Annotated in this window: 50 protein-coding genes (2 of these 50 only partly in view); 11 read left to right on the top strand and 39 right to left on the bottom strand. The window is 53.5% G+C overall.

Going from position 1 to position 57,671, the window contains the following annotated elements; translation table 11 throughout:
• The 6 genes from M3A44_08310 to M3A44_08285 form a co-directional block, all read right to left on the bottom strand.
• A protein-coding gene (locus M3A44_08310; protein ID MEQ6341646.1) for an FAD-dependent oxidoreductase crosses the window boundary here: on the bottom strand, nt 1-594 show its start. Its footprint begins 1,092 nt before the window's first position; only the first 594 of its 1,686 coding nucleotides appear in the window; the start codon lies at nt 592-594; its stop codon lies off the left edge, out of view.
• Between the two features lie 18 nt (nt 595-612).
• Nucleotides 613-1,611 carry a thiamine pyrophosphate-dependent enzyme gene (locus M3A44_08305; GenBank protein ID MEQ6341645.1) on the bottom strand — a complete coding sequence of 333 codons (999 nt, stop codon included), beginning with the start codon at nt 1,609-1,611 and terminating at the stop codon, nt 613-615.
• Nucleotides 1,612-1,700: 89 nt separating this feature from the next.
• Entirely contained in the window at nt 1,701-2,873 is a 1,173-nt protein-coding gene (gene porA, locus M3A44_08300) for a pyruvate ferredoxin oxidoreductase (GenBank protein ID MEQ6341644.1), read from the bottom strand.
• A 266-nt stretch (nt 2,874-3,139) separates the two neighbouring features.
• Nucleotides 3,140-3,706 (bottom strand): 2-oxoacid:acceptor oxidoreductase family protein, encoded by a 567-nt coding sequence (locus M3A44_08295; GenBank protein ID MEQ6341643.1) that lies wholly within the window; start codon nt 3,704-3,706, stop codon nt 3,140-3,142.
• A 15-nt stretch (nt 3,707-3,721) separates the two neighbouring features.
• Entirely contained in the window at nt 3,722-4,165 is a 444-nt protein-coding gene (locus M3A44_08290; GenBank protein MEQ6341642.1) for a hypothetical protein, read from the bottom strand.
• Between the two features lie 83 nt (nt 4,166-4,248).
• Nucleotides 4,249-4,545 carry a PilZ domain-containing protein gene (locus M3A44_08285; GenBank protein MEQ6341641.1) on the bottom strand — a complete coding sequence of 99 codons (297 nt, stop codon included), beginning with the start codon at nt 4,543-4,545 and terminating at the stop codon, nt 4,249-4,251.
• Nucleotides 4,546-5,080: 535 nt separating this feature from the next.
• On the opposite strand from M3A44_08285, the gene hslO reads away from it, so the two are divergent.
• The 3 genes from hslO to M3A44_08270 are packed head-to-tail and all read left to right on the top strand — an operon-like array spanning nt 5,081 to nt 7,705.
• A complete protein-coding gene (gene hslO / locus M3A44_08280) occupies nt 5,081-5,953 on the top strand; it encodes an Hsp33 family molecular chaperone HslO (GenBank protein ID MEQ6341640.1) in 873 nt (290 codons plus the stop codon).
• Nucleotides 5,954-6,004: 51 nt separating this feature from the next.
• Complete coding sequence (gene queF / locus M3A44_08275) at nt 6,005-6,394, top strand: preQ(1) synthase (protein MEQ6341639.1); 390 nt, start codon at nt 6,005-6,007, stop codon at nt 6,392-6,394.
• 33 nt (nt 6,395-6,427) lie between these two features.
• Entirely contained in the window at nt 6,428-7,705 is a 1,278-nt protein-coding gene (locus M3A44_08270) for an FGGY-family carbohydrate kinase (protein MEQ6341638.1), read from the top strand.
• A 3-nt stretch (nt 7,706-7,708) separates the two neighbouring features.
• Here the strand turns inward: M3A44_08270 and M3A44_08265 are convergent, their stop codons facing one another.
• The gene (locus M3A44_08265; protein MEQ6341637.1) at nt 7,709-8,467 is read right to left on the bottom strand and encodes an HAD family hydrolase; all 759 of its coding nucleotides are present in this window, start codon (nt 8,465-8,467) and stop codon (nt 7,709-7,711) included.
• 184 nt (nt 8,468-8,651) lie between these two features.
• Between M3A44_08265 and dksA the strand changes: the two genes are divergently transcribed.
• Nucleotides 8,652-9,104, top strand: coding sequence for an RNA polymerase-binding protein DksA (dksA, locus tag M3A44_08260; protein MEQ6341636.1), 453 nt, complete (start codon nt 8,652-8,654; stop codon nt 9,102-9,104).
• An 88-nt stretch (nt 9,105-9,192) separates the two neighbouring features.
• Here dksA and M3A44_08255 read toward each other — a convergent pair whose 3' ends face one another.
• Nucleotides 9,193-9,471, bottom strand: a complete 279-nt coding sequence (locus M3A44_08255) for a DUF3579 domain-containing protein (GenBank protein MEQ6341635.1) — start codon at nt 9,469-9,471, stop codon at nt 9,193-9,195.
• A 338-nt stretch (nt 9,472-9,809) separates the two neighbouring features.
• Between M3A44_08255 and acs the strand changes: the two genes are divergently transcribed.
• Nucleotides 9,810-11,777 (top strand): acetate--CoA ligase, encoded by a 1,968-nt coding sequence (gene acs, locus M3A44_08250; GenBank protein ID MEQ6341634.1) that lies wholly within the window; start codon nt 9,810-9,812, stop codon nt 11,775-11,777.
• A gap of 43 nt (nt 11,778-11,820) precedes the next feature.
• Here acs and M3A44_08245 read toward each other — a convergent pair whose 3' ends face one another.
• The 3 genes from M3A44_08245 to M3A44_08235 all read right to left on the bottom strand — a co-directional run bounded on the left by M3A44_08245 (nt 11,821) and on the right by M3A44_08235 (nt 13,791).
• A complete protein-coding gene (locus M3A44_08245; GenBank protein MEQ6341633.1) occupies nt 11,821-12,594 on the bottom strand; it encodes a 1-acyl-sn-glycerol-3-phosphate acyltransferase in 774 nt (257 codons plus the stop codon).
• A gap of 39 nt (nt 12,595-12,633) precedes the next feature.
• The gene (locus tag M3A44_08240; protein ID MEQ6341632.1) at nt 12,634-13,107 is read right to left on the bottom strand and encodes a sigma D regulator; all 474 of its coding nucleotides are present in this window, start codon (nt 13,105-13,107) and stop codon (nt 12,634-12,636) included.
• Nucleotides 13,108-13,332: 225 nt separating this feature from the next.
• On the bottom strand, nt 13,333-13,791 hold the full coding sequence (locus M3A44_08235; protein ID MEQ6341631.1) for an SET domain-containing protein-lysine N-methyltransferase: 459 nt from the start codon (nt 13,789-13,791) through the stop codon (nt 13,333-13,335).
• A 566-nt stretch (nt 13,792-14,357) separates the two neighbouring features.
• Here M3A44_08235 and M3A44_08230 point away from each other — a divergent pair.
• On the top strand, nt 14,358-15,488 hold the full coding sequence (locus M3A44_08230; protein ID MEQ6341630.1) for an HD domain-containing protein: 1,131 nt from the start codon (nt 14,358-14,360) through the stop codon (nt 15,486-15,488).
• 157 nt (nt 15,489-15,645) lie between these two features.
• Here the strand turns inward: M3A44_08230 and M3A44_08225 are convergent, their stop codons facing one another.
• On the bottom strand, nt 15,646-18,246 hold the full coding sequence (locus tag M3A44_08225; GenBank protein MEQ6341629.1) for an EAL domain-containing protein: 2,601 nt from the start codon (nt 18,244-18,246) through the stop codon (nt 15,646-15,648).
• 9 nt (nt 18,247-18,255) lie between these two features.
• Nucleotides 18,256-19,440: a DUF917 domain-containing protein gene (locus M3A44_08220; GenBank protein ID MEQ6341628.1), complete on the bottom strand. Its 1,185-nt coding sequence runs from the start codon at nt 19,438-19,440 to the stop codon at nt 18,256-18,258.
• Nucleotides 19,441-20,100: 660 nt separating this feature from the next.
• On the opposite strand from M3A44_08220, the gene M3A44_08215 reads away from it, so the two are divergent.
• The 3 genes from M3A44_08215 (at nt 20,101) to M3A44_08205 (ending at nt 23,783) form a co-directional block, all read left to right on the top strand.
• Nucleotides 20,101-21,435 carry a DEAD/DEAH box helicase gene (locus M3A44_08215; GenBank protein MEQ6341627.1) on the top strand — a complete coding sequence of 445 codons (1,335 nt, stop codon included), beginning with the start codon at nt 20,101-20,103 and terminating at the stop codon, nt 21,433-21,435.
• A gap of 95 nt (nt 21,436-21,530) precedes the next feature.
• On the top strand, nt 21,531-23,123 hold the full coding sequence (locus M3A44_08210) for an ABC-F family ATPase (protein ID MEQ6341626.1): 1,593 nt from the start codon (nt 21,531-21,533) through the stop codon (nt 23,121-23,123).
• Between the two features lie 111 nt (nt 23,124-23,234).
• Entirely contained in the window at nt 23,235-23,783 is a 549-nt protein-coding gene (locus M3A44_08205) for a DUF2058 domain-containing protein (GenBank protein MEQ6341625.1), read from the top strand.
• Nucleotides 23,784-23,793: 10 nt separating this feature from the next.
• Here M3A44_08205 and M3A44_08200 read toward each other — a convergent pair whose 3' ends face one another.
• From M3A44_08200 to M3A44_08185, 4 genes are all read right to left on the bottom strand, one after another.
• Entirely contained in the window at nt 23,794-24,282 is a 489-nt protein-coding gene (locus M3A44_08200) for an LEA type 2 family protein (GenBank protein MEQ6341624.1), read from the bottom strand.
• A gap of 456 nt (nt 24,283-24,738) precedes the next feature.
• The gene (locus M3A44_08195) at nt 24,739-26,553 is read right to left on the bottom strand and encodes an Ig-like domain-containing protein (protein ID MEQ6341623.1); all 1,815 of its coding nucleotides are present in this window, start codon (nt 26,551-26,553) and stop codon (nt 24,739-24,741) included.
• Between the two features lie 182 nt (nt 26,554-26,735).
• Nucleotides 26,736-27,215: an NUDIX domain-containing protein gene (locus M3A44_08190; GenBank protein MEQ6341622.1), complete on the bottom strand. Its 480-nt coding sequence runs from the start codon at nt 27,213-27,215 to the stop codon at nt 26,736-26,738.
• Nucleotides 27,202-27,963 (bottom strand): WecB/TagA/CpsF family glycosyltransferase, encoded by a 762-nt coding sequence (locus tag M3A44_08185; protein MEQ6341621.1) that lies wholly within the window; start codon nt 27,961-27,963, stop codon nt 27,202-27,204. Before M3A44_08185 ends, M3A44_08190 begins: the two co-directional genes overlap by 14 nt.
• 909 nt (nt 27,964-28,872) lie before the next feature.
• Between M3A44_08185 and M3A44_08180 the strand changes: the two genes are divergently transcribed.
• Complete coding sequence (locus tag M3A44_08180; GenBank protein ID MEQ6341620.1) at nt 28,873-32,016, top strand: right-handed parallel beta-helix repeat-containing protein; 3,144 nt, start codon at nt 28,873-28,875, stop codon at nt 32,014-32,016.
• Between the two features lie 140 nt (nt 32,017-32,156).
• Here M3A44_08180 and M3A44_08175 read toward each other — a convergent pair whose 3' ends face one another.
• The 20 genes from M3A44_08175 to M3A44_08080 all read right to left on the bottom strand — a co-directional run bounded on the left by M3A44_08175 (nt 32,157) and on the right by M3A44_08080 (nt 54,877).
• A complete protein-coding gene (locus tag M3A44_08175) occupies nt 32,157-33,329 on the bottom strand; it encodes a glycosyltransferase family 4 protein (GenBank protein ID MEQ6341619.1) in 1,173 nt (390 codons plus the stop codon).
• Nucleotides 33,326-34,267, bottom strand: a complete 942-nt coding sequence (locus M3A44_08170) for an NAD(P)-dependent oxidoreductase (GenBank protein MEQ6341618.1) — start codon at nt 34,265-34,267, stop codon at nt 33,326-33,328. The genes M3A44_08175 and M3A44_08170 overlap by 4 nt, the downstream gene beginning before the upstream one ends.
• A gap of 456 nt (nt 34,268-34,723) precedes the next feature.
• Nucleotides 34,724-37,003 carry a glycosyltransferase family 4 protein gene (locus tag M3A44_08165; protein ID MEQ6341617.1) on the bottom strand — a complete coding sequence of 760 codons (2,280 nt, stop codon included), beginning with the start codon at nt 37,001-37,003 and terminating at the stop codon, nt 34,724-34,726.
• A 375-nt stretch (nt 37,004-37,378) separates the two neighbouring features.
• Entirely contained in the window at nt 37,379-38,416 is a 1,038-nt protein-coding gene (locus M3A44_08160) for an EpsG family protein (protein MEQ6341616.1), read from the bottom strand.
• Between the two features lie 26 nt (nt 38,417-38,442).
• The gene (locus tag M3A44_08155) at nt 38,443-40,422 is read right to left on the bottom strand and encodes a right-handed parallel beta-helix repeat-containing protein (protein MEQ6341615.1); all 1,980 of its coding nucleotides are present in this window, start codon (nt 40,420-40,422) and stop codon (nt 38,443-38,445) included.
• 236 nt (nt 40,423-40,658) lie between these two features.
• Nucleotides 40,659-41,651, bottom strand: coding sequence for a glycosyltransferase family 2 protein (locus tag M3A44_08150; GenBank protein MEQ6341614.1), 993 nt, complete (start codon nt 41,649-41,651; stop codon nt 40,659-40,661).
• 32 nt (nt 41,652-41,683) lie between these two features.
• Nucleotides 41,684-42,055, bottom strand: coding sequence for a hypothetical protein (locus M3A44_08145; protein ID MEQ6341613.1), 372 nt, complete (start codon nt 42,053-42,055; stop codon nt 41,684-41,686).
• Nucleotides 42,052-42,999 (bottom strand): glycosyltransferase family 2 protein, encoded by a 948-nt coding sequence (locus tag M3A44_08140; GenBank protein MEQ6341612.1) that lies wholly within the window; start codon nt 42,997-42,999, stop codon nt 42,052-42,054. The genes M3A44_08145 and M3A44_08140 overlap by 4 nt, the downstream gene beginning before the upstream one ends.
• Nucleotides 42,996-44,546 carry a lipopolysaccharide biosynthesis protein gene (locus tag M3A44_08135; protein MEQ6341611.1) on the bottom strand — a complete coding sequence of 517 codons (1,551 nt, stop codon included), beginning with the start codon at nt 44,544-44,546 and terminating at the stop codon, nt 42,996-42,998. Before M3A44_08135 ends, M3A44_08140 begins: the two co-directional genes overlap by 4 nt.
• Nucleotides 44,547-44,611: 65 nt before the next feature.
• Nucleotides 44,612-45,598 (bottom strand): GDP-L-fucose synthase, encoded by a 987-nt coding sequence (locus M3A44_08130; GenBank protein MEQ6341610.1) that lies wholly within the window; start codon nt 45,596-45,598, stop codon nt 44,612-44,614.
• 6 nt (nt 45,599-45,604) lie between these two features.
• Nucleotides 45,605-46,690 carry a GDP-mannose 4,6-dehydratase gene (gene gmd, locus M3A44_08125; protein MEQ6341609.1) on the bottom strand — a complete coding sequence of 362 codons (1,086 nt, stop codon included), beginning with the start codon at nt 46,688-46,690 and terminating at the stop codon, nt 45,605-45,607.
• Nucleotides 46,691-46,826: 136 nt separating this feature from the next.
• Nucleotides 46,827-47,549: an EpsI family protein gene (locus M3A44_08120; GenBank protein MEQ6341608.1), complete on the bottom strand. Its 723-nt coding sequence runs from the start codon at nt 47,547-47,549 to the stop codon at nt 46,827-46,829.
• Nucleotides 47,546-48,427, bottom strand: a complete 882-nt coding sequence (gene xrtB, locus M3A44_08115; GenBank protein ID MEQ6341607.1) for an exosortase B — start codon at nt 48,425-48,427, stop codon at nt 47,546-47,548. Before xrtB ends, M3A44_08120 begins: the two co-directional genes overlap by 4 nt.
• A gap of 214 nt (nt 48,428-48,641) precedes the next feature.
• Nucleotides 48,642-49,058, bottom strand: coding sequence for a nucleotidyltransferase substrate binding protein (locus tag M3A44_08110; protein MEQ6341606.1), 417 nt, complete (start codon nt 49,056-49,058; stop codon nt 48,642-48,644).
• Nucleotides 49,049-49,345 (bottom strand): nucleotidyltransferase domain-containing protein, encoded by a 297-nt coding sequence (locus M3A44_08105; protein ID MEQ6341605.1) that lies wholly within the window; start codon nt 49,343-49,345, stop codon nt 49,049-49,051. The genes M3A44_08110 and M3A44_08105 overlap by 10 nt, the downstream gene beginning before the upstream one ends.
• A 113-nt stretch (nt 49,346-49,458) precedes the next feature.
• Complete coding sequence (galU, locus tag M3A44_08100) at nt 49,459-50,385, bottom strand: UTP--glucose-1-phosphate uridylyltransferase GalU (protein ID MEQ6341604.1); 927 nt, start codon at nt 50,383-50,385, stop codon at nt 49,459-49,461.
• A gap of 77 nt (nt 50,386-50,462) precedes the next feature.
• Nucleotides 50,463-51,278 (bottom strand): chain length determinant protein tyrosine kinase EpsG, encoded by an 816-nt coding sequence (gene epsG / locus M3A44_08095; GenBank protein MEQ6341603.1) that lies wholly within the window; start codon nt 51,276-51,278, stop codon nt 50,463-50,465.
• A gap of 145 nt (nt 51,279-51,423) precedes the next feature.
• Nucleotides 51,424-52,794: a chain length determinant protein EpsF gene (gene epsF / locus M3A44_08090; GenBank protein ID MEQ6341602.1), complete on the bottom strand. Its 1,371-nt coding sequence runs from the start codon at nt 52,792-52,794 to the stop codon at nt 51,424-51,426.
• A gap of 216 nt (nt 52,795-53,010) precedes the next feature.
• Nucleotides 53,011-53,808 carry a polysaccharide export protein EpsE gene (gene epsE, locus M3A44_08085; GenBank protein MEQ6341601.1) on the bottom strand — a complete coding sequence of 266 codons (798 nt, stop codon included), beginning with the start codon at nt 53,806-53,808 and terminating at the stop codon, nt 53,011-53,013.
• A 109-nt stretch (nt 53,809-53,917) separates the two neighbouring features.
• Nucleotides 53,918-54,877, bottom strand: a complete 960-nt coding sequence (locus M3A44_08080; protein ID MEQ6341600.1) for an EpsD family peptidyl-prolyl cis-trans isomerase — start codon at nt 54,875-54,877, stop codon at nt 53,918-53,920.
• 375 nt (nt 54,878-55,252) lie between these two features.
• Here M3A44_08080 and M3A44_08075 point away from each other — a divergent pair, with 375 nt between their 5' ends.
• Nucleotides 55,253-56,722, top strand: a complete 1,470-nt coding sequence (locus M3A44_08075) for a M48 family metalloprotease (protein MEQ6341599.1) — start codon at nt 55,253-55,255, stop codon at nt 56,720-56,722.
• Nucleotides 56,723-56,870: 148 nt separating this feature from the next.
• Here the strand turns inward: M3A44_08075 and M3A44_08070 are convergent, their stop codons facing one another.
• Together M3A44_08070 and recR are read right to left on the bottom strand one after the other, a co-directional pair.
• On the bottom strand, nt 56,871-57,362 hold the full coding sequence (locus tag M3A44_08070) for a TerB family tellurite resistance protein (GenBank protein MEQ6341598.1): 492 nt from the start codon (nt 57,360-57,362) through the stop codon (nt 56,871-56,873).
• Nucleotides 57,363-57,498: 136 nt separating this feature from the next.
• Nucleotides 57,499-57,671, bottom strand: partial view of a recombination mediator RecR gene (gene recR, locus M3A44_08065; GenBank protein ID MEQ6341597.1) — the end only. Its footprint extends 424 nt past the window's final position; the window shows 173 of its 597 coding nt (coding positions 425-597); the start codon falls outside the window, past its right edge; its stop codon occupies nt 57,499-57,501.

Here is a 57,671-nt window from a genome sequence, read left to right as displayed (position 1 = left end):
CGCATGATGCGCAAGGAACTCGATACCGATGGCCAACAGCCGTTGCGTCTCCTGAGCCAGCACGTCTCGCGGCAGACGGTAAGGCGGCAAAGCCGTGCGCAAGGTGCCTCCGGCCTCGGGTAACGCGTCCAGCAACGTGACTTGATACCCCAGCCGACATAGGTGATAGGCAGCGGACAACCCCGCAGGCCCCGCGCCGACCACCGCTACTCGATGAGCGCTAACAGAAGGAGAGGTAACCGGATACGCCCAGCCTTCTCGGATTGCCTGATCACCGAGGAAGCGCTCTACATTGTGGATGGCGATGGCCTCATCGTATTGGCCGCGGTTGCAACCTGACTCACAGGGGTGATCACACACCCGCCCGGTAATGGCAGGCAGGGGGTTGGCGGCAACCAATGTCTCCCAGGCTTCCCGCCATCGCCCTTCCGCAACCTGCGCGAGATAGGCCTGCGGGTCTTCACCGGCGGGACAGGTAGTGTGGCAGGGCGCGCTGCTGTGCCGGTGTATCGGACGCTGCAACCGCCATGTACCGGTCTTGGACGCCAGCGATGTCTCGGGCAAGGCAAATCCGCCGCGTGTATAGATGGCCATAGTTCTCCCTCATTCAAATCACGCCCACCGCACACCGCCCCGCCGCACTGTATCCGCCCCAGCACTATCCAACGGATCGGGACGTTCGCCGCGCAGACCGTAGGTTTCAATGTTGTGGTCGGCGAGTGCCTGCAGGTGTTCCAGCTCCTCCTTCGCGCGTGGATCATTCTGAAACAGGTGGGCGAAGCGCTGCTGCGGTTTGAGATAATCCGTCACCGGGCGCGGTGCGCGTAGCGGCATTGTTCCCGTGAGCGCCCCGCGCTCCAGCTCGATGATAGGAAACAACCCACACTCCACCGCAAGACGCGCCACCTCGATGCTTAGCGAACCGTCGTGCCCCCACCCCAGCGGACAGGGCGAGTGGATATTGATGAACGCCGGGCCGTCGATTTCCAGGGCGCGCCGCACCTTCTTGCGGATATCCGAAGGATACGCCACAGACGCGGTAGCAGCATAAGGGATGTTGTGCGCGGCGATAATGGAGATGATGTCCTTCTTCAGATGGCGCTTGCCCATGCGCGCCTTGCCGGGTGGCGAGGTCGTAGTCATGGCGGCATGGGGTGTCGAGCTGGAACGCTGCACCCCGGTGTTCATGTATGCCTCGTTATCGAAGCAGACATACAGCACGTTATGGCCACGCTCCAGCATGCCGGACAACGCCTGGAAACCGATATCGAATGTCCCACCGTCGCCACCAAACGCGAAAACCTTGGAGGATTTACCCTGCGCCCTGAGGGCAGCCTCCATGCCGGAGGCGACTGCAGCGGCATTTTCAAACAGGGAATGCAGCCAGGGCACCCGCCAGGCAGACTGCGGCCATGCCGTGGTAAACACCTCCAGACATCCGGTGGCATTGGCAACGACAACATCAGGGCCAGCGGCCTCCGTCACTAGGCGCGCGGCAAGCGCCTGGCCGCACCCCAGGCAAGCCAGATGCCCAGCCTCCAGACCTCGGAATCGCGGCTGATTGCGGCGCAGCTCGGCAATAGGCATCAAGGTTTCGGCAAGATCGCTCATGAAAATACCCTCGCAGCATCAACATGGATCAGACTGCGTAGCGGCGGGATTGAACCACCAGTACACATCCGCTATAACCGATTATTTAACTACCGGTCCTCGACCGTTAATTTATCCAGCTCCACATCCAGGATGGCAAACCGCACCGGGGAGGCAGACCGAATAGCCGCCAGCAAGCGTGGATAAATATCCAGCGGCACATCGCGGCCGCCCAAGCCAACAGCGAAATTATGCACCTGCGGCGCGGCAGACAGCTCCGTCAGGGCAGCGCGCACCTCCGCGCCGACGATTCCCCCACTGCCGGGCGAAAGCGCCCGTTCCAGTACGATCACATCGGACAGGCCCATACAAACCTGCTGCAATGCCTCGATCGGAAACGGGCGGAATGCGCGCAGTTTGATCAATTTCACAGACCCCAGTTGCGGGTATTCCTCGCGCGCATCGAGCAGGGTGCCGAACACGGATCCCAAGGTCAGTATCGCTACTCGGGCATCGTCTGGTCCATCCACCTCCAATAGGCCGCCGCTGACACGTCCGGTCAGCACCGCCCAGTCACTGTCCGCAGCTACAATCTCATCCTTGGCGCGCAGTAACGCCTGATGGTGGGCATGACGCGCCTCGGTGTAATATTCCGGCGAAACCAGTGTGCCGGAGCTGATCGGATGCAATGGATCGAGCGTACGCGCAAAGTGGAACGGTGGCAGGAAGGCATCCACCTGATCCTGGGACGGTATCTCGAGCGGTTCCAGCGTATGGGTAAGCGTGAAACCATCCACGCACACCATCACCGGCAATTCAGTACGTTCAGCAATTCGGTAAGCCTGAACGGTAGTATCCACAGCCTCCTGATTATCAGCGCAATAGAGCTGGATCCACCCGGCGTCGCGCACCGCCATGGAATCCTGCTGATCATTCCAGATCGACAGCGGCGCGGACACCGCACGGTTGGCGCAGGTCATCACCAACGGAACTCGCAACCCGGCGATGTTGTACAACACCTCGCTCATCAGCAAGATTCCCTGCGAGGCGCTCGCGGTATAGGCGCGCGACCCAGCCGCCACAGCACCCAGCGCCACTGAAGCGGCGGAAAACTCACTCTCCACGCTGACCAGTTCACACTGCAACTTCCCGTCCGCGATCAATCTGGCGAGGCCCTCCACAATGTGGGTCTGAGGTGTAATGGGATAGGCGGCAACTACCTGCGGGCGGCACAGCGCCACCGCTTGGGCAATGGCTTGGGAACCTTCAAGCGCTTGCAGCATCTCGCGTCTCCCCTAGGGCCTATCCGTGAATAAATCATCCCTGCGACGGAGGCCGGTTTTGCGCAGGGCAAGGAACGCTGAGTGTAGTGTGCTTGTTGCACATGAGCGAAGCGTGACGCCGCACTGCGCAAAACCGGCCCCGTCCCTTCGGGTTGCGCCCCAAAACACGCCATGCGGCGTTGCTCGCCGCTCATTTGGAATCACCAAACATCGCGTCTCGCGCCTTGCCTGGCGTGTTTTTGGGCAGCAACGCAGGGATGATTTATTCACGGATAGGCCCTTAGCCTCCACAACCCCGGTGTCACCCCACTTGCGGCGGCGTGAATCAGCCGGACATTGTTTTCCAACACCTCGCCTTTGAAGCGCTGACCGAGGGCCTTGACTAGCGCCTCCAGCGGCAGCAACTCCATGAGGGTGAGAAAGGCCGCCAGCAAGGCGGTATTCGGGACAGGCTTACCAAGAAATTGATTTGCCAGAGCAGTGGCGGGCAGGGAAATCACATCCTTCCCTGATACGGCGCTGAGTTCAGCGGAACCCTGTGCGCTATTCACAAGGATACCGCCCCCCGCACGCAAGCCTTCAGTCACACCCGGCACATGGAGCAGCGCCTCATCCTGAATAATGAGAAAGTCAGGTTGGCGCACTTGGCATCGGCGCCGGACGGCCTGTCCGGCGACACGCACAAAGGCTGTCACCGGCGCGCCACGCCGCTCCGCGCCAAAGGCGGGAAACGCCTGCGCGAATAGCCCTTCTATAATAGCGGCGCTGGCCAGAAGATAGGCGGCAACAACGTTACCCTGACCACCACGCCCGTGAATCCGCACCTCGATCATCCGAACTCCCGCGTTTTAGAGCCAATGCCGAAGCGGTGTCACTTCAAGGCTCTCTATCTCCCACTCCTCGCTATCGTGAACAAATACCCGGCGCAGACGATCTCCCCAACCCTCACCCAGACGCACGCCGATCTCGCCCAACAACGCCTCGATCTGTACAGCGGTCACCTGCAGCAAATCATAGCTAATCTCCAGCAGATCACCATCGACCTTGATCTCTCGCACTCCCATTATTGCCCGCAACGCATCGACGAGAATCAACTCACCCTCGGAAGAAAGCCTTGTCCCCAAGCGTATGCGCCGCCTCTTAATAATTTCTTGCCCCTCCTGCATCGGCGCTTTCTGGCCTGGGTAGCCGATGTACAAGCGAGGATGAGCCATGAAACTTTCCTGGCATTGCGGGGAGCAAAAGGCGAAATGCATCTGGAGATATTCAATCTCGTTTTGGTGCCCGTCCACCCATATCCCGCACACAGGATCTTTTACCTGTGTCTCAGCCGCTTTCATGACCCCTCATCCACACCTAGTCAGCCATCACCCTATCAAGCGACCGCCGCCACATTCATAATTGAAGTGCCAGCGTTATCATTCAGGAACATTAACCCCACATGCCGTCCCGTCCTGTGTACCACCTGCGCCCGCAACCGCCGCCGCCCCTCGCCCGGCACATTGTGAATCACATCCACCAGCACACCCTGGGGAAGAATCCCCATCGGCATTTCCAGGAGCATGCCCCCCGAACTGACGTTTCGAACCTTGCACAGGGGAAAAGACTGCTCGCCATGATAAAGCACCACATCACCCGCCAATGGTTGACGCCGATTGCAACGATGTTCCATAGCACTCCCCTTCTTAAATTAACAGATATCTCCTAGGCTCTAGTAAACCAAATCCTGATGAAACATTTCTTGATCTAGATCAAGAAAAAACTAAAAAAGTCACGGCACTTGTGAAACAGTTGGCTGGTAATCCGCCACTTAAAGTCGACCACAACATTAGGGCTGAATACGCGAACATATTCGTATTGCACTTTTAGACTAGAACCAGCTTGTTATGCACAATAAGCGAAGGGCTTTTCTGTAGCACATCAAAAACCGTCACATTCTCATAAAGCATTTTCTAATATTCTTTAACTTCATGATATTAATTGATTTTTATACGAAGTGTGATTTGTCACCATTTTGTCACAAACCTGACAATGGTGCGGTTTTGGCGCAATTACCACTCAATCCTCCACAGAGTTATCCACAGATTTTGTGCATAACCAATAAACCCAAAGAGTAATAAGGAGTTAGTGATGATTTGTCAGAAAAGTCCTCAAACGGGCACCCCAAGTGATATATTGAAGAGCATGTTACCCCGAGAGGAACCACCATGCAGGCCAACGACACTCTGCAACGCTTTATCTTTGAACAGGCGCCGATTCGCGGCGAAATTGTGCGGCTAGACGCCACCTGGCGTGCCGTGCTGGCGCGGCGCGCCTACCCCCCGGCGGTGCGCGACCTGCTCGGCGAAATGGCTGCGGCCGCAATGCTGCTCTCGGCAACCCTGAAATTCACGGGTTCGCTCATCATGCAAATACAGGGTAATGGCACTGTGCCGTTGCTGGTGGTGGAATGCACCAGCAACCGCACCTTGCGCGCCATAGCTCACTGGACTGAAGATGTGCGGGCCGCGCCGCTTGCGGAGATGATGGGCAATGGGCGCCTGTTAATCACCATTAGTCCAGCCGAAGGCACTGAGCGTTATCAGGGTATCGTCGAGCTGGAAGGAAACAGCGTGGCAGAGGTGCTGGAAAATTATCTGACACGCTCTGAACAACTCGATACCCGCCTTTGGCTCGCTTCCGATGCAACCCAAGTAGCCGGAATGCTCCTGCAAAGACTGCCGGGCGAGCAGGACGACGAAGACGCCTGGCCGCGCGCCGTGCATCTCGGCTCGACCATCACGCAAGCAGAGCTGCTGCGACTCCCCGCTCCCGAGATCGTCCACAGGCTGTACCATGAGGAAGACATCCGGATGTTTGATGGCGAACCGGTCAGTTTCCGCTGCTCGTGTTCGCGAGAGCGCGTCACCGACATGTTACGCATGCTCGGCCACGAAGAGGTGCAATCCATTCTTCACGAACAGGGCGCCGTCAAGATGGATTGCGAATTTTGCGGCCAGCATTACGAGCTGGACCTCATAGACGCAGAACTTATCTTCGCCTCAGCAACCGCGCCGGAAGTATCCTCAACCCACCACTGATCAGGCAAGGTATAATATCCGCAATTTTTTGACGCGAGAGCCACACAGCCCATGACCACCCAGCCTACTAAAGAGATCGAGACTTTCGACAACCCCACGCCGGGGCGTGACTATACGATACGCATTCATACACCTGAGTTCACCTGCCTGTGCCCCAAAACCGGCCAACCGGATTTCGCCACGATCAACATCGACTATGTGCCCAATTTACGCTGCGTAGAGCTCAAGTCACTGAAGCTCTACATATGGTCTTACCGTGACGAGGGCGCATTTCACGAGGCAGTGACCAATCGCATCCTCGACGATCTGGTGCGCGCCTGCGAACCTCATTTCATGCGCATCACAGCCGAATTCAACGTGCGTGGCGGGGTTTATACTACCGTGGTGGCCGAACATCGCAGCGACGTGTGGGTTCCGCCTGCCCCGGTCACCCTGCCCTAAACGGCTGGGAATATAGCCACGGCCTCTAAAGGTATGCCGGCACTTTATATCGGCATCGACCTCGGCACCTCCGGCTGCCGCGCCATCGCCATCGACGCTGATGGCAAGGTGCATGGGCACAGCGCCGTCTCATTACCCGCACCGCTACGGCGGGCCGAAGCCGTCGAACAGGAGCCGCAACTTTGGTGGCAGGCGGTGCGGGACGCCCTTCATGATCTGTTGAACACTGTCCCGGCGCAACAGGTACGCGCCATGGCCGTGGATGGCACCTCCGCCACCTTGCTGCTCACCGATGCCGATGGCATACCCCTGGGTCCCGCGCTGATGTATAACGATGCACGCGGCAAGACCGAAGCGGCGCTCATCGCCGCCCTCGCCCCACCCGACAGCGCCGCCCATGGTGCAACCTCGGCGCTGGCCAAGCTACTCTATCTGCAACAACAACCCGGCATGGCACACGCCAGACACGCCCTGCACCAGGCAGACTGGATCGCAGGAAACCTGAGCGGCCACTTCGGCGTAAGCGATGAAAATAATTGCCTGAAACTTGGCTACGATGCCGTGCGGCGGACATGGCCGGAGTGGCTGGATACTCTTGGCGTGCAGCGCGAGTTGCTGCCGGAGGTGGTTCCGCCCGGCACGCTCATCGGCACCGTGACGGCGGATATCGGCCGTGAGTTCGGACTACCGTCCTCCACCCGTGTGGTAGCAGGCACCACCGACAGCATCGCTGCCTTCCTCGCCACTGGCGCTCGTTCGTCGGGGGAGGCCGTCACCTCGCTGGGTTCTACTCTGGTGCTTAAAATCGTCTCCCCGCACCCGGTGTTCGCACCTGCCTATGGTGTATACAGCCACCGGCTGGGCGACCTGTGGCTGGCGGGTGGCGCCTCGAACAGTGGCGGTGCCGTGCTACGGCAGTTTTTCGACCAGCAGCAGATCAACTCAATGACGCACTTATTAGAACCGGATCAGCCCACCGGCCTTGACTACTACCCATTGCCCGCGCCGGGAGAGCGCTTCCCTGAGTGCGATCCTGCACTAGTGCCACGCCTGATACCTCGCCCGTCTGACAATGTGCTGTTTTTCCAGGGCATACTGGAAAGTATCGCACGCATCGAAAGGCAGGGTTACCAACGGCTCGCCGAACTCGGTGCACCCTACCCACCATCGGTACGCACCACTGGCGGCGGTGCGTGCAACACCGCATGGACACGGATGCGCGGACACCTGCTCGGCGTTCCTATGCTTGATGCGACCCAGCAAGACGCCGCCTACGGCGCGGCGCTGCTGGCCTGTCGCGAGTGCCTATAAACCCTAAAGACGACCCAGCAAGTCCATATCCACACACGTCGCACCATGGGCATTGCCTGTCAGCACCCGCATCGGCCGGTCTGGCTCGCCCAGATGATCCACCACCAGCACGGCATCCGGGAAATCACCGCTTTCGGTATACTCATTCACCGTGACAATGGTCCGCAATCCCGCGCCCACCGCAGATTTCAGACCGTTTTCCGAATCTTCGAAGGCGAGGCATTGTTCAGGGGCAAGCCCCATGGCCTGCATAGCATAATGGTAAATATCCGGTGCGGGCTTTTTTGCGGGCACGACATCACCGGCGGCGATCACCTCAAACCAGGAGGCACTGTCGCCACCCAAGGTATGATCAAGCAGCGCAATGACGTTCTCTGGCGAAGTAGTAGTAGATATCGCCAGACGCATCCCCGCCGCGCGCGCAGCGTCCAGCAGGCGTCTCACACCAGGCCGCAATGGAATCTTGCCGCCGCCCAGCAGTTGCGCGTAATGACGGTTTTTAGCCAGATGCAGGCCAGCAATAAATCCATCAAGATCCGCATGGGCGCTCTCCGGCAAGATGGGGGAAAAATTGTCAATATAGTGCCGGATGCGCTCCTTGCCACCTGTAATCGCGAGCAATTCTCCATACAAATCCACCGTCCAGTCCCAATCCAGGCCTGCCTCGGAAAAAGCGGTATTAAAGGCGGGACGATGACCGTCACGCTCGGTATCGGCCAGGGTACCATCCACATCAAAAATCAGCGCAGCAAGTTTCGTCATTGTCAGCATCCTGTCATATGAAAAAGTTAAAGTTGCGAAATAGTATAGGAAAGTAGAATAAATACAATATCATGCGCCCGCCACTTGTTACACTTGAGCGTGCGGCCCAAGCAGCGGCTTGATTATGTGATAATGTTCTGGTATATAACTTTGTTTTAAGTAGTGTTTCGAAGGAAATCAAGACATGCCCGCCACAAAGAACAAAACCGTGAAAAGCTCCGCTGAAGGATTCAAAGGATTCACACCCTATAAGGAAAAAAAGGGTGAGGAATACATGAACGAGGATCAGGTTGCGCACTTTCACGCCATTTTAGAGGCGTGGAAGCAGGAGCTGATGCAAGAAGTAGATCGCACCATGCACTACATGCAGGATGAAGCTGCCAATTTCCCAGACCCCAATGACCGCGCCACACAGGAATCCGACTTCACCATGGAACTGCGTGCACGGGATCGGGAGCGCAGGCTCATCAAGAAGATCGAGGAAGCCTTGCAGAAGCTTGAGGCCAGCGAATACGGCTACTGCGACGCTTGCGGCATTGAGATCGGGATTAAACGCCTGGAAGCGCGTCCCACGGCAACGCTGTGCATTGACTGCAAAACTTTGGATGAAATCCGTGAAAAGCAGATGGCTGGCTAAGAAGTAGCCTGACCGGAGACGGGTTGGGAACGGAGCGTTCCCAACCCGCAGATGTTAGCAACGAATTCAGATTGCCGCTGCCTCGACCCTATCCCAGCACTTCCTCGTGAACCCTCAAGCGGTTGGCATGAACAAAACTCAGGATGTAATCAAACGCCGCCGGGTTGCTTTGCTGCAAGGACTTATCCACTACCAGGCATTTCTCGCCATTGATAACGCGCGGCTGCACGCTCTCATCGTAATGCAAGCGGTGATCGGGGCCAAAATTGGCCAAGGTTGTTGAGATACGCTCAATCCAGTCGCTGGGGCGGAACTTTCGCCCGTCTTCGACCACACTTTCAATAACTAATTTTGCTTGTTTCGACATTTTCGTCCTATACAAAAAACTAGATCACGCAGATTAAAGACATAAACCTTGCCAAAGACAGATCTGCTGAAATAATCTAAAACATTATACAGTGAATGGCGCGTGATAGTCTCAACGCGTGCAATGTTATCGGCCTGTACCAGCGGAGTTTTAGCCGGGCAAATCACCTTGCCACCATATTAGAGTTTTATTTTAAGGTAATGTTCCAGGCAGGCAGATGCAACCAGCTACCTAACCGTCAATCAAGCATCAAAATGGCGCAGCCATTGCCACAACGCAGCGGATTAAGTCATATTTATTAAAGCTATCAAGGGACAACATTCATGACTGAAGAAACAATGACCAGTGAAAACATCGAGTCTACCCTGCATGAAGAGCGTCTCTTTCAGCCACCCGCGACATTTTCCGCCCAAGCCCGCATCAACACCCGCGAGCAACTCCAAGCGCTTCAACATCAGGCTGAGGATGATCACGAAAACTTCTGGGCTGGTTTGGCGCGCCAGGAAATCACCTGGCAACGCCCCTTCCAGAGCGTACTCGACAGCTCACGAGCGCCGCACTTCCGCTGGTTCCATGATGGCCTGCTGAACGTCTCCTATAACTGCCTGGATCGCCATCTGGCGCAGCATGGTCAAAAGACCGCCATCGTTTTTGAGGGTGAGCAGGGTGATACCCGGCGCCTTAGCTACACCGAACTGCACCGCGAGGTATGTCGTTTTTCCAACGCCTTGAAAAACATCGGCATTACTCACGGCGACCGGGTAGTGATCTATATGCCTATGATCCCCGATGCGGTGATTGCCATGCAGGCCTGCGCCCGCATCGGCGCAATCCATTCCGTGGTGTTCGGCGGGTTCTCAGCGGAATCCCTCAAGGATCGCATCGAGGATGCCGGCGCAAGAATGCTGATCACCGCGGACGGTGGCCACCGTGGCGGAAAGATTGTGGAACTCAAGGCCGCCGCCGATAAGGCCTTGAACAAAGGCTGTCCAACCATCGAACACGTGATTGTCTGCCGCCGCACTGGTCATGACATCGACATGCACGCGGGCCGCGACATCTGGTGGACTGACGCCGTCGCCGATGCAGGCGAGCAATGCGAACCCGCCTGGGTGGACAGCGAACATCCCTTATTCCTGCTCTACACCTCCGGCTCCACCGGCAAACCCAAGGGCATCCAGCACTCCAGCGGCGGCTATCTGCTCGGCGCCATCACCACCATGAAATGGGTGTTCGACATCCAGGATAACGATCTTTTCTGGTGTACTGCCGATATTGGCTGGATCACCGGGCACACTTACGTTGCCTACGGGCCTCTTGCGGTCGGCGCGACCATGCTGATGTATGAGGGTGCGCCTACCGTGCCCGATGGCGGGCGTTTCTGGGATATCTGCGAACGTCACAAGGTAACCATCTTCTATACCGCGCCCACGGCAATCCGCGCCCTGATGAAACTGGGAGACGCCCTCCCCGCCCGGCATGACCTCTCCAGCCTGCGCCTGCTAGGTACCGTAGGCGAGCCCATCAATCCCGAGGCCTGGATGTGGTATCACCACATCATCGGCCAAGAGCGCTGCCCCATAGTTGACACTTGGTGGCAAACGGAGACCGGCTGCCACATGATTGCCCCCATCCCCGGAGCCATGCCCACCAAACCCGGCTCCTGCACCCTACCCCTGCCGGGCATCGCCGCAGACGTGGTGGACGAGCAAGGCAACAGCATCACCCAGCCCGACAAGGGCGGCTATCTGGTAATCAAAAAACCCTGGCCCTCCATGCTGCGCACCATTTGGGGTGACGATCCGCGCTATGTCAGCACGTATTGGGGCAAATTCGGCGGCAAATATTATCTCGCCGGTGACAGCGCGCGGCGTGACCAGGATGGCTATTTTTGGATCATGGGCCGTGCCGATGACGTGATCAAGGTCTCCGGCCATCGCTTGGGTACGATGGAAATCGAATCGGCGCTGGTCGCCCACCCGCGCGTCGCCGAAGCGGCAGTAGTAGGACGCCCAGACGAGATCAAGGGCGAGGGCATTTTTGCCTATGTCGTTCTCAGAGGCAAACGGCCCGAAGGCGGAATCGACGCAGCATTAACCGGCGAGCTACGCACCTGGGTGAGCGAGCAGATCGGACCCATCGCAAAACCTGATGACATCCGCTATGCCGACAATCTACCCAAAACCCGTTCCGGCAAGATCATGCGCCGCTTATTGCGCACCATCGCGCGCGGCGAGGAGATCACCCAGGACACGTCGACCCTGGAAAACGAGTCTATTCTGTTGCAGTTACAAGGGAAGGAGTAAGAGCCATTTGTTATGAGGCGCATCAGGCTGTCCGCAGCCTGATTTACTTATTGCCGACATACTCCGGTGGTTTTGTCAGGGCGGACAGGATCTGACTGCGGGTATCCACCGCCAATGCGCGGCGGCCACTCTCAGCGAGGACCGGAGGGCAGAACGTCAAACAGACTTCGACTGACGGCTCTTTCAGCAACACCCAAAGGTGATGCAACAGGTTGTCATCATTGATATAGGGCGCCACTGGATTTACGCCCGCCGGATGAGGGTAGGAAATCGCCACCGCCTGCACCACCGTCTGCGCGTGGATCGCCGCCTGATAAAGACGGGGATGGAAGTTGCGCACCGTTGCACCACTGGTCGATGTCCCTTCAGGGAAGAAGACCACGCTCCTCTTGTCCATCAAATTCCTGGCCATTCGATCCGCCACGCCACTTGCGGCATGCGCTCCGCGCTGGATGAACAGCGTACCCGCCTGCGCCGCCATGCCCCCCACCACGGGCCACCGCCGCACTTCCTGCTTGGAAACACAGACGGCATCAAGCGCCGAGGTGAGGCAGGGAATATCCAGCCACGAAATATGATTGGCCACAAAGAGGGTAGGCGCGGTGTTCATCACGCCTACCTTACGAATACGCAGATTAAGAATGTGGCATGTCTTCGCCATCCACCAACGAACTATCACTCGCTGGCGAGGGCGCTGAGGATCGCGCCCAATAGCGTTAAGCGGGAATAAAACCAGGTAAGAAATGCCCGCCCCCACCATGACATGCCACACCAGGCGAACCAGCCGCTGGGTTCGGCGCACGTGCATTTTCAGCATGGTTCGGCACCATACCGAAAAGGACCCATGGGCAGAACCTTAACGAGGCGCGCGCGCTTCACTCAGCACGTTGATCAAGCGATCTTCCAGATCAATGCGATCCGCGAGGTTCTCACCCAGGCGTGACAAATCAACATCCAGGTGTTCAAGCTGTCCGCTGTGCTCAAGGGAATCATATTTTCCGTTAAACGCAAGGATGGTTTCGGTGGTATTCAGAATGCGCGGATAGATCTGATCTGCAATCTTTACCACACCAGAGCGACGCTCCGTTTTTTCGGCAATGTGCCGATATAATTGAAAATGACCATCCGCCGTGTAATCGATCAGCGACTCACAGAACTTTTGCAGTAATTCTGGAGCACCGGACTCTTTACGAAAAGGCTTCTGACGCGCCAATTCGTTAAAGAGCACCAGGGTTTCGGTGCGCAGGTCCACGAGTTTTTTGATCATCTTGAGTGACCGCGCCCTGCGGTCGTCCTGGACGGCTTCATTCATTTCATTTGCGGACACCATTTTCCCCCTCCAATCAATAACATCAATAAGTTAGTGCATAGACCGTGAAGCTTATGCCATTGCCACACCCGGAATCCCCGTAAAGGTGACAATGCAATGGCCTCATTGCCCCCTTCACGGGGATTCCGGTGGGATGCCGTCAAAAAACAGGCATTTCTAATTTGAAATATGGAGATTGCAAAAATTACGCCATACACTCTACATCTTTCGCGGACAAAAAGGCTGCTAGACTCCAAAATACTTCGCCTTCAGGTAGGGAAGCAGCCAGGGACGCAACTGTTCCTGAACGGTGCGTGGCAGATGACGAAACGAAACTACCTGCCCCCGGCACGACGGCGCCCCACATTGGCAAGAAAAGCCTTCGAAATCGGACTCATCAATCGCCGTGCCGTAATCCCAGGTAATCTCCTCACCCGGCAGGATATCCCGTAACGCCACAAGATCAAGGCCATCGTCAAACCCGCCATTGGGCTGACAGGAATGGTTCACGTAATCGTCCAGATCCTCCGAGGGGCCGAGATATAAATCCTCGCCAATTTGCAAATGATAGGTACTGAAATCGGCTTGTGCAGCGTTCCACACAGGGCCAGTAAATGTCACTATCCGCTCCCCTTTCGCTATCGGTCCACAGGCAAACACCCCTTTGCCGTGCGAAGCGCTGGTTTTAAGGACAACCTTTGTCATGCGAAACTCCTTTGAACAATGCTCCACAAGACCAGAAACCTTGCGCCCTCCCCAACTTCCGTCCTTATATTACCATCAAGCAATATCAAACCGACTGAAGTTTAGACGCCCACATCTCCTGGTGGATGTTTAGATTACCGGGTCAAACCTAATACCGATTAGGATATCCCACATCCACCCTCGACCGACACAAATCAAGCGGTATTGTGCATGAATGATTTTCCACTGGCGATGCCCCGCCTTCCCATACATGTCGGAATAGCGTCACCCCTGACGTGACGAAAAAAATAAATAAACCTAAAAAACTCAGTTATCCACGAAATTCACGAAAAAACACGAAAATATTCAAGTGCATATCGCGTGTTACTTGCCACCCATCCGGTGAATTGCTGAAGCAATCCATGTTTTTGTTTTATTTCGTGAATTTCGTGTTTTTCGTGGACAAAAAGAGGTTTTAAGGATAAACCATTGCTTATCAATCGATTGATCTCATAACACGCACTGGATAGAATGGCCCGGATTGTGCGTATTAAACACGCACAAGCGATACTGCGAAGGGGAAACGGATGTTATTCGAACATGAGGACAGGCTTACTCCAATTGATCAGAGCATCGGCCTGGCGGAGAAACTGGAGTTTATCCATGCTGCATTGAAGGAGCGGTTTCCCTTTATCGCCCGCATCGCCGCGGCCCTCTATGATCCCAAAACCGACCTACTGAAGACCTTCATCCACAGCAGCAGCGGCGACCAGCCGCTGGCTCACTATCAGACCAGGCTTACAGAATCCAAATCGTTGCAGGAGATTCTGGCAAAGGGCCGACCGCGAGTGGTGAACGATCTCACGATATTCAACGACGGCGAGCACGAGCACACCCAGCGCATTGCCCGTCAGGGTTATCACGCCAGCTATACCATGCCAATGTACAGCCATGGCAGCTTCTTCGGGTTTCTGTTTTTCAACTCCTATGAAAGCGCACCCTATACCGAGGAGGTACTGCGCCAACTCGACCCTTTCGGACATTTGATCTCGCTCGCCATCATCCACGAGCTCTCCTCCATCCAGACTCTCCTGGCGACTGTGAAAACGGCCCGAGACATGGCCCATGTGCGAGACAGTGAGACGGGCTCACATTTGGACCGCATGTCGCGCTATGCCCGGCTCATCGCCTCAAAACTGGCGGAAAAAGAAAATCTGTCCGATGAATTTGTGGAGAAGATTTTCGTCTTTTCTCCACTACATGACATAGGCAAGATCGGCATTCCGGACGATGTGTTGCTCAAGCCCGGAGATCTGACCACGGACGAACGCAAGCTCATGCAGACCCATACCTTGCGCGGACGGGAGCTGATTGATCGCATGCTGGGCAACTTCAAGCTGAGCGGGATGCCACACATCGACATGCTGCGCAACATCGCCGAATTTCATCACGAGACGCTGGATGGCTCGGGCTACCCCAACGGACGCAGTGGCGAGGAGATACCCTTGGAAGCGCGCATCGTTGCGGTAGCGGATATTTTCGACGCCCTCACCAGTCGCCGCCCTTACAAGCAGGCATGGAGCAACCAGGAGGCGTACACCATGCTGCAAAGCTTGAGCGGCCTCAAGCTAGACAGGAACTGTGTGGATGCCTTGATACAAAGTCGCGCTGAGGTGGAAGACATCCAGCAAGCGTTCAGTGAAGACTCTCTTGGATAAGATGTAGTAGTCAGCACTTGATCTGACAGGCTGTATCAGATGTGCTTTAGCCCCGAATGCCGCCATTCGTGCTTCCTGACAGCGGACGATCAACATTTTCTAACAGAGGAACACAAGCAAGTGAAGCGCGGCGTGCAAGCCACATTATCAGCAGCGGTCAACCTTGCGTTAGTAACGCCTCCGACTGTTTAATCGGCACCAGCTTGCCAGACAGATATTGCTGCTTCAGTAATACTTCGAATTGCTCAATTGGAACTGGCTTGCTAAACAGAAACCCCTGGAAGTGAGTGCAGCCACTGTTCAGGAGGAATTGTCGTTGCTCTTCAATCTCCACCCCTTCAGCGATGACCTCCAGATTCAAGCTTTGTGCCATCGCAATAATGGTGCTCACAATAGCCTTATCGCTGCTGTCGACAGCGAGGTCGCGCACGAATGACCGATCAATTTTGATCTGATCAAGCGGCAAACGCTTTAGGTATTGTATGGATGAATAGCCGGTACCGAAGTCATCCAATGAAAACTGGACACCGATTGCTTTCAATGCGTTCATTGTTGCAATAGTCTCCTCGATGTTTTCCAGCAACATGCTTTCAGTGAGCTCCAGCTTAAGCAGTTTCGGATTGATGGCATAGTCCTGCACGAGAGATTCTACCTGCGCAACGAAATCAATCTGGTGGAATTGCTTGGCACTGACGTTCACAGACAGAACGAGGTCGCTGGTTAACCGGTCCTGCTGCCACGCTTTGAGCCGGGCGCAGGCCATCTCCATAACCCATCGCCCAATAGGCAGTATCAAGCCAGTTTCTTCCGCCAGATGAATGAATTCTTCGGGAGACACGACACCACGTTGAGGGTGCAGCCAGCGGATCAAGACCTCTGCGCCCAATGGACGCGATGCACTATCCACCTGGATTTGGTAGTACACCTGGAATTGCTGGCTCTCATGTGCTGAGCGTAATTTTCCTTCCAATTCAACACGAGTGTTAATGGTTTCCTGCATCTGCGGGTCGAAGAATTGCAGGGCATTGCGTCCTGCTTTCTTCGCCTGGTACATGGCAATATCGGCTTGTTTTATCAGCTCATCTACCGACTTCTGATGCCCTTTGAACGTAGTGATACCGATACTGGGGGTGTTGTGATATTCGTGCGTAGCAAGTTGGTATGATCGATTGAGAGCGGCCAGAATTTTCTGGCCAACCTCTTCTGTTTGTTCTGCCGCTTCAAGGGTATGCTCGCTCAGATCTTCCAACATTACCACAAACTCGTCACCGCCCAGACGAGCGACAGTGTCGCCTTCGCGCACACAGGACACCAGGCGTTGCGCAACCTGTTGCAGCAACAAGTCTCCCTTGTCATGCCCAAGGGTGTCATTGAGTGACTTGAAATTATCCAAGTCAATGAACAGCAGCGCACCTTCCTTACCGCTACGACCACTGGAAGCTATCGCTTGCTGAAGTCGGTCTAATAACAAACGACGATTTGGCAGGTTCGTAAGGTGATCGTAGAACGCCAGATGCTGGATCTCTTCTGCAGCCAGCTTGCTCGCGGTAATGTCAGCGAGTGTGGCAACATAACTGGAGACAATGCCGTCCGTGTTTTTAACTGCGGTGATTGTAAGATACCCGGGATAGATTTCGCCGTTCTTGCGCCGCCCCCATATTTCGCCCCCCCATGCGCCAGTAGTATTGAGAGTCTTCCCCAGTGCAGCATAGAAATTTTCATCATGACGGTCAGACTTGAATATGCGCGTATTCTTGCCGATTACGTCTTCTGCGTTGTAGCCAGTAATGGTAGAAAATGCTTGGTTAATTCGCCGGATAACGTTATTTTCATCGGTGATTATCATGCCCTCCTGAGATTCAAAGGCAGTCGCGGCAATGCGCAGGTCGGCCTCATATTGCTTGCGTTTGGTAATGTCTTGAATCGTACCGAGCATTTTCAGGGGGCGCCCTTGAGCATCGAAATCCAGCTTGCCTAATCCATGCAACCAGCGTTCGGTCTGATCATCGTGACGGATGATACGGTATTCCTTATCGAAGGCCTTGCCCTGGCCAATAACCTCGTTTCTAAAGTAGTCGACCATCATCGCGCAGTCATCGGGATGCACTAGAGCGATCCAACTCTCTATAGAGCGTTCGTATGCTTCGCTTATCCCAAGCAACTTATCAAGTACGTCCGAACTTTTCCAGCGCCCGCTGGGGATATCCAGAACATAAGTGCCCAAGCCCGCAATGGTCTGCGTTTCCCTGAGTAATTCTTCGTTTTCGCGCAACACCTCCTCGTTGTGTCGCAGCAGGGCATTCATATTTTCGAGCAGTGCATTTTGCTCGGCAAGTTTGCGGTTGATGGATTCAAGCTCATCTTCTTTGCGTTTTCTGTCATCTATATTGAACGTCACACCGATAAACCGCTGGCCCTGGTTGTCGCCATCGAGGTCCATGATTTTGCCGTAGTTGGCGTACCAGACCCATGCGCCGCGCTTGGCGCGTATCCTGAACTCGCAACGGTATTGCGGTGTAACGCCTGCCAAATGGCCGTCGACGGCAGCCTTGACTACCGGAATATCGTCCGGATGGATGATTGTGAAAAGGTCGTCAATGTAGGAGAGGGCTTCCTCTTCGCTATAACCAAGTTCCGCAAAGGTTTTGATCGCCTTGCGGGTGACATCGCCGGTAACCAGATCATTTTCCCAAAGGTCGAGACCGGCCGCTTCCAGGGCGAGCTCCAGGCGTTCCTTATTGATGTCATGTACGCTCATGTTTGCATCTCAACCAGAATAAGGAAGCGCACCGGCATAGCCGATGTTGCGCAGCAGGCCGGCGAACGACGCTACAACACCTGAAGACATGTAGAATTCCTCTGCGGCCTCGACTTTGATCACGCTGACAGTTTTGCCTGTGCTCTTGCCAGTGCTCGAATCGAAATACACCGCCAGATCATCGGTGGCATTGGAGAAACCAAAGCCCGTGCTTTCGGAGTAGTAGCAGATTGAATCCGGTGCAATAATGTCGGGCACATTGCTCAGGCTCGAATACATGATCAGGTTTTCGTTCAGATTGTAGATGTAGTGCGTTTCGGTACTGCTGTCCTGATCAGGCGTGTTGTCCAGACGGATGATGCCCGTATCGAGTGACGCATTGGTAGTCGACTGCGTAACGGCGGTGATGTAAAAATTGGTGAGTGTGGGCGTTGCCGTGCGTCCGGTGATGCCGGTGATCTGTGCCGTGACCTCAGCGGTCGAGTACGGGCTTGGGGCGGTTAACAAGAATTGCCCGAGAGTCCATGCCTGCGCCAGCGTTCCAGCAATGTAGTTGCCTGTCAAAGCGTAGCCATTGCTCGCGTTGGAAGGCCAGAGCGCAATCCCCGAGACGCTGCCGAAGGCGGAAACGATGCCGCCAGCCAGCGTTTCAATTTGGGCAGCAGTCGCGGCATTCAGCGTAGCGGACTGTGAAGCTGTCGTCGTCTCGGCATCGTTAGCCAGTGCGCACGGACTCGCAGCGAGCAGCGCACTGCCGCTATACGTGGTCTGCGGCAACTCCGGCACAGCCCGCCCGGCGCCGTCGCCATCGACGACCCATTGAATAGTATTGTTGGACATGGACGCTGCGATGAGCGGCACAATCGAGTTGATCGGCCCGATTTCGACCGGAATGACGCACCCAAGTGTGGCGCCGGTCGCGCGCTCGAAGAGGTTGATTGTGTTGGTGATGGAATATTCGATATCTGCCAGTGTCAGGCTGTCGGCAGCATCGGGCGAACCCATCATGGCCATCACGCAGCAGTTTGTCGCGCCGTCGTATTCCTGCACCTGCACAGTGCCGTTCCAACTATTAGCCAGTTCTTCTATCACGTTGACGGCATCGCGATAGCTGCCGCCCCCACCACTGGCAAGAATCGCGGCACCCGCAGAAATGTATTGAAAATCGGTGATCCCATACTCATGCACAGCCATAGTTTTTTCCTTTCTTATGCACAGGATTGTTCAGCCACGAACCCACTTCAGGGCGCTGCTGCCGGACAACAAGGCGCCATATCGGTGCGAAAAAAGGCAGCAGACTGGAGGGCGAACGTGCCTCGGTGGAAACAAAATTAATATTATCATCATTGTTAGTTATGAGGAGCGTTGGCCGGCGATAGTCTCAGGCTAGCCCCAGTTGTCCACTAACGTGACCGAGGGACTATGCTCGACCGCCCCTTTCTGGCCGAACACGCTCCTTGGAAACTGCATAAATTCAGCATAGATCATGGGTGGCGTTTTGCAAACGACATTTCGAGCTCACACGCAGCTTCTGACACCAACCCCGCCATTTCGAGATACAACACAGCCTGACAGGTTACGTGCCTATCAGTGAATAAGTCATCACTGCAACGGCACAATGACAATGTGGAAACATGCACCCTCCAGTTATGGTATAATCCCACCAAGTTTTTATCTCGACGCTGTACGGTCCGCGCCAGCCGCACCCGAAAAGGATCTCCTTGCCGGGCGCACTGATAAGAACTGCCGCGGTATATCCCTCCCAGGTTATCCCCGCCAAATCAACAGATTAACCCGCCTAGACCGAACCAGGGAGCACGCTCTTTGGGAGGCCACTTCAGGAACACTATCACTATGTCATTTTCAACGCTCGGCCTGTCGGCCGAATTACTCCGTGCCATTGCCGATCAAGGCTACACTGAACCCACCCCGGTGCAGACCCAGGCGATTCCCGTCATCCTTGAGGGGCGCGACATCATGGCCGGCGCCCAGACCGGTACCGGCAAGACCGCAGCATTTACCTTGCCGATGTTGCAACGGCTCACCATCAACACCGCCGCTGCCAAGCGAGGCGCCGTGCGCGCGCTGGTATTGGTGCCCACCCGCGAGCTGGCGGCCCAGGTCGGCGAGAGCGTAAGTACTTACGGCAAACATCTGCCCCTGAAATCCGCCATCGTGTTTGGTGGGGTCAAGGTCAACCCGCAGATCACCCAGCTGCGTGCGGGTGTTGATATCCTGATAGCAACACCAGGACGGTTGCTGGATCACGTCACCCAGAAAACTGTCGACCTGAGCCGGGTTGAGATTCTGGTGATGGACGAGGCCGACCGTATGCTCGACATGGGCTTTATCCACGATATCAAAAAGGTCCTGGCGCTGCTGCCTAAAGGCCGCCAGAATCTGCTGTTTTCGGCAACCTATTCCGACGACATCAAGAAGCTGGCCGACCAGTTATTGAACTCACCGGTACTGGTCGAAGTGGCGCGCCGTAACATCGCTTCGGAAACGGTCGCACAGGTGGTGCATCCAGTGGACCGCATACGCAAGCGTGAGCTGCTCGCCCAACTGATCAAGTCTGGCGACTGGCAGCAGGTGCTGGTGTTCGGCCGCACCAAGCACGGTGCCAGCCGGCTCGCCGAGCAATTGGAAAAAGACGGCATCACCGCCGCCGCCATCCACGGCAATAAGAGCCAGCCCCAGCGTACCAAAGCATTGGCCGACTTCAAACAAGGGAAGGTACGGGTACTGGTAGCCACGGACATCGCGGCGCGCGGCCTGGATATCGATCAACTACCTCATGTGGTCAACTTCGAATTGCCCAACGTTGCCGAGGATTACGTCCACCGCATCGGCAGAACAGGTCGCGCAGGGTGCAGTGGCGAAGCCGTATCGCTGGTGTGCATCGACGAAAGCAAGCTATTGGTTGGCATCGAGCGCCTGATTAATCGTGACATCCCCAAGGTAATGATCCCCGGCTTCGAGCCAGACCCATCGATCCAGGCCGTGCCTCTCACCAATGGCCGTGATGGTGGCAACCGTCGTGGCGGTGGCCAACAAGCCCGCCCGCCCGGCCAAGGCAGGGACAAACGCGCCGGAGGGGCGCATTCGGCTCCGAAAACCGGCGGTAACCGGCCACCGCGCCGCCCTGCCACAGGCGGTGGTTTTGCCAAGGGCCGTAGCGGCGCCTAGGCGCCAACACCCACAGAGCGCGCTTTATCCCTTGCGTACTCTGTGGCCAATCACAAAAACAGAACCATCCTTAACAATTTATCTGGAACAGTATCGTGCTTTCTACAGCAAACATTACCATGCAGTTCGGGGCCAAGCCCCTGTTCGAAAACATCTCGGTCAAATTCGGCGATGGCAACCGCTACGGCCTGATCGGCGCCAACGGTTGCGGCAAATCGACATTAATGAAGATTCTCGGTGGTGACCTGGTGCCAACGTCGGGGACGGTCAGCATCGAGCCCCACAAGCGCCTCGGCAAGCTGCGTCAGGATCAGTTCGCCTTCGAAGATTACACCGTGCTGGACACCGTCATCATGGGCCACGCAGAGCTGTGGCCGGTGAAACAGGAGCGCGACCGCATCTACTCTCTCGCGGAAATGAGTGAAGAAGACGGCATGAAGGTGGCGGAGCTGGAAGTCGAGTTCGCGGAAATGGACGGCTATACCGCTGAACCCCGCGCCGGTGAATTGTTACTGGGGCTCGGCATCCCACTGGAGCAGCATAACGGCTTGATGAGCGCAGTGGCGCCGGGCTGGAAGCTGCGTGTGCTGCTCGCTCAAGCCCTGTTCGCCAATCCAGACATCATGCTGCTGGACGAGCCCACCAACAACCTCGATATCAATACCATCCGCTGGCTGGAAGACATACTCAACGCGCGTAACAGCACGATGATCATTATCTCCCACGACCGTCACTTTCTGAACAGCGTCTGTACCCATATGGCCGATCTGGACTACGGTGAGCTGCGCGTCTATCCGGGCAATTACGATGAGTACATGACTGCCGCCACCCAGGTCCGTGAACAGTTGTTGTCCGACAATGCCAAGAAAAAGGCCCAGATCGCCGAACTACAGACCTTCGTCAGCCGCTTCTCCGCCAACGCATCCAAGGCCAAGCAGGCAACTTCGCGCGCCAAGCAGATCGACAAGATCAAGCTGGATGATGTCAAGCCGTCGAGCCGGGTCAATCCTTTCATCCGCTTCGAGCAGGAGAAAAAGCTCTATCGCCTGGCCCTGGAAGTGGATGGCCTATGCAAAAGCTATAGTGGGGTTACGCTATTCCGCGATCTCAATCTAACGATCGAAGTCGGCGAGCGCATTGCCGTAATCGGCCCCAACGGTATCGGTAAAACCACACTGTTGCGCAGCCTGGTTGCCGACATTATGCCGGACAGCGGCACCATCAAATGGTCGGAAAACGCCCGCATCGGTTACTTTGCCCAAGACCATGCTGCCGATTTCGCCGAGGACATGCCACTGTTCGACTGGATGCGTCAATGGGCGCCACCGGGCACCGATGAGCAAATCATACGCGGCACTTTGGGACGACTGCTGTTTTCCGGGGACGAGATCAAGAAATCAGTCAAGGTCATCTCCGGCGGCGAGCAGGGGCGCATGCTGTTCGGCAAGCTGATGTTGCAACGCCCCAATGTCATGATTATGGACGAACCCACCAATCACCTGGACATGGAATCCATCGAGTCGCTCAATCTGGCGCTGGAAAACTATCCCGGCACCCTGGTTTTCGTCAGCCACGACCGCGAATTCGTCTCGTCCCTGGCAACGCGCATCATCGAGCTGTCACCGAAGGGCGTCATCAACTTCATGGGCAGCTACGACGACTACCTGCTAAACCAGAAAGTTGCCTGATTGGGGTTGAATCTGCTGCAATAGAGGGCGCGCGGGGATGACGAATGCCTGAACCGCGCCACCCAACAATGCAAATTCAAGCAACAACCCCTTTAGCGGGAGATACAGTAGATGGCTAAATCATTGCAAGATCAATTGCTTGGACTAGGCTTGGTGGATGAGAGCCGAATCAAAAAAGCAAAAAATGATAAGTACAAACAGAATACGCAAAAGGACAAAAACAAGCCTGGCGTCGTGGATGAGCATAAGCTGCAAGCGCAGAAAGCCCAGGCTGAAAAGGCTGAGCGAGATCGCCAGCTAAATCAGCAACGAAAAGAGGAAGCCGAGCGAAATGCTGTCGCGGCACAGATCAAGCAACTAATAGAGACGCATCGCCAACCAAAAGGTGATGGTGACGTGCCTTATAATTTTATAGACAACGGCAAAGTAAAAAGGCTATTTGTCACTGAAGCGACGCGCGAACAGATTGCTCATGGAAAATCAGCCATCGTACGACTGAATAAGCAGTATGAAATAGTGCCCTCGGAAATCGCCGAAAAAATACGCGCCCGCAATGAAAAGAGCGTGGTTTTTTATAACAACCCGCAACAAAGCGCTAGCAATGATGGCGGCGAAGATCCCTATGCGGACTACAAGATTCCCGATGATTTGATATGGTAGGGTGTGAGGCTCACTTGGAACTCTTACCCTCCAGCGAAGGCAGCTTCACATCTCCCTCTTGATGGAACGGCAGTTCCACTGCTGGACGGGCCAGGTGCACCTTACCTGTAAGGGTGTAACGTACCCCCTGGGTTTGGCCCATGACAATGTCGTTGAGCTGCCGCGCCACTTCCGCCAACGTGCTAACCGCGTCTATTTCGATCACCGCCATACCAAAACGCGGCACAGACACCGGCGCACTACTCATGCCGGATGCAAACGGGCGACCGTTAAGCTGGACCTGGAACTGCACTCCGTCGATGGGCAGATCGAAGTCATTGGGATTCTGCAGGCGCAGCTTGATGTGGTAATGCTGTTCGAAGAGATTGGCATCAGTGAGGCTGATGGCGGCAATATTAACCTGGGGTGGTACCGGCCGCGCAACCAGCCCGGCACAGCTGGACAGGAGGGCTAGAACAAGCCCAAGCAACAGCGACTTTATCATGCATTCGAAGGTCATATTACGCGTAGCTCTCCAAATCATACGGCATAGGTCGGCCAGGGCCGGAATAATCGACCAGGCGGTTATCTTTCTCTGAAAACAGCCTCATACTCCGCCAGCACCTTCTCCCACGTCAAACATCGACTCATGCCGCTCGCGGCTCGCCCGGCCTCATCCCCCCTAACTCGGTGGCATCACCAAGTAACTCATCAAAACAAGCCGCACAGGGATGCGCAAGTGTCGCGGGAGGCAGACTGCATGGACGCAGGCCGCTCATGTCCGTGTGCATCGGAGGTAGGGCATTGTGCCCTTCACCGTAAAGGTGACAATGTCACGGGTGCAACGCAAGGAGCAGTTGCCGAGGAGGCAGGCACGACTATCTTCATTCATAAAATAGCGCGCCTCTGGCCCCGCCACCCACGTAACAGAACTTGACTAATGACTGATAACGCAATTGTAAAAGCCCGACCCGATTTACATGCCCCCTTGAGCAACCAATCTCCGGCAAAACTCAGCCTTTCTTGCACCAATTTTTTTACACTGTACAGTAATATTAACAGCACTGCTGGTCGTTCTGGCGCCAGCATTATCGAATGCTTTTGCGGTTAAAACATGTTCCCCGACTGCTGGATTTTCCCAATAAAATGAAAATGGAGCGCTAAGATCAACGCCCAGCAACACCCCGTCATCATAAAATGCAACCTTGGCTACCTGACCATCACTGTCCGTTGCTGTCGCAGTCAGCATAATCGAGGAACCTAACTCAATTGTTGTACCTGAAGTAGGCGCGGTGAGGGTAACGCTTGGTGGATAAGTCGGTATAGGTGGGTAACGCATGCTAAACTTCTGCAATACATTGCGCGTGATTTGCTGCACCTTGGCCTGGGTATCCGCGCCTATTTGCGGGCCGCCCAAAGTATCCAAGCCCCAGTTCCAGCTCATTGAGCCGGTAGCGAAGACACCTGCCCCACTCGCGGCGGTATAATAAGTCATGTGAGCACAACACGCGGGGCCGGATGCATTAAGGTAAGGCGACGCTCCGATTACAATAATACTCACTGGCGATGAAGCATCCAGCCGATCTTGCTCATAGCCTAGCACACCCTTCAAGGTATCTCCGGGTTGTATAGTTGTTCCTTTGCAAAGCCAACCAGGACAATCCTTGATGACTATATCCCCAATATATGAATTGGACTCATACATCACTCCGACCAAGGCCGCTTCAGGACGGCTAACTATAGGATCCCGCCACTGGAGCGTCGACAAGGGGCCTGGAAACAGCGGGTCCTCATAAGGTGTTTTATATCTATAACCAACGACGGTACGATTAGCATTTCCGGTAGCGGAAGGCTCTAGGCGAATTTGCCAAAACGCTGTATTAGCACCAAAGAATCCAAGATTCACCGTTTTTTTACGTGCGTTTTCAATATTGTCATACATCTCCCTGGTCCAATATTCATCATGACCAACCGATAAAAATGCTCGATGATTTAACAGACGTTCACCAGAAGTATGAGTGTCTATATTGGTGGAGTAGCTTACGTCAAACCCCTCCCGCTCCATAAAACGAACCATGCGATATTCCCACGTCATGAATTCTGCTGTGCCATTATTGCTCTGATAAGGCCGGTTAAAAGAAACCTTCACAGCCGCAGGACCTGCTCCCGGGGGATAATAATCATAGAGACTAGAGCCACCCCAGGCGTTATAGGCCGCAAAGGTTGTCACGCTCGATTGAAACAGAATGTCAGTGGAACGCACATCATCCCGCACCACAAACATAATGTGACTTTGTTTCCCGCTAGATCCCGTTAGTTTGGCAACATAAATCCCACTCACCCATGGACTTGCAATTGAATTAGGAATCGCCAAGCTATAAGATTTATTCCAATTACACTCCACAAGCCGAGTCACAGGATCAAAATTTGGAGCAGGCTGCAGCTGCCTATTCAATTCGATGGGCCCCGCCATTAAACGGCCGCCCAATCCTCCATACCACCCTAACCGGTAAATTGAAATACTATACGTTGGATCAGTGGTATTAACGAATAAGTCAATCGTCCCGCCCGGGGCTACGCTCACGGCTGATGCGTAGCCTTCTATTTCGCCAGCATTTGCTGCATCCGAAATCTGCCACTTTACCGTACCAGGCTTAGCGTTTTCTTCTTGAATCGGATTTGTATGCGCTAAAATTGGAGCACTGCTCAAGCCTAGTAAGGCAAATAAAATGGATCTGCAAATTGCGCTACGAACTACATTTACACCAATTTGTAAGTGCTGGGAAAACATAGAGCCCCCTTGAATGGCCGCTATCACTTGGCAATCATATTTTTAATTCTTAATTTTTTAACAGATTGATAATTATTAATTTAATTTTTTTTCAACCCCCTTCTAATTCTACTACGCCACATTCACTCCAACATCAGAACTGACTTAATGACGGAGGCTTACCTTGGTCCCACACCAACACCTCATAGTGCATCTCTCATTAAAATATAATCTTTGGTGAAACGATGAACTACAGGCGACGCTAACGCTTCCGCAATCGGCCACCAACGCAATTGAGAATGCTGCTCATCAAACACAGGCAATGGGCAATCCATCGGCACATGCGCTATATGCCCAAGCACCACATAATGCGTTGAGATGCCCACATCACCGGCAAAACAATCCGAATAAAAGTGTTCAAACACCCCAAGACAGTGAGGAACAATCTCCCCCGCTGCAAGCGCGGCACCCAGGCCAAGCTCTGTCTCAGCAATACGCGCAAGTGCGGACTGAATAGGTTCGTTCTTTAAAATTCGGCCTCCAGGGACAAACCAGAAACCCTGTGCAGGCCGATTATTACGCAAGCCCAGCAACACTTCCTGAGCGCCCCGCACTACCACCAGATCAACTGAGACCAGGGGTGCCGCGGCTACAATAGCCTTAAAAGTGTTACTGTCGAGCACTGCCAAAAATCAATTGTTTGGCCGAGCCGATTACGAACAAGGTGTTCGTCACCATATAGCGCCGCCAGAGGCGGCGGGGCTCTGAACACAAGCGGTGCAGCCACTCCAGTCCCGCGTTTTGCATCCATTTGGGTGCACGCTTAATTGTCCCCGCATGGTAGTCAAAGGCAGCACCAACACCAATCATCACCGCGTTGACGCGCCCCCGATGGGCGGCCATCCATTTTTCCTGCTTTGGGCAGCCTAGGCTCACCCAGACAGTCGTTGCACCCGAAGCGTTGATCCTGACCACATCGGCCTCGTCTTCCTCATTCGTAGTCACCCTGAACGGTGGCGAATAAGCACCAGCGATCCGTAAGCCAGGAAAAACTTCCGCCAAGCGTCGCTGTAAAATTTCCAATGTTTCCGTCATGCCGCCATAGAGATAGATAGATTCACCCCTTTGTGCGGCCTGCTCGCAGTATTTCCACATCAAGTCGGGGCCATTGATACGTTGCTGATCCGTGTAACCCAGCTTGCGCAGCATCCAGGCAACTGGCGCCCCGTCCGGGGTGGCCATATCAGCCTCTCTCACCACCCGACTGAAGGCTACGTCTTGCCCGGCAGTCACCACCGAATGAACGTTGCAGATACACACGTATCGGCTCTCGCGCCTAGCGGCCCAGCTCGAAATACGTGCAAGCACATGCTCCCAAGTCAGCACATCTATGGGTGCCGATAGCACGGTGGCCGTATTTTTCTCATTCATGGTTATTGGTCATCGAAGAATTTGGTTAACGGGTTTTAAGGGTATTAATTGGTGGGCGGATTCAAATCCCCGACGTCACATCACCTCTCGTCTGGCATATTTTAGTCCTACTGTGTTACAAAACGCTGAAGGGCGCATTGCGGCGTTACCCTTATATATCAAAGCGGACTCAAAATGCTCATATACTTCATGTATGCTCCGCTTTTTCGCCCGCCTCTTATATACAAAGGGCCTTGCACTGCATCCCTTGATCGATTTGTAACACAGTAGGATTGGCCAAGTGTCGCAGGATGACGTCAGAAACACCCTCCTGCTGGGGCGACTTCTCCACCGACAGGCTGGGAGCAGTAGCAACTGCTGCAGAACAGCCGCTTTACGCTCCGGCCTGACACCGAATGCCGCGGGGGACTTCCAAGCCCCGCCCACTTTTATGAGACACAATGACATGCACTCATCTGGACCAATAAGAGAAACCATTTACGAAAATAGTCGAACGTAATCAAGTTATTAGGGGATCAAACCTAAGCTGAATATGCGCCGCCTTAACAATCCATAAAACGAAGAACAAATCAAATTCAACTCAATACTCGCCGAAAGTGTCCCCCAATGGAGACACTATAAATCCTTCCGATAGCAACATCAAGAGCAATACACCTTGGTTTTTATTCATTTTTTTATTAAATGGCATATAAATTGCATATATTAATCCAGCCACCTTGCTCTGTGTAAGTCCGCAAGGATGCCCATAAAAGTTAAAGTCACTCCTTAATCCTGCCGACAATATATGCACATGCTGCAACCTTGTTGAATTAATTAATATAGCAACGCCGATTAAAGCTCTCTCTGTTCTGTTTTTGAAATTTTCTTTGGGGCCTGATCTGCTTACATGACCATGTTGGAGAATTACCTATGAAGGCACGCTTCCCCCTTTTTTTATTGCTGGTTTTACCACTGAAGCTCGCCAATGCGGCCACCTATTATGTGGACTCCAATTACGGAAACGATAAATGGAGCGGAAGCCAATCATCCCGTATCGGCTCGCCCGCAACCGATGGTCCCTGGCAGTCGCTGGGCAAAGTTTCTGAAAAATTGCTGATGCCGGGAGATAGCGTACTGCTCAAATGCGGAGGCATCTGGCACGAAACACTTACGCTTCAAAGCTCGGGCACGGCCGTCAGCCCTATAAACATTGGCGCCTATCCGAACGCTTGCGCCAACAAACCGATCATCAGCGGCTCAACACCTATCCCTGCCCATAACTGGATTCGTGATACTGGCAATATCTATAAGGTATCTTCAGTCATTGATTTGATTACATTCGGCACATTTGAAAATGGCTTGGGCAATTGGACGAAATGGTCTCCGCAAAATGACGCTACAATGAGTCTGACTAATAATTGCGCCCAGACAAATAACACCTGTATGTCCTTTAGCATCAGCTCAGAATATGGCATCGCCACCAGTAATTATTTCTCTATTCAAGGCAAGCAATCTTACATCGCAAGCTTTACCGTGAAGGTGCCACAGGGCGTACAAATTCAGGCGATCCTACGTCGAGGCGTTGCGCCTTGGGATACCGCCGGTCTTGCCGCATCCATAGTCGGTACCGGTACCTGGCAGACTTTTGTCCTACCCTTCGTTGCAACGGCAAGCATATCTAATGCACGCCTGGATTTTGTAGTTCCTGCTGGCTTTAACGTTGGCTTGGACAACGTAAAACTTACCACTGCCATCACCGACGTGAGTGGCGTTTTTGACAGTGGTAAAGCCATCAACGTCGCACACCATCCAAACCGCGGCTACAATTCACTCAAGCCTGAATCACTCTACTATACTATCGCCGAGAACGCAGATAAGGTAAGTATTGCTTCCGGCCAGACTGGCAGTAGTTATCTAACTGCAGGGGCCGATCTTTCTGCTTCAGCCCTTACAGCTATCGCACCGGGCACTGGTATCCGCATCCGCCCTAACGCATGGACTTTAAACGACCGAAAAATCACCTCTGTTTCGGGTTCCAGGCTGTACTTTGACCGCCCTACAGAGGCTTCACTTGAAAAAGGCTGGGGTTATTTTCTCTATGGTCAGCGCTGGATGCTTGATGAGCCAGGCGAGTGGCATTATGACGCCACAACAAAAACCGTCTCTGTATGGATGGCAGACAACGCCGCCCCCGGCAGCCGTATCTCAGTCGGCAAGTCTGCCTCAGGTATCGAAGCCAGTAATCTGAGCCATATACGCATCGACGGTCTAGCAATTCGAAATGTGGGTATGGGAGTGCGTATGCAGCACGCCACTAACATCGTGCTTCGCAATTTGACCATATCCGATACTTTAGGCTTTGGGGTTCGCACCCTGCTGTCAAAAGATAGTGGAGTAGAAAACAGCGAAATTATTCGAACTCTCGGCGACGCTATTTCTGCTTCCCCGGCGGGACTCGATTCAGACCGTTTTCACGCATATGACAATCTCATCATAGACAGCGGCCTTCAATCCAAAAATGGTATCGTTAGCAGCCTGCCTGTTCCTGCAAGAGTGGCAATAGAAGCAGGAAGAAGCGCCATTATTCGGGGAAATCGCATCTACGGAACAGCCTATATAGGTATATTACCATCCAGCAACAGTCTTGTTTCCGGCAACCATATTGAGAATGCCTGTCTGGTGCTGGACGACTGCGCAGCTATTTACACGTGGGGTCAGAACCATAACAGCACTATTGAAAATAACACCATACATCACGTGATCGGTGGTCTTTCAGGAAAGGCGCCCAATCTTGGGAGCCATGCACAGGGTATCTATCTGGACGAGCTTTCCTCCGGAATTACTATCCGGGGTAACACCGTCGTTGACGCTGACGATGGCATTCAGCTCCATAATGCCGCAAACAACCGCGTCGAAAACAATACCTTGTATGGCAACCGCCGCCATCACATCTGGCTACAGGAGGGGAGTAACCGCCTGAGTACAGATGGGGATATTCATAGCAATCTCGTTCTTGGCAACCGATTATTTTCAACCTCGACCGCACCTGCAATCCGACAGGAGACCTATCTGCTAAAAACCAACACGGATCGCTTTGCAAGTTATGATCGCAATCTCTATTTCACCTTTTTGTGGACCACCATTTCCTCTGAATCCTGGCCGGGTGGAGCGGCAGTTTACACTCTGCCAAAATGGAAAGCTGCTGTTACCTCTACTAATCTACCGCGTAATCTGGATCCAGCATCCCGCGAAGTAAATAGTGCCACTATGGGCTATGCCGCATTTCGTACACTCGGTGGGAATATCGTACCTAATGGCAACCTCAGCTTAAGCACAACGGGCTGGGGGTATTGGAATCAGACAGCCCCTCATGGCCAATGGGCGTTGGAACAGTGCATGCCTACCAGTCAATGTTTGCGGTATACGGCCGGCGCCTCAGAGAGTCTATTGAACAGCCCTAATTTCTCCGTGCAGCAAGACCAGTGGTATAAAATCAGTTTCGATCTTAAAACCGGCACCAATGGTCAAGCGGTTTACGTTGCGCCGCGCCGTGGGGGGGGCGGCAGCAATGGCTATGAAGAGCTGATGGGAGTCCCTTACAAATGGAAGCTGGCGGGAACCACCAACTTGCAACGTTATAGCTTCATTTTCAAGGCGATTAAAACCGTAAACGCAAATGACCCGGCCACCTTGGACAGGGGTGCCAGAGTCGATTTCCACGGCATCCTTCCAGGCGAGAATATAACTGTGGCAAATCTTGAGCTCGTGCCTTTAAGCGCTTTAGAGGCAACACTGCGTAGCCATGCGCTCATTAACCCTACTGGTACGATATTGGCTGCAAACTGCCCCGATGGAAACAACGCCCTGTTATGCAGCGAGTATGTTCGGTTCACCGATAGCCAAAGCATAACCTGGCCTTACGCCATCCCGCCGCATGGGTCGGAGGTCATTTATTCTCGCGACAGCAGCCTAACTGATGGGGATGGTGATGGCATTCCGGACTATCAGGATACGTGTAAAGGAACTCAAGCTTTGCAAGTGGTTAACGCAGCCGGATGTGCTTTAGGGCAGTGATGAGAAAAGCAATGTGAGTGGAGGCGATTTTAAATGGCAAGTTTTTCATCCAAAATCGTCTGCGCGGCTGTTCGACAAAGCTCAGCCGCGCACTGCTCACGCCACCGCTGCACCATCGGCATCACCATGTCGAACCATGTTCAGCGTAGAGTGCGCGCTGACAAGGCGCCAAATGCCATCGCAAACTGCATTCTTTGCTGCTTGTTTGTCTGCACTGCGGTGTACTCAGCATCCAGTCGCGGACCAGGTGTCAGCGTCTGCCAGTTATGCGCCAATACCGCCGCGATATCTTCAGGATTGTTTGCATCAAAGAAAAAAGCAGTCTTACCTTCGGTTTGCTCACGGTGTATAGGCAAATTGGAAAGCAGCAGGGGTGCACCCACGGCTTTAGCCTCTTCCACTGTTGTGCTCCAGCCCTCAAAAAACGAAGGATTCAACACCCCGACAGAAAGTCTCATCAACGGCAAAATATGTTGAAAAGGAATTAAACCCAAGAAAATGAATTTCTCTTCAAGGCCGCAATTTTTAATCAGGTCGAGTACGTGCCGAGGATGGTCGGGGTGACGACCATCTTTAGGATTACCACTCGCCACAATGACGACATTACCGCCTGACAGTTTGATACGATTTAAGGCCTCGATGACATTGAGATGGTTTTTATGCTTCCACAATTGGTTAGGCATAAAAAAAAACTTTTCCGGCAAACCGTACAGATTCCGAATCTTTTGCAACTCGGCAAAGTTTTCCACAGCAGCCACCCTCACCGCAAAAGGAACTGCATCAACGCGACCTGTTGAATTGGGGTAAAAGGTTTCGCAATCCCGCTTTGCATCTTGGCTGCTCACCATGATTCGCGTTGCACAATGACTCAACGCCCAATACCCCACATCACGCCAGTAATAATTGAACTTGCTAAACATCACCGGCAAGCGGCGATGTTGAAAATCCGCAATCCATGCCAAGGTTGGAATGCCAAAGCGGCAACCATACCAAGCAGCGTGCTGAAACACGACATCAATATGAGCCCGCCTGAATTCGCGCTCCGCCAAGTAATCGCGCTGCAAACCAAAACCACAAACAAGCCGAGCCAACCGCATCAGTTTATAGTTATTCCATACCGTACTTAGAATCGGAGGTTCAGCAAGATAGGGGGACAACCGCGCTAAAAGTTCAGGATCAGTATCCGTCCCAGCGAACAGCACCGGGCGCACTTTACAATTGGGCTGCTCGGACAAAGCCGACAGCAGATTTTCCAGATAATTAATTCCGCCCGTCCAACCCGCTCCACCAATTAAGCTAAACGCAACCCTCATGCGGACGCCTGAAAATTGACGCGCTTGAACCAATCCACATAGTCAGCTATACCCGCTTGCAAACTCATCTTCGGCACGAAGCCAAGGGACTTTGCTAGAGCCACGTCTGCCACCAGATATTGTGGATCACCTTGACGATTCTTACCGCTAAAACTCAACTGAGTACCCATTCCCCACGCAGTGCAAAGTTGTTCGGCGACCTCGCGCACAGTGACCGCAGAACCCGTACCCCCATTGACGATAAATCCATCATGGCTTGCATGAGATGCGGCGATACGCAGAAGTTCAACAGCATCTGAAATATGCAACCAGTCCCGCATTTCGTTGCCCGACCCCCCCAACCCCAATCGCGTTGCATCGCCTGCCAACCGACCACACGAATCCCATAACAACTGTTTCCTTAGCTCTGAACCATACACAGAAAACAGCCGCACGATGGCTACATGCAAGCCAAAGTTCTTGCCATACGATTCAAACAACTCTTCTGCAATACGTTTGTGGTAACCATAAGGTGAATAGGGTGCCAGCGCATCGGTTTCACGAATTGCCTGACTGTGCCCCGCGCCATACACTGCCGCGCTGGATGCCAGCACCAAACGTACCTCGGGCGCAGCCAATCGCGCCCACTCAAGCAACTCCGCAGCAGATAACACCGAACGGCGAAAATCCTCTTCAGGTGCTAACAAAGAAGGCCCCACTGAACTGCCACCCGCCAAATGAAACACCACACCAGGCGGCCCCACATTTGACTGAATAATATCCAGATTGCGCTTGGTCACATCGCCGTTCAGCCAATAGCTCACGCCCCACGCAACACGCTCTGATTCAGCCCAGGCACCATGACCGATCCCACACACCTGAGCTCCATGTTGGTGGAGTGCACGCGCCAGATGCCGTCCGACAAATCCTCTAGCACCAGTAATCAGGGCAAACTTCATTTATCCTATTCCGGTTTGTCTGCGACGAAAGTGTATAAGCGCCCAAGACGACGATCCAGCACAGCAAGAATACTCCGACTTATTTGGAAGCCAATCTCAGAGAAAGCCATACGCGCAAAGCACGCAGCCCCTAACCAATGACTAAAACGGGCAAGAAACAACTCGTGGAGTTTATGCGATGTAGATAGCGTGAAATTGGTGGTCGAATCACACGGCCCTAGCACACGGCGAGTGGTAAAGCCTGCCGCCCTCGGGCGAGCCTCATACTCCTTGCGCTGCAATGCATTTTCACCCCCATACAGACCATGCAAACGAAGCTGTCTTAATCTATTTACCAAAACGGGCAGCAGAATTTTCGTTAACGCATTACGATATTTCATTTTTCACCCAAAGAATTGATTTAATTAGTCCAATAATATCGCTAACATCCGCTTAACTGAACGCCGCATAACGGCATCAGCGGTCACGCCCATTGTAACACGGGGCCGCCAGACAGCGCGTCACGCCCTCGACAAATTGGCATGCCATTTTTTCCAGCGTATATTCCACCGCACTGATAGCGCACCCGTCGCGCAGAGCATTCAAGGCCTTGCCATCGCGCAGCAGAAGCACACTGGCGTTCACATAAGCATCCAGATCGTCCTCCGTCATCACACCGTTGATGCCATTTTCGAGATAGGCGATTTCGGGACTATGAATGCCACAGTCTGTGGTCAGCAAGGGTACGCCGCAGACAAACGCGTCCAGAATACCCAGACCTACCAGTCCCGGATTCAACATCACCTGTGCCACTGAGGTGTATGTCACTTTCTCCCTACCAAAACGCGTACCCACCCAGCGCGCCCAGGGGTGGGCGGCACACCAAGCCTGCACCTTGTCACGCTCTGGCCCATCGCCCACAATCAGCAAATGAAAGTCGGGTACCTCGCTGCGGATCGCCTCGGCAGCAGCAAACAGAAAATCCAATCGTTTGTCGGTATAGAGCGAACCCACGTACACCCCCACTGGCTCTTCATCAAAGCCCAGAGATTCACGCAGAGCGCGCGATTCTTCAAGCGTAATCGAGACCCGCATACGACAAAATCCGGAGGTATCTGACGCGTTGTTCAAGACTGTTATGCGACTGTCGGGAAACCCCACCGCCGTCAAAAGATCGGCACTCAGCCTCGTGTAGGCAAACCACCAGTCCATCCGCTTGGCCGTCCCGCGTTTGAAGCGCTCGCCGAACGAGTTCGGTGAGGTCGACTGGAAATTGCGTCCATGCCCCCAGAATGCCCACTTCCGGTCTTTTTTCAGAAATGATCTCAGATAGTTGAACAGTAATTTGTTCTCTTGAGTAACCACCACCATGCTCGCATTGCTCACCACCGACATGGCATTCTGCCAGCAGAGCCGTCCATTGAGCCAGTAGCGGCACGGCACATGAACCCCCCAGGGCAGCTCTCCCGAATCAGCCTTGAGTTTCTCGCCTGGCAGCGGGTCGCCGTATACCACAATCAAATCCACTCCGGCGGCATCCAACTTTTCACGCATCAGGTTAAACAGAGGCACTCGGTATTGAGTGATCCGGCGCTGAATAATCACCACTTTGGGGCGCGCACCGGACTTGTAGGTGCTCCATGGCAGGCAGGCCCGGTCGGCTGCCCGCACTGCTTGTGCAATCCCGCGCGCCGCATTGTCATAGCGGTACTCACCCACCCGCTCACGACAACGTGCCACCATCATAGCGTAGAGCGATTCGTCGGTCAGCAGCCTGACTGCGGCATTCGTCCAGCGCTCCCGGTCGAGCGGCAACACGAAGCCGTTTTCGCCATCCCGCACCAGCTCACCCGCCGAGCCTGCGACGTCGGAAACCAGTACCGGCACACCGGCTGCACAGGCCTCGTTTGCCACCACACCCCAGGGATCCCACTGGGTTGGAAACAGAAAAATGCGGGAAGCACCATACCACGCGGGAAGCGCCTCCTGCTTTGCAAAACCGGCGAAGCTTGCATCAACCTCGGCTTCAATAGTCTTCGCATAAGAACGTATCTGGCCTTCCAGTCCGCCTGACCCCACGAACACGATAGACACCCGGCGTCCGAGCCGCTGTGCAGCTTCGCGGGCCACATCCAGGGCGAAAAATGGATTTTTCACCGCTTCAAAGCGACCGCAAAATATGAAGTCATATGTCTTCGCCTGTGGTGGCGTATTGAAGAACAGCGTATTGTCTGCACACAAATGCGACTTGAACATGGCGCTGGAAGCGACGCCATACGAGCGGTACAACTGCATGACTCCGTCGCTGGCACCGATGAAAGCAGCCGTATGTCGATATACATGACGCCTGATCCAGCGGTGCAGAATAGTCAGCGTTGCCTCTGACTCCAATGTCCCGTCCGTCATGGCCACATGCCGCGCACCGTGCAGGCGCGTCCATGCATAGGCCATAAGATGCGTGGGATTAAACCCCGTTGTCACCACAATATCCGGCTTGAGCGAGCGCAACACTGGCCACACGTCGTAATTGAAATGAATGTACCGGCCTCGGTAGCTCAAGAACGAGTTCTTCAGAAACGTATGCGCAAATGACATCTTCCCCAGATTCCACTCGCGATCCGGTTCACGCCCACTGCAATACACCACGTGGAGGTCAATGTCGGGCTCCTGCGCCAGCAGGGCATATACCGGCAACCGGTACGGCGCAGGAATGTTGGTGACAATAACCAGACGAACAGGCCTGGAAGAAGGATGCATAACGACCTCATTGACGTTAGACATGTTGTTGTGAAACAGAAAATTTGCACATACCAACCAACTTCGAATTCTTTACATTACAAGTGAATAAAAGTTGAGTTATCCAAATCTTGTTGACCAGGGCTTTTGCTCAGATGGAAAATCTGGCTTGGACTGAATATAAGTGATCAATTAAAAAAAGCGAATGGCCTGAGTATATGGGAAATAAACCCGCCTCCGAATGAGAAGGGAGAAACCCGTATTCTCATCTCAACATATACAACAGCCATCAACAACATCGGCACCGCCAAGATCGGTCCGAAACGTAAACGCAGCAATGCACAAACAATGACGCCCACCATCAACGTCCTGAATAATTCGACATAAAAATACATTCTAAGGAAAGGCGTGGGCGCTAACGACATGCCTGCTAAAAATCCAGCGTATATGATAGCCCCCGCCGCGAGAATATTCAGAAAACGTTTCGGTCCATCTATGCGCGAACGCACAAACAAGAAAATTGATAAAATACTGATGTCCATAAAAAATAACTACTGCGCTTATCTCACCAACTGATTCTCTGCTTTCATAATAGTTGAGTCCAGGCCCCACTAGCAGGTATGCCACCCCAATAGCAATGAATGCGCCAGAAAGAAAAACCACCTTATTCCATACCAGCCGCTCTCCGCTGATTGTAAACCAATACGCGGCAATGACGACTACAAAGGGAGCCAAAGCCGAGTTGTGTGAAAAAACACCCAACACCGCAAGTAATATTCCTATAACACGCGCCTCAAAGTAAAAAAGTACAAAGCCAAATACAAGCAATGCACTTGCGACCTCCTGCCGCACGAGTTGTGTAGTGAGTGTAAACGTGACCCCAACCATGAGCGCGATGAGTGTAGCGACACCTACATGCATTGGCACTTTCGTTATTTTGGCCGAGATCAAACCAATTGACACACCCAAGGGAATATATATCAATGATGAAACGCCCCACGCAAGGGCCGGCACACTGCCACCAGATAACTTTGAAATAACGGAGGCAATAAAATAATAGGTGGGTTCCGTTGTTTTGATTGTGAATATCCCGATGCGCTGCCCCCAGTATTGGCTGAAATCCAGGTGCTGCAACCAGATAAAATGCTGTGTATACCAAGCCCAGTCACCGGACATCCCCTTCGTCGAGTTCATCCATCCGAAGACACCTAGCACGGCAGCAATCGCAGAACCGGTGGCGACAGCGCTGGATCGCAATGAAAATCCAATAAACAGAACCACACTGACCAGGGTAAGTATCGGAAATACAATCGCCAGTGGGACCATCAGTAGAAAGACTGCTATCCCTCCAACAATCCGCATCACGATCCGTCGGCGATCATTGGTGCCATGTGGATAAGAACTAACAGATGCCATCATAATATCCTTCTTCATTAAATCGCAGGCACCAACCGATTGGGCTAATCAACTACCTTCATGAATTCGGCCTTGTTCGGCACCCTGCCTTTACCGCGCAGCACAGGGAGTAACTCATGAATCGCGCCTACTTTTGCTTCGTCAATTAGCGCTTTATACGCATTGTTCACGATAACGGATTTCGTTACTGAAATGCCATTTTCACCGGGTCGCATGATGTAAACAGGGCCACAATTCATAAAAATATTGCGATCTACGATATTATTCTTCGGCACACCTGGCTCATTTTCAAGCAACTTTGCCAAGCCTGGATAGCGCGATGAGTAGAGTGGTAACGATGCCCCAAGACCCTTCATCTTGTCCAAGTAGTCCTGATTCGCTTGGGCACCTTCTTTGGCAAGGGCCACAAAACCTCTGACGTCAAGATACACACCGTTATTGCAGTTGGCGAAGATGTTGTCCGATATAGTGTTATCCCTGCCACCGCCGATAAAAACACCCCGTCCGGCGTTTGAGATCAAATTGCTCCTCACGATAATTCCACTGGCTTGATCGTCCAGATAAATTGCATGTGCACCATAATGCAGGCCTGTGGACCCGATGTTACGGATCAAATTTTGCTCAATAACCGTACCGCGTGCTGTCCAGTCACGTCCCGTATAGATAGCGCCAGCGTCATCGGTTTCCTTGACGAAATCTTCGATAAGATTTCGGCGAATTTGGTGATCGTTCCCATGAAAAATGATTGCTGCATGCGGCCCCCCTCTCAAGATGGAGTCCTCCAGAATATTTCCTACGCCCATTAGGAATGCAGCTGGCTTATAGGTCTTCTGTAGGCGTCCTACTTGCGTAACAACACAATGCCGTGCCACCAGCAAGCCAGGTTTTAACGTTCTCCTGTTACCGCCATTCAGAACGATACCCGCAGCTCCCGTATTATTGACCTGTATAGCCTCCAGCAAAGCGTTCACGCCGGATACTTCAACGCCATCTGTGCCGACATTCTTCACGATGAGATTTCGCAACGTTACAGCATCAACGTCATCAAGCGAAACACCTGCGCCACGAAACGCCTCAAACCCAAGATCACGTACCTCTACGTTCACCACGCGGTTTAATACTAAACCGTTCACCACCTGCGAAACCTGCACTTCATCAGCCAGAATCGGCTTAGGCGGCAGGAAGTACACTAGACCAGAACGTCGATCAATATGCCATTCGCCCGGCACATCGATGTCTATCAAGGCATTTTCGAAAAACACCCGGCGATCCGCAGCAACACCAAATGTAGGTTGCGCGCCGACGAAGCCTAATTTTCCTGCAGGATCAACTGCCTCAGCTTGGAGCTTCTCGTCAGCCCAGTCGTGCATGAAATAGCCACCCACGCGCAGATCCTGTTCGGTTTTGTAGATTGCAACATCTCTGCCTTTGACCGTAAAAACAGCACCCCCCGCAACTTTTTCAACGCTATCCGTCTTGGCATAACCCGAATTGGGCCATCGGGCGATTGGCATCCGAGTCCCATGGTAAAACAACTCTATTTCAGGCATAACAGTCTGGCCGAATCTCTGCTCAGAAAATCTCGGAACTTCTGAAATTCCGGCCTCCTTGAGACTAGCCACTACCAAATTCGGAGGCAGATTTTTTTCCTTCAGGAGTGCTGCGGAAACACGATTGAAACGTAAAGGACGAGCACCCGAAAACACCGTCTGTGTGGCACCGGCTCCCGCCAGGATAAGTTTGTGGCGGCCACTGCCTGTAACTAGACGGTCTACTGTGAAAGGCGTTGCAGGCCTGTAGACACCCGATTTGAATTCCACCAGCACGTCGTCGCGTAAATTTCCAGATTCATCATGCAGGGATGGACTATGGAGCCAGCCATCAAGAGCAGCGAAACGGATACATGCTCCAGAGACTTGAGTCTGATCGTCGGGTACGACACAAGTCGAAATCGTGGCCAGCGAACTTTGCGGATAGACCAGGAGGCTCGCCACGCAAACAAGAAATCGAGTGAAAATCTTCATATCCAACACTACCTCAAGGCAATACATTCACGATCGATAACCCGTGGTGAACACACAGCCCATTTTGAACCCCTGTGCCACTCTCGCGCGCGACCACATGAATGTCGGGGTGTGCCAGAATAATCAGCAACGCAAGTATCGGAATGAGATAAAAGGCGGCGATGAAAATCTAGCCGGCCTCAGATGCCTCACAGTGCCACACAACCAATACATACTCCGCGATGATCCAATAAATTTCAACCAACATAGTGACCTGACTGTCCACCGCGCTTGGCTCTCACTGCGGGCCACCACGCAGTCATTTTGCCCAATCCGCCCGCCACGCGCTGCGCCTGACGAACTGCCGCCCCGCGGGATATCAGGAAGGTGGGTAGCAGCATACCCGCTGCAATCAGCGCAAATATTGCACCTCGCAAGGCCATAGGTAGCCAAACTGCCCGATTGAATTCGGCGCGGATACGCACCCAGGTTTGTCCGCCTTTGAAAGAACGCCTCAAAATCCAAGCCAAACGCAAGCGTGAAGGTGGCACATCCTCAAAAACTACCGCCTCATCACACCATATCAACTTTGCCCCGGCTCGTTCGGCTCGGGCAAAAAACAGCGTATCCTCTCCACCAGTTGTTGCAAACCTCCCGTCAAAACTACCGCCCGCAAGCGTCACTATTCTGTGACTCAACAATACATTCGCGGTGCAACAATTTTCCCAACCAATTTCACTTCCTGTTGGGCGATGAGAATTTTTATACGCACCACAGCCAGACATCCATGCAGGAGGCATTGTCTCGTAGCGCGAAATCACGGATCCGAATACGGCATCGGCCCCGGTATTCCTCTGCGTCTCAAGTAGCGCCGCCAACCAGTTGGGCTCCGGAACCTCATCGTCATCAATGAACGCTATAAAGTCGGCATTGGCTTCAGCTAGGCAGCGATTGCGCGCATGCGACACGCCTGACCGGGGTTCAATCACATAACACAAGGACCAGCCCGGGGGCGGCAGATTTCGTTCCACGATGGGTTCTGCGGACCCTGCTGGATCATTGTCTACAACGAGCACCGTCACATCCATCGAAGAGGTTCCCGCCTGCTTCCATAAGCCATCCAGCACGCGTTGGAGTCCTTCTTGACGGTGAAAGGTGCATATCGCGATTGCTACATGCGGTTTACCGCCAGTCGTACGGGGCACTTGAGTTGCATCGGCATTGGACGATGCGGCTGTAGGCTTACTCATCTGGTGGTCTTGCTGCTGTGAGGGTAGAGAATTCATATGTGTGCCTCTAACCGTTTCCAATATTGCCTAGCTTTGCCAATGACAAGGACAGATTGCATCAGTTCGACTGCGCATAACCCCACCACAGAAAGGGCGCCGTTGGGCGAATGAATAGGCCAATTAGATGTACAACAACGGATACGGCTATCTGCATAAAGAATCAAGTTGACGGCTTTTGCGTAAGTTGAGCTGAATGGATCCTGACTGCCACGTAAATTATTGATTTGAATCCGGTGATCAAGCTCCTTTGCCAATGTGCGATCCGAAGATATCAACTCGACACTAATTCCATTCTCGGCAATTCCATTGGCAAAGCCCTTTTCGTAACTTGGCTGAAAACCGTTAGAGAGCAGCAGGTCTTTCATATTCGCCGCAGCCACCTAGTTCGAAACAAATTAACCGGCAAACAAAACCGCACCAGTGTTCTGATCCAGTAAGTCCAATGAAAAAATGCACGCGGATGAAACAATACCCTCGCTGCACGCTTGCGTTTGCCATGTTCTATATTGGTACGCGTCACGTTCAGGTAGCTCACGGAAAGCAGCCGTGCCGCCCCTTTTCTTTGATTGTCCGGGAAACCCTTTGACTTCATCCTCTCCGCCAATCTAAGGTAACAAGGCGGGAGGTCAAGCGGAAGCACACTGTATAGGCTGTTCGATATCCCTTGAGTGTATTCCGCGAGGAATCGCGGTGAAAACGCGATGGTTCCTTTTTCGGCCAGTCTGAAAATCACGTCCTGATCTTCGCCTACGTTTTCACCCTCTGGGAAATATATATTATGCCTAACCATTGCTTGACGGCGCACGCAGGCTGAAGATGAGATAGAAAAAATGGTCGAGCGTGAAAATGCGGAGAATAGTTGTTCGACGATTTGCGGTTTGGTTTTCTTGATGCTGCGCGGTAACAAAGCATTTTTCCTTTTGCTATCTGACCAAACAAATGTATAGCTTGTCGCATACACTGTCGCTTCAGGAAACATCCGGATTAGGCCGATGATTTCGTCGATGAATCCCGGTAGATAGAGGTCGTCCGCATCCAGAAACGCAATAAACTCACCACGCGCCTCCTCGATTCCCCGATTGCGAGCTGAAGACACGCCACCATTAGGCTTTTCCACCAACCGGACTTTCACGTGGTTTAGTGCTTTCACCCGCGCCGCGCTGTCGTCGGTGGAGCCATCGTCGACCACTACAACTTCCAGAATGGCATCACCCTGCGCCAACGCCGATTCCACGGCGCGCCGCACATACTGCGGCTTGTTATACAGCGGGATGACAACCGAGATTGTGGGAAGCACTTGAGCAATCATAACTTGTACCTATCGAGTCTGGAACCACGCAGCTGCGCTGACATCCCCCAGCGAACCAGTCTCGCCGCGCGGGTTGGCAAACGGTCAACCTGCGGTTCCAGCTGATTCGCCAGTGATGTGGCCAACAGGCCGGGCAGCCATTTGAATGCCAGCAGTACTGTCAGGCCGCACAGGATAATCACGCCCGGCAATCGGGCCAGAGCATCCGGCAGCCAGACAGCAAGCAAGCAATCCACCGACCAGGCGGTCAGACTGGTCAAACCGCTGAGCGCCATGCCGCCACGCAAGGCCAGCACACAGTCAGCCAGCTCCGCCCCCAGCACGCGCGCTGCAATCACAGTGAACAGCAGGGTTCTGAGCAGAAACAGCCCCAGTACGGTCCAGGCCAGCGCGGCCAGCGAATACTGAACCGCCAGCAAAGCGGCGATCAGCCACAGCACAACCAGCGGAAGCTGAAATTTGAATTCCAGCGTGGCCCGCCCCGAGCTCCACAGTACCGGCGTCGTAATGCCCCACAGCAACATGATCGGCATCGCCAGTGCAATCGGTCGCAATACCTCGGCCGCCCCTGCCCAATGCTGACCATACAGGCCCAGCACCAAGGTATCGGCCACTGCTGCCATCGCAAAAAAAACCGGCATGATCCCCAGCGTAATTCCCGCCATCAACATCAGGTAGACATTGCGAATGCGCCCGGGATCGTCCTGCATCTTGGCGCAGGCAGAATACATGACCGGCTGCATGAAACTCTGCAGCGTACTGGCAGGCGCGTAGACCAGATTGTAGGCGTTGACGTACAGGCCCACCGAAGCAGTGGACAGCGTGCGCGCCAACACTACGCGATCAATATTGCCGATGAACCAATTGGTCATATTTGTCAGCAGCACGGTGCCACCGAAATGCCCCATGCTTCGCGCATCACCATGCCGGAACAGCAGCCCAAGCGGGTGACCCGTCACCCGATACATCAGCACCAGCGACAGCAGGCTTTGCACAGCCCAGGCCACCACCAGCGCCCACACCTGCGCACCCGCCAAGGCAAGCGGAATACCCAAGCAAACATAGGCGACAAAATAGGCAATCGTCTGGGCGATCTGCAACGACTTGAAATCCAGCTCGCGCTGCAGCAAATTAAGCGACACCGCACTAGCCGCCTGCACTAGCGCTAGCGGCGCCAGCGCAAGCATGAGCGGCACCATTTTCGGCTCGCGAAAGAATTCGGCCAACACTCCCGACAGACTAGCCAGTACGCCAGTGGCAACCAGCCCCAGCACAAGCTGCCAGGTGAAGACAAAACGGATGTGGGTGCTGTCCAGATGCTGGCGCTGGATCAGCCCGTAGGCAAGGCCAACATCGGAAAAAAACGCGGAAAAGCTCATCACCATCACACCCATGGCAAACAGGCCATACTGTTCAGGCCCCAGCACCCGTGCTAGCACCACCTGGGCGCTTATTTGTAGGAACAGACGAAGAAACGCCCCCCCGCCCCCCCACAGAAAAGCCGTAATGCTGCGCGACCCTAGGCTCGCCTGCCCACCGTCTGTCATGGCAAGCCTCGAACCGATTTATCAATGCAGCACATCTCAGTTCTGAATGAGGTCACTGCGAGCATCTACCGTTCGCCTCCTACGTGGTTTACGGCGATGAAATTCTGATAGGTCTTAGTCAGTCCGTCCTGCATGGTGGTGGCGGCCTTCCAGCCCAAGGCATTCAATCGCTCAACGTCCAGCAGCTTACGCGGTGTGCCATCGGGTTTGCTGGCGTCAAAAACCAGTTCACCTTCAAAACCGACCACACTTGAAACGGTTTCGGCCAGTTCGCGAATGGTGAGGTCCTCGCCCACCCCGACGTTCATTAGCGGCGGCAAGCCATCATTGCGGTCCTGCCCCAGCAGCTTGACGAACTGCACATCCGGCAGATTCATCAGGTAAACGCAGGCATCGGCCATGTCTTCGCTATAGAGAAACTCGCGGCGTGGAGTGCCGGTACCCCACACAATAACAGTGGAGGCATTGCTGGCCTTGGCTTCGTGAAACTTGCGGATCAGCGCCGGGATAACGTGGCTATTGTTAAGGTCATAGTTATCCCCCGGACCATAGAGGTTAGTAGGCATTACAGCGAGATATTTCGTGCCGTATTGCCGGTTATAACTCCAGCACATTTCAATGCCTGCAATCTTGGCAAGGGCGTAAGGCCGGTTAGTCGGTTCCAGCGGGCCAGTGAGCAAATACTCTTCCTTCATCGGCTGTGGTGCCAGCTTGGGGTAGATACAACTGGAGCCCAAGAACATCAAGCGCTTTGCATTGTTCTTGTATGCCGCATGGATGATGTTGGTCTGAATGACGAGGTTGTCACGGATGAACTCGGCGGGATAGAGGTTGTTGGCCAGAATGCCGCCGACCTTGGCGGCCGCCAGAAAGACATAGTCGGGCCTCTCTTCTGCAAAGAAGGTATCAGTGGCTTTCTGATCAGTGAGGTCGAGTTCGGCATGCGTGCGTGTCAGGAGGTTGGTGTAACCCTTCGCCTGAAGGTTGCGCACGATGGCGGAACCCACAAGCCCACGGTGCCCGGCGATGTAGATCTTCGCATTCTGATCCATTACCAATTACTCATGAAAATCATAGGCAGCGAAGCCATGTTTTTTAACCAGTTCGTCACGCTCAGCACTCTTGAGATCTTCGCGAACCATTTCGGCCACGAGGTCTTTGAAACTCGTCTTTGGTGTCCAGCCGAGCTTTTCTTTGGCCTTTGTAGGGTCACCGAGGAGTGTCTCCACTTCTGTGGGGCGGAAGTAGCGCGGATCAACCTTGACGATGACCTTACCATTATGATCTGTGCCCGTTTCATCAACACCTTCGCCTTGCCAAGTGATCTGAATTCCTAGCTCCTTGGCGGCGGCGTTGACGAAGTCGCGCACACTGTACTGTATACCGGTGGCGATAACGAAATCATCCGGCTTGTCCTGCTGGAGCATGAGCCACTGCATTTCAACGTAGTCTTTTGCATGGCCCCAATCACGCAGGGAATCCATATTGCCGAGGTAGAGGCAATCTTGCAGGTTGAGTTTGATGCGGGCAAGCGCTCTGGTGATCTTACGTGTAACGAAGGTTTCACCACGCAACGGGGATTCATGGTTAAACAGGACGCCGTTACAGGCATACATGCCATAGGCTTCACGGTAGTTAACAGTGATCCAGTAGGCGTAGAGTTTGGCCACTGCGTAAGGGCTGCGCGGGTAGAAAGGTGTGGTTTCCTTCTGCGGGGTTTCTTGTACCAGACCATAAAGTTCGGAGGTGGAGGCCTGATAGAAACGGGTCTTCTTTTCCAAACCAAGTATGCGAATGGCTTCGAGGATGCGTAGCGTGCCAATCCCATCGGCATTGGCGGTGTATTCCGGGGTCTCAAAACTGACCGCAACATGACTCATGGCGGCAAGATTGTAGATCTCATCCGGCTGCACCTGCTGGATGATGCGAATGAGGTTGGTAGAGTCCGTCAGATCGCCGTAGTGTAGGACGAGATTACGGTTGGAAACATGAGGATCCTGGTACAAATGATCAATACGATCTGTGTTGAACAGCGAGGCACGGCGCTTAATGCCGTGAACCTCGTAGCCCTTGCTCAACAACAGCTCGGCAAGATAAGCACCATCTTGCCCAGTGATGCCTGTTATGAGTGCTTTTTTGTTCATTACTGCCCCTTCGCTTGTAAAATCGGGTTATCAATTAACTTTGATCGTGATCGCTTATTTTGAAGCTCGCTGAAAAATTACGAGCAGCCAAGCTTTAGATATGCCCTATGCTTAAAAAAATTTACGACTATTTCGCCTATCTAAGAGTAGCAGCTTTGACGCCAACCTTGCCTGGTGCGCCAAGGCCCGCAAGGCGAAGTCGCATATCTGGTTGCAACTCATTCAATAAAGCCTTGGCAAATGACTCCTGAAGCGCGAAAGCAGCTTGGGTATCTGCGTTGATAGATGAAACACGAAAAAGCAACCCATCGGGTATTTCGCCCTTAAGGCCATAACGCATTTCGGCAATTTTTTTGCTTATCCCGCCTGTGACAGCTTCATCACCGACGGTCGTCCAGTAAGTCACCGGCTCAAATCGCTGGTTAGAGAAATTGGTTTCAAGGCGTCGAACGGGGATTATGCCTTGCGATGTTACCAGAGCACCTTGTCGATTGGAGATGACCTGGAAGCCTTGGGCGGGGTAGCAGACTTCAGGGTAATGAAGTTGAACCGCATCTCTTTGGTCGTTACCGTAAGCGATGGAGAGCATGATCCGCTCCCCATTGTTATTGATGTAAGTACGCGAAAGCGTTTGAGTGTAAATCCTTTTAATCGTAGCTTCCACTTGTGGATTCACCACAACAGAGGCTAGTTTTTTCTCTTCCCTCCACTCGCCAAATTGTAAAGGGATGGCTGTGCTAAGCTCAAGCGCTGGACGACTCTTTGACAAATGGATAGTAGGCGTCATGGCCTTGGTTAATACAGCAGCCAACATCATTAGTGTACCAAGAATAAGACCAATCATTAACGACTTAGTCATGACACGTTCCTGGGGGGTACAGCATGAAGAGCCCCCCTTGCTTTTACAGCCAACTGTAATAGGGAATCCAACCCTATAATCAGCAGCAATGCACTGACGAATAGCACTAAGCCCGCAAATCCATGCAAAAACCCTTGACCCGCCTCATCACCGAGATGGTAGGTAATTAGCGTAAGCACCATGACGCGGATAACATTTGCGGTAAATGAAATGGGCACAATTAAGATGGCAAGGGCTACGTTACGAAAAACAGAGGTGTGCCGAACAACATTAAGGTAAAAGAGGCCCAAGGCTTCCAAAGTCAACAGCGTTTGTAGACCCGCACAGGCATCAGCCACGAGTAATTGATACTGTCCAATCTGCAAGATTACACCCGTGCGTGCGATGGGGTAACCGAGCCAGAATAGAATGTGCTCCGTCACATACGATACGGCCATTTTCATTGGCAACGTCAAAACGGACACCAACGTGCCGGGCAGCGGAATCATGAACAGCATAAAAAACAACGGAAACCACAGCACCTTCAATGCACTGCCACCACGCATCAGCAAAAATATGGAGGCCAGCAACAATATAAATGAGCCAATCTCAAAAATCAGAATACTCTGCGAACGCCCAACGATATATAGCAGTAGGGCACAAATAAAGAGCGGCCAACCCACCAGTGAAGTGGATTTTCCCTCACTGGCTTGTAGCATTTGCGGCCATTTTCGATAAATTAGCCAAGCAGAAAGCAAAAGTATCATGGGGCCATGCGCCTGCTCTTCCGAGCTCCACAGTCCGGTCAAAAGATCATAGAAAGTGGGCACATACAGAACAAGCAGGCCCAATAATACGGGCCATGTTTGCCTGAGGGAGCTGGTAGCGCCTTGTAACATAGCCGCGCCTGAAGTTGCTGTGGTTGACATGTTTACTCTTAAGCTATTTGTTTCTTGGCGCGAAAAAATTTCGTCACATGCCTACAGAAATTATCGATGATTATTGTGACAGCTTGAGTGTGTGCGCCCCACCCTCTCCCGCGTGCGGGAGAGGGTGCGTATTTCAGACAATGATTTTCAACCACATCCTGACCAACGGACTCATAATTCATGGTTAGCTTGCCACCCGTTTCATGGAGTCGAGAATCCGTTGCAGGAGGCCGGCATACTCGGGTAGTCGCGCAAGGATCAAGTCGAACTCACGTTTTTCGTAGATGTGGCTGAGCTTGTTTCGGTCGTCGATGGCCTGGATCAGCGCCAGATAGTCACCCTCGGGTATGTAACCCGAAAGATAGAATGCCTTGGCCACTTTCTTGGGCGATGCCTCATCTATGCCTTCATTCTGTTTAACAAATTCTTTGATTGCTTTCCAGCAAAGCTCCAGCGTGTATTCGAATTTCTGTACTTTCCCATTTTGCAGCCCGTCGATCAGGCGCGGGTCGAGCGTGGCCGACAGTGCTGCGATATCGACGTTGGCCAGATAAGCAAAGCTCTCCAGGGCCTCAGAAAAAGATTGGAGCCTCACATCCATCGCTTGGCCTCCTGGCGAACTGCTGCGCCGAACTGGCCGGCAAGCTGGCGTGTTGTGACGAAGTCGACGTGAAACGGGACAAAAGACTCCTCCAGCACGTCGCCAAACCTGGAGAGTGTTGACGGATCAACGTCGGCGTCGATCCAGAGATCAAAATCCGAGTTCCAACGCCCGTCCCCCCGTGCGCGGGAACCGAAGAGATAGACCGGCGTACCGGGCGGCAGGTTCGCCCGAAGTAGCTCGCGCAGATAGGACTCAGAGCGCTCGATCATCTGCTGGCGGTTCATCTCAACCCCCATGAAATATCATGTTCCTGATGCATTTTTCTTGAGTTTAATCCCAATACTGTCCAACTAAAGTGGGTTAGGTCAAGCGAAGCGGACCCAACCTACATTTCTCGTCAAACAATACGGTAGCGTGGTTGTTCACTATGCGCTGAAGGGTTCTCTAAACGACTCTCTAATGATTGCAAATAGTTTTTAAAGTCCTGCCCCAGTTCCGGGTGTTTTAAGGCGTATTGCACGGTGGCTTCGAGATAGCCGAGTTTGCTGCCGCAGTCGTAGCGTTTGCCCTGAAAACGGTACGCCAATACGAGGGATTCTTGCAGCAGCCGGGCAATGGCGTCGGTAAGCTGGATCTCACCGCCGGCACCGGCAGATTGGTTTTCCAGGAGGTCAAAAATTTGTGGGTTCAAAATGTAACGCCCAACCACCGCCAGCGTGGACGGCGCGACATCGGGCCTGGGTTTTTCGACGATGGCATCGACGCGGGCCAGTCTTTCGCACCAGGGAGTCGCATCGACAATGCCGTATTTGTCGGTTTCATCGGGGGCGATTTCTTCCACACCCAGCAGACTGCATCCTTGTTGCTCGAACTGCTGCACCATTTGCGCGAGACAACCCGCGCCACCATCGTCGATCAGGTCGTCGGCGAGGATAACGGCGAATGGTTCATTGCCGACTACCGGCCTGGCGCACAAAACAGCATGACCCAATCCGCGCGCCTCAGGCTGGCGCACATATACGCACGATACACCTTTGGGCAGTATGCCATGCACGATATCCAGCAGTTGCTGCTTGTCGCGCTTTATCAGCTCTGCTTCCAGCTCGTAATTTTTGTCGAAATGATCTTCTATTGAGCGCTTATTGCTACTGGTGACGAAGATCAGTTCTTTGATTCCGGCTGAAATAGCCTCTTCTGCCGCATATTGGATCAGCGGCTTGTCGACGATCGGCAGCATTTCCTTGGGGTTGGCCTTGGTGGCGGGCAGGAATCGGGTGCCCATGCCGGCTACTGGAAAAACGGCTTTTGTGATGGTCTTTTTCATATAAAGCTATTCCTTCTCTGTTTCACCAAATCCTTGAGGCGTTGCGCTCCAGGGTAGTAGAGATCAAACCAATCACATCAATATTTGTTAAGCACGCTACCGATTACCGCCGCGTCAGAGGCGGCGAGTTGGGATGCGAGAGCTTTGGCTGCGCCAAGGCGGGTATGATCCTTGCGTGTCAACATCAGTGCGCCACCCGCACGCGCCACAATTGTCATGGCATCGGTATACACGCCGCCAGCCGGCGTGTCGATAAGAACGACATCATAGCGCTGGCTTAGATCGTCCAGCAACCCCGAAAACTCAGGGCGCCCCAAAAGCTCCAGCGGATTGGGAGGAATGGGACCGGCCGCCAGAACGGAGAGGTCGGCAAAGTAAGGAATGCGCGCGATGGCGTCTTGCCCCGCGCGGCCAGCCAGTATGGATGTCAGCCCTGTGCTGCGGGACAGGTTAAAAATGACGTGCTGGCGGGGATTGCGCAGGTCGGCATCAATCAACAGGGTGCGCTCACCAAGCTGGGAAAATATCACAGCCAGATTGGCGGCAAGGTAACTGCGGCCTTCTTGTGCGCCTGGGCTGACAATGGAAAGGGTCTTGTGCTCATCGTTAAACCAGCGCAGCATCAATTGGCTGCGCAAGGCGCGCAGGGCCTCGACTTGCGTGCTGAAGGGCTTATAGGCCGCCACCAGATCATTGGCAAAACCGCCCTCCCCTGGGCGGAGATAAGCGTATGCAAACTGTTTGGATAGTGCATGCTGAATATCTTCCGCACTGACCAATTTGAGCTTGAGCGCTGCATCTCCAAAGCGCAACCCCTGCTCTTTTTGCAGGCGCAGTATGCGTTCGACATCTTCCAGCTTGAGCTTTCCGGAATCCACCAGAATTGCGCCCATGTTGCGGCCTACCAGTTGCAGCGGCGCCTCTGTCGCGAATAAAGATTCCGCATCCAAGTCAGATGCAATGATGGTGGACTTTTCTTTCGTGCCGGTTAATCGCATGGTTTATCGCTCTTGATTCCTTGGAAATGTTACTGGCTTTTTAAGCCTTGCCTTTTTCAAGTATGCCGAGCACAGGGAACCCTAAGGCTTCGGTCAAATCCTGACCGGTACGTACCCGCCGATCCAGCATCTCGAACAGCAAAGCCATCCCAAGCCCCAGCATCGTACCAAGAAATACTGACAACGCCAGATTCAATAACACTTTGGGACTGGACGGTTTAACAGCTTCAACGGCGGGATTGAGCAGCACCACATTGGTCTGGTTGACGCGACTTTGCAGGGTGGATTGGTTAAAACGTTCCAGCGCGGCGTCATAGGAACGCTGGGCACTCTCTACCTCACGAATCAGCGTGGGTATTTCATCGCGCGATTGTTTAAATTGCAGCACCTTGGCCTTCTGCGCCGCTACAGACGCCCTTATCGACTCCTCGCGGCTGTGCGCCAGCTTGGTGTTGTTTCTTATGCCGCTGGTTATAGAGGTCATTTCCTTGGTGAGCTTTTCACGCAGGTTTTTCACTTCCGCTACGGCACGTTGATACTGGGGATGGTTGGCACCCAATTGTTCGGACAACTCCGCCAGCTTGGCTTCCTGGCGCAGCAGTTCGCCTTTGAGGCTCTGGATAAAACCATTGGCTAAAACCTCAGGCAGGGTTTCCATGGAGGCGCCTTTTGCGAGCATCTCTTCCATTTGCCGCTGGCGGCTTTCGGAGTCGTAGGTTTGGGCCTGGGCGAGCACCATCTGGCTGGTAAGCTCGGCAAGGCGCGCCGTCTCAACATCCAGCCGTTCGTCCGTCGCGGTGATGCTTTTGATCTGCTGGTATGCAGACAGCTTGCGCTGCGCCTCTTCTACCCGAGTGCGCAAGCCCGCTTGCTGTTTATCGAACCACTCCGCGCTTTTGCGCGCTGGCTCGACGCTCAACTCCAGCGTGGTGTCAATATAGGCCTGGGCAAAGGCGTTGGCCAGGGCGGCGGCAAACCGAGGGTCGGTGGATTCATAATTAACCGTCATAAGACGGCTCTCGCGCGAGGGTTCCACCTCCAGCTTCTTGAGCAAGGCATCGGCTAACCAGTCACGAATCGACCCCTTTCCTTCGGTGGCCTCAAGAAACTGATCCCGCACCACTGGAGCATCAACTAACTTAAGGGTGTCGATTACTTTGAGCGCGACCTTACGGCTTCTGAGGATGTCCAGTTGGGTAGCCATATAACTAGGGGAAAGTTGCAGAGGCAGCGACGAAGACATGCCATCCGTCACTGGCTCCTTGAAGTCGACCACTAAAACAGCGCTGGCGGTGTATTGATTGGGCAGGTAATAAGTCACCGCAGCTGTGGCACCCACTGTAATCAGCAGGGTAAAAAGGATAAGACGGTATCTCGCACGCAGGATTTGCAGAAATTGCTGAAAGCTCATGATATGGAGCCATGCCTCTTTGAATGTTGGTTACGGGAATATCTGTTAATTTTCCTCACTTCCGTGTAATTACCTGCCCCTCGCGGATACCCGAAGGACATAAATCCGAGGATGGGGGCGGGAATCCAATTAAAAACTATCTGGACTACGACCAAGCTCGGAGTGAAAATTTTTTAGAGTACCCTGAGCACGCAATTACCGTGTAAAACAAACGCATCAAAACAGGCTTTCCTTGACGTAAACCACGTCATCAGGCCTCAGAACATCAAACAGTTCAGCGCTGATTGATGTTAGCGCACCCTTGGCATCCTTGCGTTTGATTTGTATACCGCGCTGAGTGCCGCGTTGCGTCAGACCTCCGCCCATGGACAATGCCTGCATCACAGTCATGTCTCTTTGCAGTCGGTAGGAGCCGGGGCGCTGCACCTCGCCGTAGATATAAAATACCTCCATGCGCGGGACGTACACGATATCACCGTCGGTGACCTCCATATTCTGGGTCATGTCGCCTTTTTGCAGGAGAGCCAGCAGGTCAATGGGGCGTCCACCGATCCCTTCGCTGCCATTTTTCTTGATCAGCACCGCGGCATCGCCGCCACTGGCGTTCACGCCGCCCGCCATGGCCAGCAAATCCACCACTTTGCTGCCCCGGTCGATCGTGTACATGCCTGGCTTGTTCACCTCACCCAACACTGAAACCTGCTGGCTGCGGTACTGTTCGACTATCAAATTGACTTGGGGTGATTTGACGAATCCGCCTTGCTGAAGGAGCGCGCCGATTTTAGCCTCGGCTTCGCGCTCTTTCATTCCCGCGATAAACACTTCACCGATGAGCGGGAAGGAGATACCCCCCGTCTGGCTTATTCTGGTTAGCGTGCTGAGATCGGTATGTTCATATACCGTAATACGCACAACATCGCCAGCCCCGAGAACATAGTCCTTGGCTAAAGCCGGCGCGGGCATAAAACCCAGCGTGGTCAGGAAAAGGAAAACAACAAAGAATCGGTTCAACATGCTCAAAATTTCATGATTAACAGGATGGCGCATTATGGTACTCATTTATGACATTACTGTGACATGGCGGGTACAGAACGACAAAGGCCAGCGTGCCACAATCTTTCCATCAAAAATCAGAAACTCCCTTGCCGATAAAATCTGCGTCATCCTTTTTAGGATCATGATTCACGCCTGGGCCAGCCGCCGCTGCCGGAGCATTTTTATCCGCCGCAGCACCAGCTGCAAATTTCCCTAACCACTCGATTTTGGCCGTTTCACGCAGCCGCTTCACCTCGGCCTCGGCCAAATCCTTGCGTTTCTTGTTGGCCAAAAAACGCTCGATGATTGGCGTCGCCTGCTCTTGCGATAAAGGCTGCTCCTGACTGGCAACCAGGAATAATAACACATTATTTAATGGGGATTCGAACACGGCGATTTCACCATTCTGCATTTGAGATACTTTTGCCAGCATGTCAAAGGGCAACTGTTCCGCAGGCCTTACTATATTAGCGACCTTTGCCTCAACTTTTTTGGCCTGGAGCCATTGGCCCAGTTCATCGGGCGATTTCACGCTGCTCACCTTCGCCTGAAGCTCAGCAAAAGGAATGCTCTTGTCCATCACAATTTCACGCAGTTGATAAATGCGCCGTTTGGAAAACAATTCGGGATGCTGGCTGTAGTAAGCATCAGCTTCACTCTTGCTGGGCGGCGTAACATTCCCCACTGTCTTGTCCAGATAGGCCTGAGCCAGCACTTGGCGCCGCGCCCGTTCCAGTGCCTGCATGATCCGGGGGTCACGGTCCAGCTTGGTTTCGATAGCCTTTTGCATCAATAATTGCTGATTGACGATCTGCTCTCCTACCTGCCGCATACGCTGCTCTGCACCTGGCCCAGCCGCCTGACCCATGGCGGAGAGTTCAAAATTGAGCTGATGGACCGTTATCTCGTCACCGTTAACCTTTGCAACCACTTGGGTTTCGGTTTCGGTCTTGCCACCCGTGTCACTCTTGTCACCGCAGGCGCTGAGGGTGACGAGCAAAAAGGTAGAAAACAGTAGACCGGCGTACTTTGATGTTTTTTGGTGCATTTCCCTTATTCCCACGCTTTTTGTTGGTGCATTATTATACGTTAAACAATATCAGTAGTCATACAGGCATCATGACAACCATCATTAACTTGAACTATCTTGAACTATAATGCAATCATGATGCCATATTTTTCATTGCATGTTATGTGTCACTTACCATAAAGACCTCATCTTATTGTTATAATTAGACAATGTATAACATATTACGAAAATGTCTCCCCGTGAACCAGCATTGCGGCGGCATATAACAAAACAATGCGTCGCCCTTTGACGACGGGTCGACAAAAAAACCCTGAAGTGATGATCGCCTCCACTATAGAATAATGCCAATCAAGACCCCACATTAACTGAATCAATGCTTGAAACGGATAAATAGTGACGCTTTCCGGTAAGTTACGAATCAAAGCCTATGGGCTGGCCTGCCTTTTGGCATGCGTCGCTGGACCGCTCAACCAGGGCTTTGCGGTGGAGTTGCCCAGCATGGGCGACACCTCGGGCGCTATCGTCTCCCCCGACGAAGAACGGCGGATGGGCGAGGGCTTGATGCGCCAGGTTCGGCAATCCACGCTACTGGTTGACGACCCGGAGATCACTGAATACATCCAGTCTCTGGGTTATCAACTGGTGGCGAACAGCGACAACCCCGCCCAGGACTTCACCTTTTTTGTCATCAATGATCCTTCCATCAACGCATTTGCCGCACCCGGCGGGTTCATTGGGATACACATTGGCCTGATACTGGCCGCCGAATCTGAGAGCGAGCTGGCCTCGGTGCTGGCCCACGAAATCGTGCACGTGACACAGCGCCATCTCGCACGCGCCATTGAAAAGGCCAACAAAATGAACGTGCCTACCACCGCCGCATTGCTCGCGGCGCTGATTCTGAGCGGGGGTAACGCTCAAATCGGGCAGGCAGCAGTGATGGCCACCATGGCGGGTAGTGTGCAAAACCGGCTGAATTTCACCCGTGCCCACGAGCAGGAGGCAGACCGCCTCGGGATGCAAATCCTTGCCAACGCAGGATTTAATCCACACAGCATGCCACTGTTCTTTGAGCGTATGCATCAGGCCAGCCGGTTCTATGACAACAGACTGCCCGAGTTCTTGCGCACACACCCTGTCACTTTGTCACGTATCGCGGACTCGCGTAATCGCGCCGAGCAATATTCGGCCAAGGGATACACGGAACGCGAGGCTTATCGCCTGATACGTGCCAAGCTAAGGGTTTTGAGCGCAGCAAACCCAATCAGCCTCATCAAAACATTTGAAGACGCGGTCAAAAAAGGGCGGCAAGCCAGAACTGACGAGCGCTACGGCTATGCCCTGGCCCTGCTCGCCGCAGACCGGTACAGCGAAGCGCGAACCCAAATCAGAAAACTGCTGGAGACGGAACCGAACCGGATCGCTTATCTGGTTGCATCGGCTGACGTCGACATGGCGGACAAACAGCCTGGCGCCGCAGTATCGAGATTAGGTGAGGCGCTCAAGCTGCTCCCTAACAACCATCCCCTTACCATGACATACGCCGAAGCCTTGCTGAATGACGGGCAGGCTGAGACAGCCCGATTGCTGCTGAAAGATCATCTCCGGAGCCGCGACCCAGACCCTGCTTTATATGCACTGCTCGCGCGCGCCGAAAAGGACGCGGGATACACTGTGGACGCGCATCAATCACTGGCGGAATATTATTACCTGAGCGGCGAGACGCGCACCGCGATTGATCAGCTCAACATCGGGCTGCGTCTGGTCCAGGACAAGGATTTTTACCGTGCCTCACGCATCGAGGCGCGGCTCAAGGAGCTGCAGGAGCGAGCACTGGCGGAGCCAAGCAGCGTTAAACCTTAAAACCTCTTTTTGTCCACGAAAAACACGAAATAAAACAAAAGCATGGGCTGCTTCAGCAGATCACCGGATGAGTGGCAAGCAACACGCGATATGCATTTGAATATTTTCGTGTTTTTTCGTGGCATTCGTGGATAACTAAGTTTTCAGGCTAACGATTGGACGACGACTGCACGCTGTTTGCGCGCTCCATCTCCACATTGTGTCTGGCGCGGATAAAATCGACGTCGGAAACGTGCAGCAAGTCGGCAACTTTGCGCACCAGATATTCCTCGTACTTGTCCTTGTGCGCATCGGCGAAAGCGACGCGCCATAGCATTTCCACTACGCGCTTTTTCTGTTCCATGGAAAAGTTTTTGTCGATAAGGCTGGTGAACTGGAACAATGATGTTGCACCGTCCGCCTCCTGCTCGGCAAGCCGCACCAGCTCCTGCGCTTCTTCCGGCGCCAGATTGAAAATGCGCTGAACCGCCTCGGACACGGCGCCACGCTCTTTTTCATTGACATCGTGATCGGCGCGGGTCATTTCGACCAGCAGGGCCGCTGTCGCCAGACGCAGCGCATGCTCGGGATCCGCAGCTTGGCCTGCCCCGCCAATCAACTGGATGCGGCTATCAAAAAACTGGCGAATGGAACGTAGCATGGAATTATCTCCTAGGATTTTATTTAGTTGCCACAAACGACCACATGGATGCAGCGCGCCTTCAAATGTAGGGTGCGCACGGCGCACCCTAGAGAGGCTGGCGAATTGGGTCTAGCATAGGCGGCAAAAACTCACGCTACATTTCTCTCCGCCCGGCAAAAGCGTGAACCAGGGTGCCGCCATCGACATATTCAAGCTCGCCGCCGAGCGGCACGCCATGGGCGATGCGGGCGGCCTTGATGCCACGTTTGCGTACCAGCTCGGCAATGTAGTGGGCGGTGGCCTCGCCTTCTACTGTGGAATTGGTGG

It is taken from the genome of Gammaproteobacteria bacterium (genome assembly GCA_040183005.1).
Classification (GTDB): Bacteria; Pseudomonadota; Gammaproteobacteria.
Note: the sequence above shows the minus strand (reverse complement) of the source record. Positions and strands in the feature narration are given on the sequence as shown.

Coding starts and splice junctions, on each gene's coding strand:
- M3A44_08305 (MEQ6341645.1), bottom strand. CDS start 1,611: ATGAGCGATCTTGCCGAAACCTTGATGCCTATTGCCGAGCTGCGCCGC.
- porA (MEQ6341644.1), bottom strand. CDS start 2,873: ATGCTGCAAGCGCTTGAAGGTTCCCAAGCCATTGCCCAAGCGGTGGCG.
- M3A44_08295 (MEQ6341643.1), bottom strand. CDS start 3,706: ATGATCGAGGTGCGGATTCACGGGCGTGGTGGTCAGGGTAACGTTGTT.
- M3A44_08285 (MEQ6341641.1), bottom strand. CDS start 4,545: ATGGAACATCGTTGCAATCGGCGTCAACCATTGGCGGGTGATGTGGTG.
- hslO (MEQ6341640.1), top strand. CDS start 5,081: ATGCAGGCCAACGACACTCTGCAACGCTTTATCTTTGAACAGGCGCCG.
- queF (MEQ6341639.1), top strand. CDS start 6,005: ATGACCACCCAGCCTACTAAAGAGATCGAGACTTTCGACAACCCCACG.
- M3A44_08270 (MEQ6341638.1), top strand. CDS start 6,428: ATGCCGGCACTTTATATCGGCATCGACCTCGGCACCTCCGGCTGCCGC.
- M3A44_08265 (MEQ6341637.1), bottom strand. CDS start 8,467: ATGACGAAACTTGCTGCGCTGATTTTTGATGTGGATGGTACCCTGGCC.
- dksA (MEQ6341636.1), top strand. CDS start 8,652: ATGCCCGCCACAAAGAACAAAACCGTGAAAAGCTCCGCTGAAGGATTC.
- M3A44_08255 (MEQ6341635.1), bottom strand. CDS start 9,471: ATGTCGAAACAAGCAAAATTAGTTATTGAAAGTGTGGTCGAAGACGGG.
- acs (MEQ6341634.1), top strand. CDS start 9,810: ATGACCAGTGAAAACATCGAGTCTACCCTGCATGAAGAGCGTCTCTTT.
- M3A44_08245 (MEQ6341633.1), bottom strand. CDS start 12,594: ATGCTGAAAATGCACGTGCGCCGAACCCAGCGGCTGGTTCGCCTGGTG.
- M3A44_08240 (MEQ6341632.1), bottom strand. CDS start 13,107: ATGGTGTCCGCAAATGAAATGAATGAAGCCGTCCAGGACGACCGCAGG.
- M3A44_08235 (MEQ6341631.1), bottom strand. CDS start 13,791: ATGACAAAGGTTGTCCTTAAAACCAGCGCTTCGCACGGCAAAGGGGTG.
- M3A44_08230 (MEQ6341630.1), top strand. CDS start 14,358: ATGTTATTCGAACATGAGGACAGGCTTACTCCAATTGATCAGAGCATC.
- M3A44_08225 (MEQ6341629.1), bottom strand. CDS start 18,246: ATGAGCGTACATGACATCAATAAGGAACGCCTGGAGCTCGCCCTGGAA.
- M3A44_08220 (MEQ6341628.1), bottom strand. CDS start 19,440: ATGGCTGTGCATGAGTATGGGATCACCGATTTTCAATACATTTCTGCG.
- M3A44_08215 (MEQ6341627.1), top strand. CDS start 20,101: ATGTCATTTTCAACGCTCGGCCTGTCGGCCGAATTACTCCGTGCCATT.
- M3A44_08205 (MEQ6341625.1), top strand. CDS start 23,235: ATGGCTAAATCATTGCAAGATCAATTGCTTGGACTAGGCTTGGTGGAT.
- M3A44_08200 (MEQ6341624.1), bottom strand. CDS start 24,282: ATGACCTTCGAATGCATGATAAAGTCGCTGTTGCTTGGGCTTGTTCTA.
- M3A44_08195 (MEQ6341623.1), bottom strand. CDS start 26,553: ATGTTTTCCCAGCACTTACAAATTGGTGTAAATGTAGTTCGTAGCGCA.
- M3A44_08185 (MEQ6341621.1), bottom strand. CDS start 27,963: ATGAATGAGAAAAATACGGCCACCGTGCTATCGGCACCCATAGATGTG.
- M3A44_08180 (MEQ6341620.1), top strand. CDS start 28,873: ATGAAGGCACGCTTCCCCCTTTTTTTATTGCTGGTTTTACCACTGAAG.
- M3A44_08175 (MEQ6341619.1), bottom strand. CDS start 33,329: ATGAGGGTTGCGTTTAGCTTAATTGGTGGAGCGGGTTGGACGGGCGGA.
- M3A44_08170 (MEQ6341618.1), bottom strand. CDS start 34,267: ATGAAGTTTGCCCTGATTACTGGTGCTAGAGGATTTGTCGGACGGCAT.
- M3A44_08165 (MEQ6341617.1), bottom strand. CDS start 37,003: ATGCATCCTTCTTCCAGGCCTGTTCGTCTGGTTATTGTCACCAACATT.
- M3A44_08160 (MEQ6341616.1), bottom strand. CDS start 38,416: ATGAAGAAGGATATTATGATGGCATCTGTTAGTTCTTATCCACATGGC.
- M3A44_08155 (MEQ6341615.1), bottom strand. CDS start 40,422: ATGAAGATTTTCACTCGATTTCTTGTTTGCGTGGCGAGCCTCCTGGTC.
- M3A44_08150 (MEQ6341614.1), bottom strand. CDS start 41,651: ATGAGTAAGCCTACAGCCGCATCGTCCAATGCCGATGCAACTCAAGTG.
- M3A44_08145 (MEQ6341613.1), bottom strand. CDS start 42,055: ATGAAAGACCTGCTGCTCTCTAACGGTTTTCAGCCAAGTTACGAAAAG.
- M3A44_08140 (MEQ6341612.1), bottom strand. CDS start 42,999: ATGATTGCTCAAGTGCTTCCCACAATCTCGGTTGTCATCCCGCTGTAT.
- M3A44_08135 (MEQ6341611.1), bottom strand. CDS start 44,546: ATGACAGACGGTGGGCAGGCGAGCCTAGGGTCGCGCAGCATTACGGCT.
- M3A44_08130 (MEQ6341610.1), bottom strand. CDS start 45,598: ATGGATCAGAATGCGAAGATCTACATCGCCGGGCACCGTGGGCTTGTG.
- gmd (MEQ6341609.1), bottom strand. CDS start 46,690: ATGAACAAAAAAGCACTCATAACAGGCATCACTGGGCAAGATGGTGCT.
- M3A44_08120 (MEQ6341608.1), bottom strand. CDS start 47,549: ATGACTAAGTCGTTAATGATTGGTCTTATTCTTGGTACACTAATGATG.
- xrtB (MEQ6341607.1), bottom strand. CDS start 48,427: ATGTTACAAGGCGCTACCAGCTCCCTCAGGCAAACATGGCCCGTATTA.
- M3A44_08110 (MEQ6341606.1), bottom strand. CDS start 49,058: ATGGATGTGAGGCTCCAATCTTTTTCTGAGGCCCTGGAGAGCTTTGCT.
- M3A44_08105 (MEQ6341605.1), bottom strand. CDS start 49,345: ATGAACCGCCAGCAGATGATCGAGCGCTCTGAGTCCTATCTGCGCGAG.
- galU (MEQ6341604.1), bottom strand. CDS start 50,385: ATGAAAAAGACCATCACAAAAGCCGTTTTTCCAGTAGCCGGCATGGGC.
- epsG (MEQ6341603.1), bottom strand. CDS start 51,278: ATGGGCGCAATTCTGGTGGATTCCGGAAAGCTCAAGCTGGAAGATGTC.
- epsF (MEQ6341602.1), bottom strand. CDS start 52,794: ATGAGCTTTCAGCAATTTCTGCAAATCCTGCGTGCGAGATACCGTCTT.
- epsE (MEQ6341601.1), bottom strand. CDS start 53,808: ATGTTGAACCGATTCTTTGTTGTTTTCCTTTTCCTGACCACGCTGGGT.
- M3A44_08080 (MEQ6341600.1), bottom strand. CDS start 54,877: ATGCACCAAAAAACATCAAAGTACGCCGGTCTACTGTTTTCTACCTTT.
- M3A44_08070 (MEQ6341598.1), bottom strand. CDS start 57,362: ATGCTACGTTCCATTCGCCAGTTTTTTGATAGCCGCATCCAGTTGATT.